Here is a 45,302-nt window from a genome sequence, read left to right as displayed (position 1 = left end):
GGCAACGGTTCTGATGGCAATCGAGTTAAGGGCGATAGCAGTTCGCAAGATGGCAAAGGCTCTCAAGAGGGCAATCGAGTTAAAGGTGATAGCAGTTCACAAGGTGGTAACGTAAAAGATAATGCGACAAAACAAGGTGATAAGTTACCTACTACTGCAGCGCATTATCCTGCATCTATTTTAATGGGACTTTCAACATTCCTAATTGGTATGTTATTGTTTATTCGCCGTAAAAATGCAAAATAAAGACCAACATCCTTCCATCTAAAAAATACATGAAACCAATATAAAACTAAAAAGGACTTTGGATTGCAGTTTATTATGCAACCCAAAGTCCTTTTGGCATCTATCAGAAAGAGTATTAATATGCTTTTCCCCAATAGACCATGTGCTTTGCTTCTTTACTACAGCAAATACATTCGTCAGCTAAATGTTCTTGTTCAAAAGGCATACAGCGTGAAGATACTCCAACTTCTTCTTTTAGTTTCTCTTCACAAGCTAGTTCTCCACACCACATCGCCTTAATAAACCCCTGCTTTTCATCAGCTGCTTTTTTCATCTCTTCGAAATTCGTCACACTATACGTATTCTCATCGCGAAATACTTTTGCTTTATTAAATAAAGAATGATGAATTTCCTCAAGTAATGATGGAATACGTTCTTCTAATTGATCCATTGCTATAAACTCTTTTTCTTTCGTATCTCGCCTTACAAGTACAACTTGATTCTTTTCAATGTCCTTTGGACCAACTTCTAATCTAATTGGAACACCCTTCATTTCATACTCATTAAATTTCCAGCCAGGTGTTTTATTACTAGCATCTATTTTTACTCGCGCAACCTTTTGAATACGCCCTTGTAACTCTATTGCTTTTTCTAAAACTCCTTCTTTATGCTGAGCAATAGGTACGATAACAACTTGTAATGGTGCGACTTTTGGCGGCATTACAAGTCCGTTATTATCGCTATGAACCATAATAAGTCCACCTATCATTCTTGTCGATACACCCCAAGATGTTTGATGTACGTATTGCCATTTACCATTACGATCTAAAAACTTAATATCAAATGCTTCTGAGAAGTTCGTTCCAAAGTTATGAGATGTTCCTGTTTGAAGTGCTTTTCCATCATGCATTAAACTTTCAATCGTATAAGTTGCCTTCGCTCCTGCAAACTTTTCTTTTTCTGTTTTTTGCCCTTTAATAACCGGAATCGCTAAATACTCTTCACAAAAGGCAGCATATAAATTTAAAATATTTAATGTTTCAATTTGAGATTCTTCTGCCGTTTCATGAATCGTATGACCTTCTTGCCATAAAAATTCAGTTGTACGAAGGAATGGTCTCGTCGTCTTCTCCCAACGAACTACTGAACACCACTGGTTATATAACTTTGGTAAATCATTATATGATTGAACAATTTTTGAAAAATGCTCACAAAATAAAGTTTCAGATGTAGGGCGTATACAAAGTCTTTCCGCCAATTTCTCATCCCCGCCATGAGTAACCCATGCTACTTCAGGAGCAAATCCTTCAACATGATCTTTCTCTTTTTGTAATAAACTCTCTGGAATAAACATTGGCATGTACACATTTTCATGACCAGATTCTTTTAATTTTTCATCCATCACTTTCTGCATATTTTCCCATAATGCATAACCGTATGGACGTAAAATCATACAACCTTTCACACTTGAATAATCAACAAGCTCCGCTTTTTTTACAATATCGGTATACCACTGAGCAAAGTCTTCTTCCATCTTCGTAATGGCTTGTACTTGTTCTTTTACCATAGTCATTCTTCCTCCTTTAGAAAATAGAAAAAGCCCGCGTCCCCAAATAGGGACCGAGCTTTGTCGGCGTTACCACCCTGATTCATACACAAAAAAATTGAGTATGCTCTCTTTTTGATAACGGGAATTTCCCGCTGCATATGCAGAACTCAAAGGTAGGTTCCATATCGTCTTTTAAGAATCTTCCAGCCAAAAGGATTCTCTCTCTGCAAAAAGGTAAGACATGTACTATTCCTTTTTCATCGTTATAACGAAATAAATTTGTTGAATATCATAATATAAATTCCACTCCAAAACAAGAGTGAATTTTCTTTTTTTTATACATTCTTTTCAATTCTTACTGTTTTATACATAACTTTTCCGAACTATTTTTACAAGTTGATGAGCAACCATACCAATAAGTGTACCAATTAAAACGAAGAAACAAATAAATCCATATCCCATTCCTTCCCATCCACCAATAGCAATCATTGTTACAGGAAAGAAAGCTAAACAAAGAAGTACTAAACTAAGTGCAAATATAATATCAAACTGTTTGTTTGGAAAACGTTTCTTTAGTAAATATGACATAAAAAATACAAGGAGAATCGTGACTCCACCAATGATGTAAAAGATACCAAATCCATCTAACCAATCCACAGTATTCCCTCCTTCCATTCATTCCCTTATACTTATTATATGTTTAATTTTTCTGAAAATAAACAATAGAATTTTATTCAAAAATATATTTTTATTACCAGGTATTAATAGTAATATATAAGAATAGGTTTTATATAATCAGGAGGGAAACTTTATGGATAAAGCATTAACAAATCACGTCATTATTTTATCTTTCGACTGCTTATCAGCTTTAGATTTTCCTATATTACAAAAACTACCTAATTTCCAAACTTTAATAAAAAAGGGCGCGATTGCGAAAAAAGTGGAGCCAATTTATCCTTCTGTAACATATCCAAGCCACTCAACAATCGTAACCGGTAATTATCCTAATAAGCATGGCGTTGTCAGCAATACATTACTTCAACCAGGACGTGAGTCACCAGATTGGCATTGGTATCGAAAGTCCATTAAAGGAACAACTTTATATGATGAAGCACGCAAAGCAAATTTAACGACAGCAGCCCTTCTATGGCCTGTTACTGGAAGAGCAAATATCGATTACAATTTACCAGAAATTTTTCCAAATAGACCGTGGCAAAATCAAATTTTAGTTTCATTATTTAGCGGTAGCCCGCTATATCAATTAGATTTAAATCGTCGTTTCGGCCATATACGAAATGGATTATCACAGCCTGAACTTGATGATTTCGTCCTTGCTTCTGCCGTACATACAATCCATACGAAAAAGCCTAATGTTATGTTTGTACATTTTACTGATTTAGACACTCAAAGACATTACCATGGCTTCGAGTCCGAGGAAACAGTAGCTGCAATCCATAGACACGACGAACGCCTTGGAAAAATTATTCATGCATTAAAAGAAAGCGGGATATACGAAGAGAGTACAATTATTGCACTTGGCGATCATAGCGCTTTAAGTGAAAACAAAGCAATCCAACTAAATGTCCTATTCCGTCAAAAAGGACTTATATCCGTAAACAAAAGTGGAAAGTTACTAGATTGGAAAGCTTATTGCCAAAGCTGTGATGGATCTGCCTACGTACATGTAAGAGATAAAAATGATACTGAAACGATTAAAGAGATTCAACTTCTTCTTGAAGGGCTTCTTCAGGATAAACAAAATGGAATTGAATTTATTCTGCACGATGAAGATGCAAAAGAACGTGGTGCTGATGGTAATTGCTTATTTATGCTAGAAGCCATGGAAGGTTATTACTTCATTGAAAGTTATACAGGTGATTTCATAAAAGAAATTACTAAAAAAGATGTTACTTCTAGTAAGAAATATACATTTGGAACACACGGATATTCCCCAACAAAACCTAACTATGAAACAATTTTTATGGCTGCTGGGAAAGGCATTCAAAGTGGCGTTACAATCCCGTATATGAGACTGATTGATGAAGGTCCCACTATCGCTAGGTTACTCGGTTTGCACTTAGGTGAAACAGACGGAGCAATTGTAGAGGATTTACTTCAATTGTAAAGAACTGTGTATATATGTAAAAGTTATGTAAAAATCATCACTGTTTCTCTTTTTACAATTTTTATTTTTGTACACTGTTAGTAGAACAAATTTAAGGGGGAACATTATATGAAAAAAATGTCCAGACAAGAAAAAAGCTGGATATTATATGATTGGGCAAACTCGGTATATTCGCTCGTCATTACAACTGCACTATTTCCAATTTACTTTAAAGCAGCTGCAAAAGAAGCTGGATTATCTGGTGCAACTTCAACAGCCTATTGGGGATATGCAAACTCGTTCGCTACACTTTTAATTTCTATACTCGCTCCTATTCTCGGCACAGTTGCTGATTATAAAGGATTTAAAAAACGATTTTTCACATTCTTCTTTGGGCTTGGTATTATATTTACAAGTATGCTAGCAGTTGTTCCAACATCCCAGTGGTACTTATTACTAGGATGCTATATGCTCTCATTAGTCGGCTTTGCTGGAGCAAATATTTTTTATGATGCATTTTTAATAGATGTTACATCTAAAGATAGAATGGACCGAATTTCTACAAGAGGCTTTGCATTGGGTTATATTGGGAGCACAATTCCTTTTATCGGTTGTATTGCTCTTATTATTCTTGCTCAAAAAGGAACTATCCCCTTATCAGTCGGCATTGCTAGTCAAATTTCTTTCGCAATAACAGCTCTTTGGTGGGGGTTATTTACAATTCCAATGCTAAAAAACGTAGAGCAAACACATTATATTGAACGTCATCCAAGACCAATTGCAATGAGCTTCAAGCGTCTTGCTGATACTTTTAAAAATATTAAAGAATATAAAACTGTATTTATGTTCCTAATAGCTTACTTTTTCTACATTGACGGGGTAGATACAATTATCACTATGTCTACTGCTTACGGAACAGATCTCGGTATTAGTGCAACTAATCTATTAATCATCTTATTTGTAACACAAATTGTCGCTTGTCCCTTCGCTTTATTATATGGAAAACTATCGGAAACATTTACCGGTAAAAAAATGCTATATGTCGGTATTATTATTTATATCATTATCTGCACATATGCTTATTTCTTAAAAACGACACTAGATTTCTGGATTTTAGCAATGCTGGTTGCTACTTCTCAGGGCGGGATTCAAGCACTTAGCCGTTCTTATTTCGCAAAACTAGTGCCGAAAGAATCTGCAAATGAATTCTTCGGATTTTATAATATCTTTGGTAAATTCGCGGCAATTATGGGTCCAGTATTAGTAGGTGTCACAACACAATTAACAGGAAAAACGAACGCTGGTGTCCTTAGTATTATCGTCCTATTTATTATCGGTGGATTCTTATTAACTAGAGTACCTGAAAATGATACGTCCGTTACACCACCTAATCCGAAAACTAAAACAATATAAGAAAAAGATCCTCTTCAAACGCGAAGAGGATCTTTCCCTTTATTTTTAACGATAACGTTGTACAATTAAAGACTCTACAGCTTGTACAAAAATAGTTTATCGACAGTTGTTCCTAATACTTCTGCTAACCGGAATGCTAGCGCTAAGCTTGGATCATACTTATTATTCTCAATTGCATTTATCGTCTGTCTTGATACGTTACACTTATCAGCTAATGCACCTTGTGAAATATTATTTTCAGTGCGTAATTCATAGATTTGATTTTTCACACCGTTTCTCCTAACCTGTAAAATTATTTTTACAACATCAGTATATAGTTGGTACATTTCATTGTCAAAAGATTTCCATAGAAAAAGGAAGCAAACATGCTCCCTCACGATACTTATTTCGAAATTAAAGAATTGTTTAACTCCTTTTGATTTGCGTCTTCTTCTTTATTTATAATATTTCCACTTATCTTCATGCGTAAAACTGGCACAATCGCTAATAAAATAAATGACATCGCTATACAAAATACAATAACTAGTGAAGTCATTTCCTTCAATCCCCCAGCTAGTGAAGTTCCAATTAGCATTGCACCCATAAACAGTGGTAAAATTGTCCCATTTACCCTTCCAATCATATTTTCTGGTACAAGTTGAATCATAAGCGTACCGACAACGATATTGATACAGGCTAAACAAATACCTGTTCCAAATCGCATCAAACTAGTAACCCAAAATGATGTAGACAACCCTTCGACTAAAAATGAGATTGCTAATATACTCATACCAAATACAAACATCTTTTTCGGATTTACTTTTGAAGCGAAAACTGCAGCAACAATACCACCGATTAGCATACCTATTCCATCCGCTGCTGCTAAATATTGAACAGCTTCTTTTTCCATGCCTAAACGTTCGATTACAAGGAATACTTCTAATGGGTTCGTTAATCCGACTGCTAAACCAATAATAGTAAAAGTAATTGTAATCATACGTAAATTTCGCGTGTGAAGAACGTATTTCCATCCTTCTTTTATATCATTTTTTAATGAACCTCTCACTGCTTGCTCTTGTTCAACCCATTTTGGTAAAAACGAAAGGACAATAGCCGATAACAAAAATAAAATGATCAAGCTATATAGTGACGTAAATAAACCAAGTTGTGTATACACAATTGACCCTACAACTGGTCCGAAAATCATAAATAACGACTGTAACGTTTGGTTAAATGCAATAGCACTCGCTACCTGTTCTTCTTTTACATAACGCTTAAATATACGTGAAGATGAAGGTTGAGAAAACTGACCTACAATTGCGGAAACGAGTGTTGCGAAAAATATAGCCTGCCAATAATCAAGCTTTAACAATAAAACAATTCCTATAATAGATAGTACGCTTAATACATCTCCAGCAACCATCGTTCTCTTCGGATTCCAGCGATCTGCTAACGCACCACCGATGAATGAAAAAATAAAAATTGGTGCATATTCCATAACCGACAATAAAGAAACTGAAACCGGATCATTATTCGTTCGCTCCATAATAAAATACAAAAGAGCCATATTTCTGATCCAAATTGCAAATTGTTGTAAAATATCAGATGCCATAACGAGCATAAATGCTCGGTTTTTAAATAGAGCCTTCATCCTCATTCCCCCTTTTATAAACCGACCGTTCAGTCTAATTTTTTTGTGAGAAAAGCCGCTGACTTATTATTCAGCTGCCATCCCTTTTAACAATACATCTATTGCCTTTTTATAAATTCGTTTTAGCTCTTGGTAATCTAACTCATAGTAAAGTACTCCAAGCCCTGATAATAACCCATTCACAATATACATGAGATCGCGAGTATTATCTTCACGGAACTCTCCAGACTTTATGCCTGTTTCAATTAATTTCTCAAAAATCATATACGATTCTCTAGTTAGAGCTAACATTTCATCTAAAATCTCTTTACTTACAACTTGGCTCATAGAAAATTCTTCTATTGCACTAGAAATAGGTTGCTGTATATCCTCTACATAATATTCTGCGAGACCATATAATTTCTCAATATTAGTAACATACAACTTCTCTTTTTCATTCCATTTCTCAAGCCAATCATACGTATGCTGTTTCACTACAAATAAAAATAATTCTTCTTTACTTTTAAAGTGATAATAAATACTTCCTTTACTTCGCCCTGTAACTTCACAAATATCTTCCATAGATGTAGCTGCATAACCTTTTTGTGAAAACAGACTTTCTGCTTTATATGCAATTTCTTTCTTTATCTCTTCTGCACTTCTTCTCATATTCACACCTCACTAAACCGACCGTTCAGTCTAATAATAACAAATGAAAAACCTCTATCGCAAGAGGCTATATCCCTTATTTAAGAAAATGTATTTTCAAACCAAACTCAACTGAAATGTATTGCTCCAAATTCAAGCCCGGTTTTAACAAGAAATACACCTCCAACAACTAATATGAATAATGCCACTTTCCCTTTGTTTTTTACTTTCGATTCCCTTCCCCTCATTACGTTTATAAAATTTAAACAAACGTTTGTTTAACTGTTTTTAAGCACATGTAAGCCAACTAATCAAACGTTTGTTTAACAAGAAATACGCCCATATAAGGCGTATTCTCATCAATCTCCGCCACCACCGCAGCTACCTCCACTATCTCCGCCAAAAGATCCTCCGCAATCATGCGAGCCACCATCATGTGAACTATCACTATCAGATCCAGCAAAGGAAAATAATGGTGATGAGCTGTTAGACGTACTATGTGTATTACTCTTTTTAGTAAGATTTACTCTTCGTTTATTTGATCTAACTGATGCTGCAATCATCCAAATTAAAACACAAAATAGTAATGCCGCTATAACAAACCCCATATAAAAACCTCCCTTATTTTTCCAACAATTGAAGTACTCTCTCAATATTTTCAAGTGAAATAAAGCGCGATTCACGAAGAATTTCTTTCCCATTATAAAATAATAAAACTGTCGGCCCTGTAAGTACTGAATACCGCCCTGCAATCTCTTGCATGTCTTGTAGTAATATCTCTACTTTCTCTACGTGATCATAATTCTCTAATACGTAATTTACTTTCCTTAACATGACATCACAAACACCACAATTTTCCGTTTTAATAAACAGGAGTACTAATTGTTGTTCTTCAATATATGTCGCTAATTCTTCTATCGTTTCAAATTTACTCATCTTATCCCTCTTCACGTAATTTACGAAATGCTGAACTATCTTTAACCTTTCTCTTTTCCATTACCTGCTGAAAGCGCAGCGTTTTTACCGTTAACTCTTCTTGTAATTTTTTCTCTCTGCCTCATCATAACAGCAAGCGATTAAATCCTCTATTTTCAATATATCTTTTTGTATTTCCATTTCTAGTGGCATCCTTCCTGCATTTTTCAAGATTTTATAACTCATTCTTAATTCTGGAGGTACCATTGAAAAATCTTCTAATTGTAGTGGTTTTTCTTTTCCCGGAATACTATCAAGATCACCATTCCGTATTGCTTGACGAATTTTTTCCTCAGCAATGTTCAAAAACACATCCACACCATCCACTACTTTACATATTTTTACTATTATTTTACATGAAATTTCATCATCCTGCTACGTCATTCAAGATTGACTTCATACAATTTTTCCAAGTTTCACTTTATTTAAACGATAATCGAACACAAATTTTGCACGTTAAAATTTGTAGTAAAACAAATAATCATTATGAAATTACTAATGCATAAAAAAACGGCGATATCCCTTCTCCTAAATCGATGACGAAGGCACAAAAACCCCCGCCACACTTTTAATTTTGCGAAAAATCGGAAATGGATATTATAATAACCTATTATAATTATATTAAGTTTCCAATATGGAGTTTATGTGAAGTTCATCTGAATTTTACATGAATTCCCTTTAAGTTCTATTGTCTTCCCATACTAATCACATTATCCTTTACATATAGGAATCATTTCCATTCTATTTCAAACTATCTATATATATAAAAAAAGATAGTAGCCTATTAGGGAAATGCATCTAGTATTATTATAAATATAACCAAAGAAAAAGCATTAGCTCATAAGAGCTAATGCCTTTTCTTGATTCATGCTGTTAAACGTTCCATTCTTCGATATTCCATATTTTCGTTATCCATGCTTCATAGAAAGATGGCTCATGTGAAACAATTAAAACCGTACCTTTATATTGTTTTAACGATTCCTGTAAAGCCGTCTTAGTCTCTGTATCCAAATGGTTAGTTGGTTCATCTAAAATTAAAACATTGCTTTTAGTTACGATAAGTTCGCATAATCGTACTTTTGTTTGTTCTCCTCCACTTAATAACTGAATAGGTTTTAATACATGTTCTTCTTTCAATCCGCACTTTGCTAATACTTGTCGGATTTCTTTTCTTGTCATGTCTGGTCTTCCTGCCCATACTCTCTCTAGTGCAGTTATTTCTGAGGAAAATTCCTCTTGTGCAAAATAAGCGGGTTTTACTCTTTCCCCAACAGAAACTGAACCGCTTAACGGTTTTATTTGTCCTAGTAATGTTTTTAACATTGTTGTTTTTCCAATCCCATTATGACCAATAATTGCAATCTTTTCCCCTTTTTTCACTTGAAAATCCAATTCTGGAAATAACGGTTCACCATAACCAATTTTTAGTTTCTCTACCTGTAATATACGACTCACTGGCTCAGTATAAACATTAAAATCAAAACGAGCACGAGATACATCGTTAACCTTTTCAACCTTTTGCATTTTCTCTAATACTTTTTCACGACTTTTCGCTTGTTTCGCTTTACGAATTTTATTTTTTTGAATAAAACTCTCTAAATGTGCAATTTCCTTTTGCTGTTTCGTATATGCTGCTTGTAATTGTTTCTTTTGCAGTTCATAATTACGCAGAAAACTCTTATAATCACCTACATAGCGATTAATTGCACGCTCCTCTAGATGATAAATAACATTCGTAATATTGTTCAAAAATATTTCATCATGCGAAATGATAATATAAGCTTTTTCATACATTCGTAAATATGATTGCAACCATTCTATATGTGCCGTATCTAAATAGTTAGTTGGCTCATCTAATAATAAAACATCCGCTTTTTCTAAAAGGAGTTTCCCAAGTAACAACTTTGTCCGCTGACCACCACTTAACTTTGAAACATCCTTTTCCAATCCTATTTCAAACAAGCCTAAGCCGGTTGCTACTTCCTCAATTTTTGTATGAATTTGATAAAAATTAGAATTCTCCAATATAGTTTGTAACTCTCCATACCTTACTAACAATTTTCCTACTTCTCCTGCTCCAGCCATCTCTTCTGTAAGTTTTAACATGTCACGTTCCAACTCATACAGGTTAGAAAACGCACTTTGCAAGTATTCTTCAATTGTTATGCCTTCTTGTAAATCTATATGCTGTTGTAAAAAGCCAATCTTCACATGTGGAAACCATTCAATGTTTCCATCATCATGTATAAGTTCTCCTGTTAATAAGCGTAATAATGTGGATTTTCCAATTCCATTTTTCCCTACTAGCCCAACATGTTCGCCCTTTAATAATCGAAAGCACGCATTATATAAAATGGTTTTCTCACCATATGAATGACTTACATTTTCTACTGTTAATATACTCATTTTTTTCTCTCCTTTTCTTATGATCCATAAGCTAAATAGAGAGAACAACAGTATAAAGCCTTATTTAGTTATACATATAAAAATGGGTAAGGTGAATACACCTTACCCATTACATATTATCGTAAGAAAGGATTAAGGTTCTTTACCTGCTGTCTTCAATTTAGCTTAATCTTTAAAAATGGGCAGACTTCTCCCGTATCAAGCTAAAACCATTTGAAGAACAGTTGATAAAGTCATTTTATCCTTTCACTCCTTTAACATTTGTTATATTAAGAGTATAAACCACTCTGTTATATTCTATTCTCTACTTTTTCTTTTGTTCCTTCTTCCAATTTATCTGATTGTTAATGAATCCACTATTTCCCCTATAGATTTCATCTTTTTCCTCCTATATAAAAAAGCCTCTTAACAGCAATTATACCAAAAACTGTTAAAAGACTTTTTCTATTTTTTCATATAAGGAGCTAATACTCTTAAAATTTCTTCCTTATCCTTCTTTAACTCAAGAGATGTTAACATATCCATCGTTCGCGGCCTAAGTAATTTCACTTGTACCTCTCCAACAATCGCTGCCGGTCTTTGAGATAAAATAAATACGCGATCAGAAAGCAAAATTGCTTCATCTAAGTCATGTGTAACCATAACAATTGTCTGCTTTTCTTGATGCCAAGAATTTAAAAGCCAACTATGTACTTCCATTTTTGTAAATGCATCTAATTTTCCAAAAGGCTCATCAAGCAGCATAATTGGCTTTTCACATAAATATGTGCGAAGGAAACTAATTCTTTGACGCATTCCACCTGATAACTCATCTGGATAATGGTCTGCATATTCATCTAGCTCAAACTGTTTTAATGCTTCCATTCCTTCTGTCAGCCTTTGTTTTTTAGGCTTTCCTTCGATTTCCAATGGAAGAACTATATTTTGCAAAGCCGATCGCCACGGTAGTAATAAATCTTGTTGCGGCATATAACTAACAACATCTTGTTTTTTTACATACTCCGCGTTATAAAACACTTCTCCGCTCGTTGGCTCTTCAACACTCGCAATCATATTTAACAATGTACTTTTTCCACAACCACTCGGACCTACAAAAGAGACAAACTCTCCCTCTTGTATGGAAGCACTAATATTTGCTAATACATTCTTTCCATCGAAAGCTTTTACAATATCTTTTATTTGTAATCCACTCATTTTTCACTTGGAAGGAATTCATTTGTAAAGGCATCTTTTACATCAATTTTCTTTTTGATAACTTTGTTGTCATATAAGAAATTCATGTAATTTGTCCAAATCTCTTCCTTCTGTACTCCCCACGCTTTTGCATCATCTTGATACTTTGTACTTAACCACTTTTGGCTTTCTTGTACTAATTCTTTATTCACATCTGGAACAGCTTTAATTAAAATATCCGCCGCTTCTTTCGGTTCTTTAATTGCAAAATCATAGCCTTCTGTCGTTGCAGTCATGAACTTTTTCACAAAATCTTTATCTTGCTTCGTATGTTTTTCACTTGTAATAATAACAGGACTATAGAAATCGAGCGCTGGATCTAAGTCTTTCACCATAATTGTATTTAACTCTTTTCCTTGACGCTTCGCTTCAATTCCATCCCATCCGTAATAAATCCATTCAAAGTCTGCATCGCGGCCAATTGATTTGAAGAAGTCTGTTTGTCCAAGAATAATTTTTTCGACTTTATTAAAATCAGCTTGATGTTTATCCATAATTGTCTTTAACGTCGCCTCTTCCGCTGGTCCTCCCCAGCCGCCGTAACGTTTACCTTCAAATTCTTTTGGTGACGTCATATTATCCTTTTTAAGTGATGCAAAAGCTGAAGTATTATGCTGGATAATCGCTCCTACAGATACAACAGGAATACCTTCAACACGAGCTAACGTTACATTTTCTTGTGCACTTATTGCAAAATCAGCTTTTCCTGAAGCTATCATTTGTTCCGCTGTAACATTATCACCTGGTTGAATAATTTCTACATCTAATCCTTGTTTTTTATAATAATCTTTCGTCTTCGCTACGTATAAACCAGTATGGTTTGTATTCGGGAACCAATCTAAAACGACTTTCACTTTCTTTTCTTTGCTTGTATTCTCTTCTTTCTTCGCCGTATTACATCCGGCAACACCAACTGCTAGTAATGCAGCTAACATAATTTTTAAACCTTTTTTCATTTTCTGCCGCCCTTTCTGTATATCCATGGTGCTGTTATTCTTGCCATAAATTCAACAATAAAGTACAAGAATAATGTCACCATGACGATAATCGCTGCAACACCAAATACTCGAGCTGTTAAAAAGGATTTTGTCGCTCTTGTGAGCATAACTCCTAATCCTTCACTCGCACCAAGCCATTCCCCAATAATTGCTCCCATCACACTATATGTAACAGCAATTTTTAAACCTGAGAAAAAGTACGGGAGCACTGCTGGAAATTTTACTTTCTGATAAATTTGCCACTTTGTCGCCTTCATCGTTTGTAACAACTTCAGCATATTTTTATCTACCGTTTGGAAACCTTCTAAAATGCTAAGCGCAATTGGGAAGAAACAAACAAGAATAACAACCATTACTTTTGGCAACATTCCGTATCCAAACCAAATAATAAATAATGGTGCGAGCACAACGATTGGAATTGTTTGCGAAATAACGAGCAACGGATTCATTAAAATCCGAAATAAAGGGATGACATCCATAATGATAGCAATACTCGTCCCAAGTAAAATTGCAAAAAACAACCCAATTATTACTTCCTGTAACGTTTGCACTGTATTCGGTAATAGTAAATCCTTCATTCCAATTAACTCTTGCACAATTGCAGACGGCTTCGGTAAAATCCACGGCTCAATTTTAAATAATGAAACAGATCCTTCCCATATAGCAATGAGAAGGATAAGCCAAATTGTTGTGATTATTTTAGATCGCTTCTGGTTTTGCATATTCATCACGGTACTTCCAAACTTTTTCGTCAATCGTTACGCCCGTACTTGGACGATAGTGAATTTTAATAGAAGTGATCACTTCTTCTGCTCCAGCATCGACGCAAGCTTGTTGCGCGCGTTTAATGACGTCAAGAAGTACATCTAATTCTCCTTCCAACGTTGTTTCCATTGCCCCTACTTCATAACGAACTCCCGACTGTTGTACAACTTCAATTGCTTTATCAACAACGGAATACACATCTTTGTTCTTCGCTTGTGGTACTACTGAAAATGAAATTGTAACTTGTTGTGACATAATAAAATCCCCCTTACAAAATATGGTTTCAAAAAAAGAAAAGGCTTTCCTACCATGTAGGAAAGCCTTGTATACAAGTTATTCTATAATAACTTATGCTACATCACTTTAAAGTAACTCCCTACGCTGGCATTATCCAGATCAGGTTGAGGGTCGATGTATACTTACATCCTCTCAGCCAATTGGCTCCCCGGTTCTTAATTCGTTTTCATTGTAGCATGATTTATTTTATTGAACAAACAAAAGCGTACATATCATTTCATTATTTTTGGAAAATATCTAACTTCTTCTGTCTCTACTTTTATTTCTCCCTCAATTCGAGCTAATCCGTATATCGTTCTCTCATTAAAAGAATCTTGAATTGTTAAATCTGGAAAATCTTCTTTTAATAATGCTAAAGCTCTCAATACTTTTAATGAATGTACACCAATCTTTGAGATTCCTAATACATCAATCCAAGCTTTTGCTATTCTTTCTTCAACTTCATTAGACGGTGTATATTATGTTATTAACTTTTAAATTCTCCTATTAACTCTTGTAACTCCTGTGAAAGCCAACTTAAAGAAGTAGCTAATTCTGCTATATCTTGCACAGACATTTCTTGCTCCTTCATACTCTCTTCAACGTTACTACTACTGTTTGCATATGTATTTGCAATATGAGATAGCTCATTTACAACTTGTACAATATTTTGGCTATTTTGCAGAATATCACTTGAATTGCTAGAAACGGCTCTAACTTGATTTGTAACAGATTGTGCTGATTTTGAAATTTTCTCGAAGAATGAACCGCTACTTTGAACAAGTGTAATTCCAGACTCTACCTCTTTTGAACCTTTCTGCATTGAAACTACAGCATCTTCTGCTTCAGCCTGTGTTTCCCCTATTAATTTAGCTATATCTTTTGCTGATGCTTCTGTTTGTTCTGCTAATTTACGCACTTCATCAGCAACAACGGCAAACCCTCTTCCAGCTGCCCCAGCACGTGAAGCTTCAATGGAAGCATTTAAAGCTAATAAATTCGTTTGATTTGAAATACCTGTAATTACAGTTACAATATCACTTATTTGTTTTGATCTTGTTTCCAACGAATAAATGATAGAAGATAAATCTTGTACTGCTTTTTGAATTGAACTCATTTGATTAATAATTTGTTCAATAACTCCATTACCCTCAACCGAATGTTGCTCCATACCTTCTGAAGTAGTGGCAACTTGTTTGGCAGCCCCTGTTATTTCTTCCATCTTATGTTCCATTTCATGTACAATCCATAAACATTGTTGTACAGAAGTTTCTTGCGACTGAGCACTAGCTCTTAATCCTACAATAGAACCCGCAATCTCTTGAACTGCCATACTATTCTCCTCTGTACTTGCTGACAATTCTTGCGAAGATGAAGAAACCTGTTCTGCCGTCTGCTTCACTTTATCTATAATTCCTTTAAACTTCTCAATTGTATTATTAAAATACGAATTAATAATACCGATATCATCTTGTCTTTCCACTAATTCAATACTTAAATCTCCTTCACCCACTTTACGTAATCCTTCACGTAAATCTTGTAATGGAGCAAGTGAATTACGTACAATCAAGAATTGAATAAAAGTCGCAATTAAAACTGAAATACAAATAAACATTAAACCTTGCATAATAAATTTCTTCTTTGTACTAGGAACAATAGACGCATCTAAATCAGCTGCAACAATTGCAACAATATTTTCTTCTCCATCTGTAATTGGCTCTAATATTGTTACCCATGATCCCAGTTCATCTTCATATATTTCCGTCATTTGTGCTTTTTTCGTGGCCATTACTTTATCGTACGCCTTCATCCAACGAACTGGTTGTTCATAATAGTCTCCTGGTTTTACTTGAACAGCATTCGCTAATTCAGTAGCCAAACCAACTACTTGAAGCTCACCTTTTGCATTTGTTTTTGCTCCAACAACATACGTTTGTCCAACACTTTTCAATTCTTTTGTAACTTCATCTAACTGCTCTGTTAATTTAGCTCTTTTTTCTTTTTGTGCCGTCGGGTTTTTCGCGACATCTCTTACTACTTCTGCCTCTAATTTATGTAATACCGTATCTCCCGTTTCAATAGACTGTCTTTCAAATATAGACATCATACTATTTTGAAACATATTAAAACTTAACGCCCCCATACTACCAACAAGCGTTAAAATAACGAGTACAGTTAACAATACATTCTTTTGAAGAAACGATAGCTTATGCCAATATTTTTTCATTCACATTACCTTCCTTAATTCAGTTAATACAAAATAATAATTTCAAAACACATCCTTTAATTGATAATCATTCTCAAATATAAACCCAAAAAAAGACCAATGAAAAAGCATTGGTCAAAACCAACCCTATCCGTCCGGTAACTGGCTAGCATAGTCGTTTGACCTTAGCCCCTGTAGTTTTGCGTCCTCATGTTTCCATCAGTTTGCCTTTCTCGCTGAACGAGTTGAACGATATGGGAGTTCTATGAGAATTTAAATATTCTCTTTCAAAGAGTACAACATAAAAATTAAAATGTCCACTTATTTAGAGATCTAAATATGAAGTTTTAATGTATTGCTTTTTCGAAATAATTTAACAAAATACGTGAATGTTACATTTCTTGTGTTATATAATAAAAAACGTATATAACACAAGGATTATTCCAGGTATTTATTTAATTTTCATTCAAATTAAACTATTTGGATATATCTTAACTTACGAATTTCGGAGGTAGTTTATCATGTTTTGGCTACAATTTCTTACGTTACTACTCTGTATTTTTATTGGTGCCCGCCTAGGCGGAGTTGGTCTAGGAGTAATGGGTGGCGTTGGTATGGCAATACTTGTTTTCGTCTTCCACTTACAACCTACAGCTCCTCCTATTGATGTCATGCTTATGATTTTAGCAGTAATTACAGCCGCCGGTGCTTTGCAGGCTGCTGGAGGAATGGATTATCTCGTCCACCTTGCTGAGAAAGCATTACGAAAAAATCCAAAGCGCATTACATTTTTTGCTCCTATTGTTACTTATTTATTCACGCTATGCGCAGGAACTGGTCATGTCGCTTATTCTGTACTTCCCGTTATCGCCGAAGTATCTCGTGAATCAGGAATTAGACCTGAACGACCAATGTCAATTGCCGTTATCGCTTCCCAGCAGGCAATTACAGCTAGTCCAATATCGGCTGCAACAGTTGCACTTTTAGCAATGTTAGCCGACTATAAAATCACCTTGTTAGATATTTTAAAAGTCAGTATCCCTTCTACTTTCATCGCTTGTATGGTAGCTGCATTCGTTGCTAGTAAAATGGGAAAAGAATTAAATGAAGACCCTGAATACTTGAAGCGATTAAAAGAGGGAATGATTCCTAAACTTGAAGAGAAAAAAAAATTTGTAGGTTCAAAAGGCGCGAAATTATCAGTTATTCTTTTCCTAGTCGCAACTTTCCTTGTTGTACTTCTCGGTTCATTTGAAACACTTCGTCCAGGATGGATGGTTGATGGGAAATTAGTTCGTCTGTCAATGCCAAACACAATTGAAATGGTCATGTTAACCATTGCTGCTCTTATTATTATTTTCTGTAAACCAAATGTGGAAAGCATTGTAACTGGTAACGTCTTTAAAGCAGGCGCAACAGCAGTTGTTGCTATTTTCGGTATCGCTTGGATGGGAGATACTTTCTTCAACGGAAACTTAAATATAATTCAAGGATCAATTCAACACTTAGTGACAAGTGCACCATGGCTATTTGCTATTGCACTATTCATTCTATCTATTTTACTGTATAGCCAAGCAGCAACAGTTCGTGCTTTAGTGCCACTTGGACTATCACTTGGTATTCCGCCGGCATTACTTATTGCAATGTTCCCTGCAGTAAATGGATACTTCTTCATTCCAAACTATGGAACAATCGTTGCTGCCATTAACTTTGACCGTACTGGTACAACAGGCATCGGTAAATATGTATTAAATCATAGCTTTATGATTCCGGGCCTAATTGCAACATTCACTTCTATCGGAATTGGAATGCTCTTAATTTCAATTATGTTTTAAATTAAAGCACAAACCTACAATTCTAAAGGGTTTGTGCTTTTTTAATCAAACGTTTGTTTAAATAAAGTGAAGCTTTAATCAGTGGGGATTTTGTTCATCCCTCACTGATTATTAGCCCTCACCAATCGGACCTTTACGGGCAGCAGGGCTCCCACAAATAGCAGGATAAACGAAACAACCCATTTTGCGACTCTACAAACTCTTATTTACTTCCTCAGCTAATTTCTTCGTACTTTCATACGCAGATTCTGCTAAGCTAATCGCTGAAATAACTGAAACACCATCCGCACCCGCTTCTATAACAGAAGCAGTATTTTCAATTGTAATCCCACCAATCCCAACGATCGGTATTGTAATCTCTTGTTCCCTAAAATACTTTAGACCTTTCGTTCCTTGAACCGCTTTCGTATCTTTTTTCGTACTCGTCGGGAAAATTGGACCAACTCCTAAATAATCGGCTCCATTTTCAATCGCCCAGCGTGCTTCTTCAATTGTATGTGTAGATACTCCAATAATTTTATCTCCCATTTTTTTACGAACAGATGTAATTCCTTCATCATCTTGTCCAACATGCACGCCATCTGCATCTAACTCGAGGGCTAGTTCCACATCATCATTTACGATGAATGGTACACCGTACTCCTTGCAAAGCGCTTGTAGTTCCTTCGCAAAATCAATAAGTTTCTCTCCCGCTAAAGCCCCTTCTCCCTTTTCACGAAATTGAAAAATTGTTATCCCACCTTCTAGTGCATTTCTCAATACTTGTAGTGGCTCCTTCGTACAATTGTTACTTCCCATAATAAAATATACTCGTAATAACCTAGACATTTCATCCATTGTAATACGCGACATCTAGTTCCCCTCCTTACTGGATAACCTCAATCTTTCCATACTTCTCAATATCATCTGAAGTTGTATTCGCTAACTGATTTAAAAACTCAATTTGAAAACTTCCTGGTCCATTCTCTACTGTTTTCGAAGCCGCTATTTCTGCTGCTACCCCATAGAATATTAATGCGGCTACTGCTGCCTTTACATAATCCTTTTCTACCGCTACAAATGCTCCTATTACAGAAGTTAGTAAACAACCTGTTCCAGTAACTTTCGTTAAAATAGGATGGCCATTTCGAATAAGAATAGTTCGCTCTCCATCTGTAACAACATCTTCTTCTCCAGTAATCACCGAAACTGTATTTAATTCATCCGCTGCCTGTTTTGCAATATTTACAACATTACCATTTCCAGTACCAGCGTCTACACCTTTAATTTCCCATTTCTCATTAATAACATTAGCAATTTCAGCTGCATTTCCACGAATTATCGTTAAATCGATTTCAGCTGGAATATATCTCGCAACTTCTGTTCGATAAGAAGTTGCTCCTGCCCCAACTGGATCAAACAATACTGGTACATCATTCGTATTTGCTGATTTACCAGCAAGTAACATCGCTTCTACCTCTTCAGGACGAAGTGTACCCATATTTAATACAAGGGCTCCTGCAATGCTAGCCATTTCTGCTACTTCTTCTTTTGCATACGCCATTACAGGCGATGCCCCTAATGCTAACAAACCGTTTGCTGTAAAATTCGTTACAACAACATTTGTAATATTATGAACGAGCGGATTAGACTCTCTTACCAAATCCACTACTTTACTAATTTCTTTCATATTCATCCTTTTCATCTCCTAACTATAGTGATGGGAGATACACAAAAAGGCACTTTGCGCGTACGCAAAGTGCCTGAACATGTGCTTTTACACTCTCCCTACGCTGGCATTATCCAACAGGTTCAAATGGTCAATGACGGACTATTAGTCATACTCTCAGTTTGCATCCACAAACCCCCATGTGCTTCTTATTCACTTACTTCAGAGTCTACTCTTATTCTAGTAAAATAACAAGCTCTTTACCTTTCCATATGCAAAATATCATTCAGACTAACATCTTTTACACCAATGAAAATAGACGCAACTGATAAAACAATAAGCGCAATAAATGAGGCCACTGAAAAACTTACGTTTTTCAGTGGCCTCCTATAAGGTAGGGGGCTCCTTTACATTCCCTCTTGAAAACTGTGGTATATTAGACGATATATAGTTAATAAAGGAGTTCGATTAAATGGCAAAAAGTATTGTAATTGCTGAAAAACCTTCTGTTGCACGTGATATCGCGCGTGTACTGAAATGTGATAAAAAAGGAAACGGCTATCTTGAAGGTAGTAAATATATTGTAACTTGGGCTTTAGGTCATCTCGTTACATTAGCTGATCCAGAAAGCTATGATGTGAAATATAAAAATTGGAATTTAGAAGATTTACCGATGCTACCGGAGCGTTTGAAATTAACAGTTATTAAACAAACAGGGAAACAGTTTAACGCTGTGAAAAGTCAGCTTATTAGAAAAGATGTAAATGAAATCATTATAGCTACTGACGCCGGTCGTGAGGGAGAGTTGGTCGCACGCTGGATTATCGATAAAGTTAAAATGCAGAAACCGATTAAACGTCTATGGATTTCATCTGTTACCGATAAAGCAATTAAAGATGGCTTCGCAAATTTAAAACCAGGAAAAGCATATGAAAATCTATATGCTTCGGCTGTCGCACGTTCAGAGGCTGACTGGTATATCGGGCTTAATGCGACTCGAGCATTAACTACTCGCTTTAATGCCCAACTAAATTGTGGTCGTGTTCAAACACCTACTGTAGCCATGATTGCAAGCCGTGAAGATGAAATCAAACATTTCAAAGCTCAAACTTACTATGGTATCGAAGCTCAAACAGCTGAGAGATTAAAGCTAACTTGGCAAGATACAAAAGGAAATAGCCGTAGCTTTAATAAAGAAAAAACTGATGCAATCGTGAACAAAATTAGTAAGCAAAACGCTACTGTTGTAGACATTGATAAAAAACAAAAGAAATCGTTCGCTCCTGGTCTTTACGATTTAACTGAGCTACAACGTGATGCGAATAAAATATTTGGTTACTCTGCGAAAGAAACATTAAACATTATGCAAAAATTATATGAACAGCATAAAGTTTTAACGTACCCTCGTACAGATTCACGCTATATTTCATCTGATATTGTCGGAACACTTCCAGAGCGTCTGAAGGCTTGTGGAGTTGGAGAATACCGTCCTTTAGCACATAAAGTATTGCAGAAACCTGTAAAATCTAATAAATCATTTGTTGATGATAGTAAAGTAAGTGATCATCACGCAATTATTCCAACAGAGAGCTATGTAAACTTCTCAGCTTTCACAGATAAAGAGCGTAAAATTTATGACTTAGTTGTAAAACGTTTCTTAGCTGTTTTATTCCCGGTCTTTGAATATGAACAACTAACATTGCGCACGAAAATTGGTGACGAAACGTTCATCGCACGAGGAAAAACGATTTTACATGCTGGTTGGAAAGAGGTTTATGAAAATCGATTTGAAGATGATGATGCAATCGATGATGTAAAAGAACAAATCTTACCTCGCATCGAAAAAGGCGACACATTAAACGTAAAACTAATTGTCCAAACATCAGGTCAAACGAAAGCACCTGCACGTTTTAATGAAGCAACATTACTTTCAGCGATGGAAAACCCAACAAAATACATGGATACGCAAAACAAACAACTTGCGGATACATTAAAATCAACTGGTGGATTAGGTACTGTAGCTACACGTGCTGATATTATCGACAAGTTATTCAATTCGTTCTTACTTGAAAAACGTGGTAAAGATATTCATATTACTTCAAAAGGCCGTCAGTTACTTGATTTAGTGCCAGAAGAACTGAAATCTCCTACACTAACTGGTGAATGGGAGCAAAAGTTAGAAGCTATCGCTAAAGGAAAGTTAAAGAAAGAAGTATTCATTTCAGAAATGAAGAACTATACGAAGGAAATTGTTACTGAAATTAAATCAAGCGATAAAAAATATAAGCACGACAACATTTCAACGAAGTCTTGTCCAGACTGTGGTAAACCAATGTTAGAAGTAAACGGTAAAAAAGGTAAAATGCTTGTATGCCAAGACCGCGAATGTGGTCACCGTAAAAATGTATCCCGCACTACAAACGCACGCTGTCCTCAGTGTAAAAAGAAACTAGAACTTCGTGGTGAAGGAGCGGGCCAAATTTTCGCATGTAAATGTGGCTATCGTGAGAAACTTTCTACCTTCCAAGAAAGACGTAAAAAAGAATCCGGCAGCAAAGCTGATAAACGTGACGTCCAAAAATATATGAAACAACAGAACAAAGAAGAAGAACCATTAAACAATCCATTCGCAGAAGCATTAAAGAAATTAAAATTTGATTAAACAAAAAGGTTCCTACCACTATCGGTAGGAACCTTTTATTTTTAATGAATAATTTTACTTCCTTTTGCGTTCTCAACAAACTTTTCACTTGATTTGTTAATTGGTTTTTTCAGTAATAATGCAGCCACAACCATGATTACTACGAAAGCACTTAACACAAGCAAATCTCTAGTTACTATATCCCAAAGCATTCCACCTACTGTTTCACGAATTGCACTAATAGCATATGTGAACGGTAAGAACGGATACAGTGCTTGGAAGAAAGGTGGTGTCATTTGAATTGGGAACGTACCACCCGATCCTGCTACTTGTAGTACAAGTAAAATAATCGCCATCGATTTCCCAACGTTTCCGAAAATAGAAACGAGTGAGTACACGATACAAACAAATACTCCCCCAATAAATAAACTAAATAACACAAACCAAAACTTATCGACTACGTACGTACCGAGTAAGAATATATCCCCCATCGATACGATAAACGCTTGTGAAAGACCTATCGTTAAGAATGTTAATAAACGTCCGAAGTATATTTCATGGCTCTTATAATTCGCGCCTTCTTCGTGTACTTCCACTGTTAACAATGAAACCATTAATAATGCGCCTACCCATAATGCAAGCACTGTATAGAATGGTGACATTGCTGAACCGTAGTTCGGCATCGCAAATAATTTATTCTCTTTTAAATTTACTGGATTCGCAAAGTAATCACTTTGCTTTTCAACATCGTTTTTCAATAAACGAATGATGTCTTTTATATCCTCTTCTGATTCAAAATCACGAATTTTATCTGCTAATTCTTTAATCTTTTTCTCAGTAGCTGGCATTTCAGCTTTAATATCTGCAATTTTCTTTTGACCATCTACTAAGCCTTTTGATGAGTCTTCAAGTAATTTTTTCACATCTGGAAGCTTCTTATCTGCCTCGCCTAAAATTTGAGATGTATTTTTAGACATCTCTTTTGTACGAGCAATTGCTGCGTTAAAGTTTGGAACAATTTCTGAATCGTAATTAGCTAAGATGTCACCTATTTGTCCTGAAACACTTTTAGATACTTGATTAATACTTTCAATAACATCTGCTGCTGGTTTTTGACCTTTATTAATAGCGTCAATTCCTTTATCAGTTAAATCCATTCCTTTTTGCAAACCATCTTTTGCCTTATTTAACTTAGCAATTGTGCCATTAAGATTTTTACCACTATTCACATCGGCCAAAATTTTATTTGTACTTTCCATAACCGGAATCATATCATTAACTAAATTCCATCCTGCTTGGAACTGTCCATTTAAATCATTTAAGGCTACTTTTGTGGAATCTAATCCATTAACGCCTTTGTTACTTAAGTCTGCTGTTGCTTTTTCAAGATTAGTTTTTAGTTTTGCATAATCCGTTACAGCCTGATCATAGTTCTCTCTACCATTGTTTAATATCTCATTAGCTTTGTTTATATCTTGATTTAAATTGCCTCTTAGCTGCTGAGCATCTCCTTGTACATTTTCAGCCTTATTTTTCAATTGTTCAGCTGTGCTTACTGCTTTTTCAAAGTCAGCTACAAATGTTGCATTATAGTCTTTTTCAGCTTGATTTACTAAATTATTTACTGCATCTAATTTTTGATTTACAGCATCTCGTACATCTTGTTTAACTTCTTGACCAGAACTAATTAAATCCCCTACATGCTTAACTCTATTGTTAGCATCCACCATAGAATTTTTAAGCACTTTTAGACTTTCCGCTCTGTTTCCAAAGAACTGCTTACCAAAGTCCGTTGAAGCTGATTCTTTAAAAGTTGTAAAGAAATCAATTAAATATGAAACACTATCAATACGGTCTTGGAGAAGTTTTGAAGCATCCTGAACATTTTTCTGAGCTACAGTTGGGTCCACACCCTTATTTTGAAGCCCATCCATAACACTTTTCACATATGCCGTTCCAACACGAGTAGAATTGAAAACATTGTTTACAGTTTGATCAATATTTGTAGCAATATTTTTATATCCCTCACCATTCACTTGCGGTAACTCTGGAAGCGTTGGTATTTGTGGAATAGTTATATTAGGTAACTCTGGTAATTTAGCTGGATCTGGAAGTGTCAGATTAAAATCAAATGCCGGATTTTTTAAGTAATCCGTAATTGCCGCCGCACCATCTAAACCTTTTTGCATTACAATTAAATTATTCTTAATAGTTTCTGGAGCACGTTTCAATGTTTCATCATTTCTCGCAAAGAATTTATCTAAATTCCCTAACGCTTCTTGCCCATCATTAATAACACTTTCTACAACTGGCAACTCTTTCTGTGCTACTTTCACAACATCTTCTGCTCGAGTCGCATCATCTAATGCCTTATCCACAAGTGTATTCATTTCTGGGAACTGCGCTTCTAACTTAAATACAAGATCCTTGACCTTCTCAATACTTGGTAAGTTAGTTTCTAAATCGATTCCAAGGTCATTAAAGATTTTAAAAATCTCACCGTTTGCTGTTTTAACAAAGTTTTTACTAACCTCTTCTGTAAGACCCGATGCACCTTTAGCTGTAATCTTCGGTGCAATGGCATTCACCTTTTCATTTACATAGTAATCAATTTCCGGCTTCTGTGGATTTTCATTCAAGACTGTTGCAATCTTTTCAGAAAAATCTTTTGGAATAGTAATACTTGCGGAATAATCTCCACGCTCTACTCCATAAATTGCTTGCTTTTCATCAACAAACTTCCACCCGAAATTTTTGTCCTTCTTAAGTGAATCTACAATTTCTTTCCCGATGTTAATATCTTTCCCTCTTAAATTTGATCCAACATCTTGGTTAGAAACTGCAATCTGGATTCCTTTCGTATTTCCGTAAGGATCCCAAGAAGCTTTGATGTTAAACCATGCATATAACGATGGTAAAATCATTAACCCTAAAACAATAACAATTGCAGCCCAATGTTTGGCTACATTCCGTAAATCTGTCTTATAAATACGCCAAATCTGTTTCATATAAGCAATCACCTAATTATATATTTTTCTTTCTTTAGAAAATGATACATACATTTTGCAATTATATCACTTTCTACATCGTGGATTAAACGAAAACATACTATTTTTCCCATTAAATATTTCACTTACTTCATTATATAACGAAGTAAAAAAAGTATGCATACAAAATGACCAAATTAGTTTTACATTCAATAATAACAAATATATAGGAAATGTCATAAAAAATACAAGTATTTTCTCTTGGGAATACTTGTATTTATCAAAAAACCCTCCCAGCTTTTCATTATCTGTGAGGGTTTCTTCTATTATATATCTAATTGTACTTCTACACCGAAATGATCAGAAATTACATTTCGATTTGTTCCATTAAAAATGACTTTTGAAGAATTAACTGTTTTACTTTGATTGCTTAATATTAGGTCGATTCGTAAGTTTTGTTTATTTTCATCCCAACCAGCAATCTCTCCTTGGACAGTTGTTCCTTCATCCTTCTCTATCGCTAGTTCATATGTGTCATATAAACCTTTTTGCATCGTATACTCATAACCCTCTCCTTCCAAACGAGCATTGTTATTAAAATCACCCATTAAGAAGGAAAGTTCATTGCTATTTACACGCTCCATTAAACGATCAACTTGGTCTTTGAATGATTCTTCTTCATCATTCCACCAACCGAGATGGCAAGAATAAAACGTTATATTCTTATCATTATAAGCAATTGTTGCACTTACAATTTTGCGTGTTTTCCAATACGTTGTATCCTTATTTTCTGAGACAAAGAACGTATCTTCCTTTACAATGTTGTGCTTTGTTATAATTGCTAATCCTTCTTCGTACACATCATATCCAATATGAGAGAAATCCCAAATAATATTGTATTCTTTTACATTTAATGCTCTTAACTCTTCTAGCAGTAAAAGTCCAAAATTATCTTTTTTCTTGTTACCGCATACATTTTCAGCTTGTATAGACTGACTTACTTCTTGCAATGCGATCACATCATAATCTTCTTCTTGAATTGCTTTAGCAAGATACTTTATTTTTTCAATTTGATTCTCTTCTTGCCAAGAGTGACAATTTAAAGTTAGCAATTTCATATTATTACGCACCTAACATATCTTGAATGTCTGACTTTAATACGTCAGCTTTCGGGCCATATACGGCTTGTACACCTTTATCTTTAACAATAAGTCCTAAAGCACCATTTTGCTTCCATTTTGCTTCTGGTGCAACAACATCTAAATCTTTTACTGTTACACGTAAACGTGTCATACAAGCATCTACGTCAGCAATATTATCTTTTCCGCCCAATAAATCAATAACTTTTGTTGCTAATGAACCGTCTTGTACATTTCCTGTTCCTTCTGATGACTCATCTTCATTATCAATATAGTTACCTGCACGCCCTGGTGTTGGTAAATTGAATTTTTTAATTAAGAAATTGAATAACGTAAAGTTAAGACCGAAGAATACTAATGAAACAATGACAAAGTTAATTAGGTCTCTTGTTAATCCTGCATTGACCATCATTGGTGTACGTGTAATTAACTCAATAAATCCAAATGCATGAACACGTAAATCAATTAAATCTGCTAATGCGAATGCAAGTCCTGTTGTAATTGCATACACAACATATAATACTGGTGCAATAAACATGAACATGAATTCAATTGGTTCTGTTACACCTGTTAAGAATACTGCTAATGCAGCTGATAAGAACATTGGTTTATATTTTGCACGTTTTTCTTTATCAACATTACGGAACATCGCAAATGCAATCCCCATTAACGCTGCTGTTGAGCCGATAACTTGTCCAGCTTTGAAACGAGCTGGTACAACGTTATTTAATAAGTCGTTATATGCTTTCGTATCTCCATTTGCTAATAAGTTATTTAAATCTGTAATCCATGCAAGCCATAATGGATCTTGTCCTGCTACAATTTGTCCAACTTTTGAACCAGTTAACATCGTATATGTTCCGCCTAGCTCTGTGTAGTTCATCGGAATCGTTAACATATGATGTAATCCAAACGGTAATAATAAACGTTCTAACGTTCCGTATACAAACGGTGCAACAACTGGTGCACTGTCTTTAGATGCTGCAATCCAGCGACCAAATTCATTTAATCCACTTTGGATAAATGGCCATACAAGTGATAATACAATCGCAGTGACTGTAGACCATACAATTACAACGAATGGTACGAATCGTTTTCCATTAAAGAATGCTAGTGCCTGTGGCAGTTTATTATAATTGTAGTATTTGTTATATAAAGTAGCTCCTAAGAAACCTGTGATAATCCCTACGAACACTCCCATGTTTAATGCTGGTGCACCAAGTACAGAAGTGAAATAATCTTTTACAAGTAAATCACCTGCTAATGATGAAGAAACTGTCGCTTTTGAATCCGCTAACATTTGAGCGTTTACGCCAAAGATAGCTCCTGTAATTCTGTTTGTTAAGACGAATGCTAATAGTGCTGCAAATGCACCACCTGCGCGATCCTTCGCCCAAGATCCCCCAATTGCTACTGCGAATAAAATGTGTAGATTTGTAATAATTGCCCAACCGATGTCTTCCATTACTCGAGCAATTGTATGAACTGCGTTAATATCCCCAGCAGACATCCCAATTAACTTACCGATCGAAATCATTAAGCCCGCTGCTGGCATTACAGCTACAACAACTAATAATGCCTTCCCGAACTTTTGCCAAAAATCAAAAGACGTAATTTTCATCTGTTCTTCCTCCCCTTTATTTATAACAACATAATGATTTAAATTATAATTTCTGTTTCTCTTATGAAAACGATTCCTTATGTTACTTTTTTCTCTTTACGCAACCGTTTTCATAAATCTATTTTAATAAAAGCGTTTTCACATTGCAATAGAAATTTATTTTTTTTCATAAAAAAAGATGCTCAAGGAGCATCCTTTTTCATTATAAAATGCGATAAACCCTTGTTTCATAAGGTTTTAACGTGATTGTAGTTATTTGTTCATGTTCCGCAACTTCATAGTTATTTAAAAGCAAACGTTTGCGTTCTAATGCGAATAAACTCTCATTATACACAGCTTCCTCTTTTGAGATATTACTAATTACAATGACTTTTTCATCCTGTAACGTACGTGTATACGCATAAATTTGTGGATCATCTTCTAAAAGTAAATCGTACGTACCGTAGTTCAACACATCGTGCTCTTTTTTCAAGGCAATCATTTTCTTATAGAAATTGAAAATAGACTTTTCTTCATTTTTTTGCTTTTCAACATTAATTTCTTTGTAATTTGGATTCATGCCAAACCAAGGTGTACTTGTTGTGAAACCAGCATTCATCTCATCGTTCCACTGCATAGGTGTACGTGAATTATCGCGGCAAGAAGCCCATATAATTTCCATCATATCTTGATGTGATACGCCCTCTGCAATTTTCTCGCGATATAAATTTTTAATTGCTACATCATCGTAATCTTCAATATTTGGTAACTGAACATTTGTCATACCAATTTCTTGTCCTTGATAAATAAATGGTGTACCATGCATAAAGAAATACATCGCTCCTAAAGCTGTTGCACTTTCACGCCAATATTGTTTATCATCTCCCCACGTTGAAACGATACGTGGTTTATCGTGATTCTCAATGTATAAAGCATTCCATCCTTTATTTTCTAATCCTTTTTGCCATTTCGTTAATACCTTTTTCAACCCTACAACATCAAGATCTTTCTTCTTTTCTGCATCCCATAAGCTTAAATGCTCGAACTGGAATACCATATTGAATTTACCTTGCTCTTCTCCAACCCAAAGCTCAGCATCTTCAATTTTAACGCCATTAGCTTCACCAACAGTCATAATATCGTACTTAGAAAATGTATTTTCTTTTAACTCTTCTAATAAAGGTTGAATACCATCCACATTCATATGTTTATCAAAAGATGGCACATATTTTAATTCTTTTGGATTTGGCATATCCTTGAGGCCATCTTCTTTCTTAATATGACTGATCGCATCCACACGGAAACCATCAATTCCTTTATCAAGCCACCAATTAACCGTATCGTATAACACTTCGCGAACTTCTTTATTCTCCCAGTTTAAATCTGGTTGTTTACGTGAGAATAAATGTAAATAATATTGTCCTGTTACTTCATCGTATTCCCATGCCGAACCATTAAAAATACTTTCCCAGTTGTTTGGTTCCGCACCATCTTTACCATCATGCCAAATATACCAATCACGCTTCGGATTGTCTTTAGATGAACGCGATTCAATAAACCATGGATGTTCATCACTCGTATGATTAATAACTAAATCAATAATAAGCTTCATATCACGCTTATGAACTTCATCTAGTAAAGCATCAAAATCTGCCATTGTACCAAATTCATCCATAATGTCTTGATAATCACTAATATCATAGCCATTATCATCATTAGGTGACTTATACATTGGACAAATCCAAATTACATCTATACCTAAATCTTTTAAATAATCCAGTTTTGCAATAATACCTTGTAAATCTCCAATACCATCACCATTTGAATCCATAAAGCTACGTGGATAAATTTGATAAGCAACTGCTTCTTTCCACCATGTTTTCTTCATAATAACTCTCTCCTTTTGCATCTCTATTTTTTATGCAAACGTTTTCGTAACACTATCATAACAAAATATGGAGAGTTTGCAACTGTTTTCATTGAACTCCATGTAGATTCCTTATTCTTATGCTTTATTTATTTCTCGCAAAGGTAAAATGAAACTTTAATCAGTGGGGGTGTCCATTCCCCACTGATAATTAGCCCTTACCAATCGGGCTTTTACGAGCAGCCCTATCTTCTTGCTTCAGCCGGATTGTCTTACTGCTTGGCAAATAACGGGATAAATCTAATCCTTCTCCTCTTCTCGTCCATGCGTGTTAAATATACTCTTCATATACTAATACAAGCTCATATTATTTCAGAAAGGAGATATAAATTGAAACAAACAAAATTAACTGGTCGTATCGTCGTTCCTTCAGATCCTGAATATGACGTAGCTCGAATAAACTTAAATTTAAGTATTCCAAAACTCCCTTGCATTATTGTTTTTTGTCAAAATAAAAATGATGTGTGTAACGCCTTAAAGTGGGCACGTGAGCATCATGTACCATTTCGCTTAAGAAGCGGACGGCATAGCTATGAAAATTTCTCTCTTTTAAATCGAGGACTTATTATTGATGTGAGTGAAATGAAGCAAATTACGGTTAATACAGGGAAATTAACAGCAACAATTGAAGCGGGTGCAAATCTTGGCACTGTTTATAAAGAACTTTGGAAATACGGTGTTACAATACCAGCTGGCACAAGTGCAAGTGTTGGTATCGTTGGATTAACACTTGGCGGTGGCATCGGTATGCTTTCACGCTTATTTGGACTAACATGTGATCAATTATTAGAAGTCGAAATGGTACAAGCGTGCGGAAAATTTGGTGCAAAACTCATTCGTGTAAATGAACAAGAAAACCCTAACCTTTTTTGGGCATGCCGCGGCGGTGGGGGTGGGAATTTCGGGATTGTTACTTCCTTAACTTTTCGAGTCCATCCTATAAAAAACGTCTCAATTTTCTCGCTTACATGGGAATGGGAAGACTTTATTGCTGCATTTCAAGCTTGGCAAAACTGGGCACCTTATATAGATGAACGTCTCACCTCATCAATTGAATTATTCTCCAAACAACGAAATAAAATCGAGGTGAAAGGTGAATTTGTTGGCTCTCCCTCTGAACTCTATCCTCTATTATTTCCTCTTCTTGAAACTGGTAACCCCTCTCTCTTTATAGATGAAGTTCCTTATATAAAGGCTGTTCAATTCTTTAATAGTGGTAATATCCCTGAAAAATTTAAGCGCTCTGGTTCCTATGTATATAAAACGATTCCCCCTAAAGGCATTCAAATCATGCAACATTTTCTTTCGCATGCACCAAATAAAGATGCGAGTATTTGGCACCAATCACTCGTAGGTGCTGTAGAAAACATTTCCCCTAATGAAACAGCTTATTTCCACCGCAAGGCAATTATTGCTCAAGAATATATTACTTCTTGGAAATGCAACGATGAAGAAAACCGAAATATACGCTGGGTTAAAGATTTACGGGAAAGCTTAGATCCTTACACACTAGGAGACTATGTCAATTGGCCCGATATCGACATAAAAAATTGGCAAACTAGTTATTATGGCTCTAATTTTCAAAGGTTGCGTAAAGTGAAGACAGCATATGACCCTTGTAATGTTTTTCGTTTTCAACAAAGCATTCCTCCTTTCCATACGTAAAAAGGAAGAACAGAATTCTGTTCTTCCTTTTTACATTGAAAATCGTTCAATCGTTTGTTTCAAATCAGCTGCTTGCTTCTCTAAATCCTTTAATAATCGATCGATTATCACCATGTTTTTAGATTGTTGTCTCGTTACACGTGTCACTTCTTGTGAACCAGCTGACGTTTCCTCAGCAATTGCTGCTACAGCCTTTGTTTGTGCTCCTGTTTGATGAATGTGACTCACTTGTTCATTCATATAACTACTAATTTGCTTGGTTGCATCGGCTACTTCCATAATACTTGATGACATTTCTTTTAAAATTAATTCTGTAGCTTCCCCGCGTTTCGCCTCTTCTTTAGCTTTTTTCACTTGCTCGGTCATTTTCATCGCGACTTGTTGCACTTCATCTTGCATATTCCGTAATAACTGCGATATGTTTCTTGCAGAATGATCACTTTCATCAGCAAGTTTACGTACTTCTTCTGCTACAACCGCAAAGCCTCTTCCATGTTCTCCTGCACGAGCTGCCTCAATAGAGGCGTTGAGTGCTAATAAATTGGTTTGGCTAGCAATCTCACTCACAACAGAAACAATATGTTCAACTTGTTTCATTCGTTCTTCTAACTGCTGTACATTTCGCATCGAATCTTCATTTTCTTTCGCCAATGTTTGAATACCTTGAATTAAAGAATTAAAGACACGTGTACTTTGTCCTAAAGCTTGAACCATTTCTGAAGACAAGTCATCAGACTGTTTCGCCTTTTCTTCTACTTCACTTGCAATAGAAGTTGTTGTATCAACAGTAGAAACAATCGCCTGAATCGATGCTGCTGATTGCTCCGCGCCGAAAGAAATCTCTGCAAGGGTCTCAGATACACCTTGTGCTTGCTTCGTCGCTTCCCCTGTTTGTTTTCTAATTTGCTGAACTTGATTATTTGTATACGAAAATGTAGTATCAATATTTTTTACCATGCCCCTTAAGTTCCCTAGCATCATATTAAATGCAACACTTAAAGATTTAATCTCATCATCTACTTTTGGCAACGGGACATCTTCACGAATATCACCATCAGCCGCTTTCCTTGCAGCTTCCTCCAACTTTCGAAGTGGTTTAATTAAAAATATTGCTGCTCCATACGCTAAAATTCCAGACCATACTACACCTAATAACATAACGATAATATTATAAACAGTTCGACTTACATAAATTTGAAAATAATCATATATAACGTAAATAAAAAATAAGCTTGTTGAATATGTAATGAAAGCTAAAACTGTAGTGAATAGCATAAGTTGTGTACGTAAGCCAAAGGAAAATGTTTTCCTTTCTTTTTCCATCTCTTCTTCCCCCTTTTTATAAGCAATATATGTACTGCCTATATATTATTATCCATATTTTCGTTATAGAAAGATATAGGGATTTTTAAAATCATTATTCCCTTGAATATCAAATCCCCCGAAAAAAATAAAGGATTCTGACAATTTATGACTAATAACAGAAATACGGGGCAACATTTGTAAATATATTTTTGACTGGGGGTTTTGTATGATTCAAGTTCGAAATCTAGTAAAATCATTCGGATCACTTGATGTTTTAAAAGGAATTGATTTAGAAGTAAAAGAAAAAGAAGTTGTTGTTTTAATCGGTGCCAGTGGTTCCGGCAAAAGTACATTACTTCGCTGTCTTAACTTTTTAGAAATGTACGATGAAGGTGAAATTCACTTACAAGGTGAGCGAATTGATCCAAAGCATTCAAATTTAAACAAAGTCCGTGAAAATGTCGGTATGGTTTTTCAGCACTTTAACCTCTTTCCTCATATGACCTCACTAGAAAACATCATAGAAGCACCTATTCACGTAAAAAAATTGGAGACAGCAAATGCAAAGGAGATTGGAAATCAACTCCTACAAAAAGTCGGCCTACAAGATAAAGCAGATGTAACTCCCCACCTTCTTTCCGGTGGTCAAAAACAACGAATTGCGATTGCACGAGCTCTTGCCATGAATCCTAAAATTATGCTATTTGATGAACCTACCTCAGCTTTAGACCCTGAACTTGTTGGAGAAGTGTTGCAAGTTATGAAAGAACTTGCTGAAGAAGGAATGACAATGGTTATTGTTACTCATGAAATGAATTTCGCAAGAGATGTAGCTGACCGCGTTATCTTTATGGATGACGGGAAAATTGTAGAGGATGCTTCGCCAGCGCAATTTTTTTCCGCTCCATCGCATGAACGGGCAAAGCAATTTTTACGCAACGTTTTATAATGTAACTTCTGTTTCAAACATAAAGAAATTCATTCATACGGGACACAACTAATTGTCCAAATAAAATATCTCCATAGCATATTGAAAACAATCCGTATGATCAATATATAGGAGGGGTTTTATGAAAAGAAAACTATTAACCATTGTTGCGAGTATTACATTATGTACATCCTTCATACTAGGAGCCTGTAGTAAGGAAAGCTCTACTACTTCATCTAATGGTAAAAATGAATTTCGTTATGCGATGAGTGGTTTATACAAACCTTTTAACTATAAAGAAAATGACGGGAAACTTGTCGGTTTTGATGTAGAAATAGGTGAAGCTCTCGGGAAAAAGATGGGAATGAAACCCGTTCCTGTTACAAATCCTTGGGAAACATTGATTCAAGGTCTACAATCAAAAAAATATGATGTGATATTAGGAAGTATGGCTATTACAGAAGAGCGATTAAAAGCCGTGAATTTCTCAAATCCATATTATCGCTCTGGTGCACAAATTTTTGTAGCTAAAAAGAATACATCTATCTCTTCTCCAGAGGACTTGAAAGGTAAAAAAATAGGTGTTGTAAAAGCAAGTACTTTCAAAACCCTTGTTGCAAAACATACAGATCAAATTACAGAATATGATAGTGATATTACTGCACTTATGGACTTAGAACCAGGACGTGTAGACGCAGTTATTACTGATCAAATGGTTGGTCTTCGTATGATTAAAGAAGGTAAATCAAATATAAAAGAAGCTGGAAAACCGTTAAACCTTGATGAAATGGGAATTGCTATTCATAAAGACAATAAAGACATGGTCGAAAAGGTAAATAAAGCGCTAGATGAAATCATTAAAGACGGCACGTATGAAAAGATTAGTAAGAAATGGTTTGGGCGTAATATTCTTGGAGACGAGGCAAAAATAAAGTAAGTTGGCTATTCAAAGATTTCATAAATCATGCCCCACTTTTTATGTGGGGCATTTCATTCCCTACTAAAATCCATACGATATGAGGTGACACATATGTTTGAAATTTTTATCTCTACCTATCCCACACTCTTAAAGGCTACTATTGTCACATTACAATTAACATTAACATCCCTATTACTCGGTTCACTAATTGGATTACTAGTCGCTTTCTTTCGAATCTCTAACAATAAGGTTTTAAATAGTATTGCTCATGTATACATCGCCATTATTCGTGGTACACCTTTAATTGTTCAAATTGCCATTCTCTATTTTGGGATTACATCCGTTGTTGTTTTTACCCCTTTTTGGGCAGGAGCAATTGCTTTAGCAATTCATAACGGTGCATATATTACTGAAATTTTCCGCGGATCAATTCAATCCGTTGACCGGGGACAATTAGAAGCTGCTCGCTCTTTAGGTATGCCTTACCCTTTAGCGATGCGCCGGATTATATTACCACAAGCATTTCGTCTGTCTCTTCCTCCTCTAGGGAATCAGTTTATCATAGGATTAAAAGATTCTTCACTCGTTGCTTATGTAGGATTGTCCGAATTATGGGGATCCGGTTTATCAATTGCCGCAGGTAACTTCCAACAATTAGATACATACATAATCGTTGGTCTATACTATCTCGCACTAGTTCTTCTATTTACTTATTTTGTTAGTCTTCTAGAAAAACGACTACAACGGAAAGAAAATAACTCTGTCCACGTCAAGACAAAGAACAAGAAAGAAGTTTCTTTATAACAAAAAGCAAGCTCTAAGAGAGCTTGCTTTTTCATCGTAAAATATATCTATTATTGATTTGCTTTTTTTATAGTCTCTTTTTCCTCTATATGTTCCTCACGATATGAAATATTATGAGGATCCAATCCATTTCCTAAAGAACCATAGAAATGCTCCCTATGCGGATCAACTAATTCACTTCCGTGATAATACACACGTGGTGTATTCCAAAGTGCTGCCAATGCTTTTGTCATCGGCATTTCGTGATAGCGTTCCGGCCACATTTCTTTAATTTTATCTTTTACTAATGGATAGTATTTAGAACTCATAGCAGGAAACAGATGATGTTCTGTATGGTATGAGAAATTGAAATGTAAAACGTCTACCCAGCGCGGCACTGTTACTGATAAACAGTTTGCTAACGGATCATTTACTGGAACAATTGGATTTAAGCGGTGATTTGTTGCGATATACGCCATTACAATAAAGTTAGCAATTAACAACGGAATCACGTATGCAAAGAACCACTTTGCAGGTCCCATAATAAACAATAAACTAATCCAAACTGTCCAGGGCAAAAGAAGTTGTAGCCATACAGATTTTTGATTGGATGACTTAAATTCTTTTATAAAATGAAAGAACATTCGAGTCGAATGTAACGTAAATTGAATTGTTAGTGACAGAAAACTAAAGAATGAACGTACATGAAGAGGCATGCGATATACCCAACTCAAAAACTTACTCTTTTTCAGTTTCTCAAATGTCGGCCATGCATCTGGATCATTCTCTTCATGCTGTGTATGAACATGATGCGTTGCATTATGCCACTTTCTCCAAAGTTTTGGACCAGTTGATAATGGCATAAATGCTATCGCACCTAAAAAATCACGAAGCCATGCCTTCCTTACAACTGTTCCGTGTAAAATTTCATGTCCTAAAAATCCAAGTGAAGCAAAACATAATCCAAGAACAATTGCAATTCCTAGATTTACCCACACATTCAATTCAAATACACCGATCGTTATTAAACCAGCCAATGCCACAAGTAAATAAGCCAGTCCACCAAATAAACGAGTAGGAACTGGTTTAAATGCTTTTTTCGGCAAATGTGGTGATACACGCGCTGCATACCACCCAAACGTATGAAGCTCCTTCATCCTTTTGCCCCTTTCTTATGCCGCGCCCTGCGCAACTTGCATATATTGATTCTTGCTTCCAGATTGATTTTACTAGGTGCTCCAAAAAGCATTTATCATAAGGAAAATATACTCACTCTATCGTCACTTATTTTTCCGCTTTTATTATCAATGAAAAACATTTCTCTTTTTACTCTCTATCAACCTTTCCACATGATGAATCATAACAATAGAATTTCTATATTGTCAACAACTTTTATGACCTAGTAATAAAAGTTGGTTATATTTTTATAATTATACTTTATTTCACTAAAGAAAAAGCATAGATTTCATAAGGCTTTATCCGCTATATACACACATACACTTAAACAACACAGACTCTATCTTATTCAAGAACTCTCTATGTAATCAACAAATGTAATCATTTGAATTTAGCTTTATATAAATCCTACTTCTTCATACTGCCCCTAATAAATAATTATATTAAAATAATTTTATCTTTCATTTAATAAAATAGAACGCTACGAAAACAACATACATGAATTCCATATAATATGGAAATATTAAAAGGAAAATTGTTCTAATTTAGGAGGTTTCCAAAATGACAGATGACACATTTCCACAGTTACCATCATCCTATTGGATTGAATCTACTCAATTGCCTACTTTTCCTCATTTATCCGAAAATATTAAGACAGAAGTTGCCGTTATCGGTGCTGGTATTACAGGCATTACCACCGCCTATTTACTCGCTAAAGAAGGAATGAAAGTCGTTTTAATTGATTCTGGTTCTGTTTTAAATGGAACAACTGGGCATACAACCGCAAAAGTAACAGCTCAACATGATCTTATTTATGATGAATTAATAAACAATTTTGGTGTCGAAAAAGCCAGGCTTTACTACGAATCAAATAGCAAAGCTCTACAATTCATAAGTGATACTGTGCAAACATATAAAATCGACTGTAATTTCACAAATGAAGATTCGTATTTATATACAACTACCAATAGTGGCCTGCGAAATTTAACGAAAGAATATGAAGCCTATCAAAAATTAAATATACCTTGTGACTATGTTCACTCTCTGTCGATTCCTATTCCCGTACAATCTGCACTTGTGATGAAAAATCAAGCGCAATTCCATCCCCTCCTTTATTTAAAAACACTTTTAGAAAAGTTTGTGGAAATGGGCGGAATGGTTTATGAGCAAACAACAGCTATTGATGTGGAAAAAGGAGATTATCCACAAGTAATTACAAAGGGTGACCATCGCATCACTTGTAAATATATTGTCTCTTGTTCACATTTTCCTTTTTATGATGCTAATAGCTTTTTCTTTACGCGAATGTACGCAGAACGCTCCTATGCTCTCGCAATAAAAGCAAAAACGGATTACCCAGGGGGCATGTATTTAAGTATCGATGATCCAAAACGCTCCATACGTTATACGACAAGCAATGGAGAAAAGCTGATATTGATTGGCGGAGAGAGCCATAAAACAGGCCAAGGAATTAATACGATGCTTCATTACGAAGCACTCTATTCTTTTGCTGAAGCAACTTTTGGAGTAGATGAAGTTCCCTATAGATGGTCAGCACAAGATTTAATCACGCTAGATAAGCTTCCTTATATCGGACATATTAACGAAAGGAATCCAAATATATTTGTGGCAACTGGATATCGTAAATGGGGAATGACGACTGGAACTGCAGCAGCTCATTTACTGAAGGACTCCATTCTAAAAGTCCACAGTCCATATAAAGAACTGTTTGCACCATCACGCTTTCATGCAAATCCAGATATAAAAACTTTCCTCTCTCAGAACATTGATGTTGCTAAACACTTAATTGAAGGAAAAATTGAAACCGCATTACGTAAGCCAGAAGATCTTGAAGTTGGCGAAGGATCTGTTGTACATGTCAACGGTAAACGAGCAGGTGCTTATAAAGATAAAGAAGGAAAATTACATATCGTCGATACAACTTGCACACACCTCGGCTGTGAAGTTGAATGGAATAACGGTGATTGTACGTGGGATTGCCCTTGTCACGGTTCCCGTTTTTCAATTGATGGGGATGTTATGGAAGGTCCAGCAGATCAACCATTAAAACGAGTTGATAACGAATAATTACAGATTCAGCGTGAATTTTCATTTACTCCCTTTCGTAAGACTAATCGTAACTAGCGCCGTTTTCTTTACTCCTAAAACACAAAAAAGAGCACAAACTCACTTGTGCTCTTTTTCATATACTTCAAACAACATATTTCGAAATAATGTATTCAAACTCTCAATATCAATCCCTAATCTCTTTTCAATGCCTTTCACGTATTGCTGATAATAATTAATTTGTTCTTCTAAAAATTGATTTAGCACCTCGATTTTCAATCCAACGTCCAATTCAGTACCTGCTTTTTTCTTTATTAATAACTTTTCAATTTCATCTAACACGCTACGTTCTAATATTAATTCTGTAATCAATCGATCAAATTCTACAGGAGGCAAAGTCGATTTCTCCTCTAACCATTTACAAGCTAAAATAGGACGTAATACATAAAAGTACTTTTTCAACTTTACATTCTCACCTTGCAAAAATTCACGATAGTTTTTTGAAGCCATATGTAAGTAATGATATATCGTTGCTTTCGGATCAAAATCCTTTTCACTCATTTGCTGAAGCTCTTCTGGAAGGTTCGAGTTTTCCGAATAAAAAATCGGTGATCTAATCCATTCGAGTAACGCTGGATTAGATTTTGCAAATAATTGCAATGCCTTTTTAAGATCCCAGCCACTTATGTCTAAATCATCACTAATTGGATATTCGATTACATCACGCTTATCATGGATTGATAAATACCATTCTACAGGGTGTATATAAACAAACCTAACATCATAATCACTATCTTTCGATGGAAATCCCCACGCCCGGCTCCCTGATTCTACAGCGAATAAAATTTTCACATCATTCTCTTTTTCAATTCTTTCTAGTTCCAACTCAATTTTCTCTCTCATTTCATACCCTCCCCATTTTTTGATCATTTCCCTGGAAATTCGACAAATATAAGACCAATTTTACCACATACTAAAATAGCTGTCAGAAAATTCCCGACAGCCTAACAAAACACCTATTTTTTCTTTTCGATTACAGTAATTGCAATTCGTTCAATCTCTTTTTGGATTTCTTCTTTATATGCATCGACTTTTGAAAAATCCATAGCGGAAATATAAATTCGTTCTAATTTATCACGAACTGATTTTGCCTTTGCTAAGAAAGACATCGCCTCATTCATTTTTGTTTTATACTGAATTGAAACGTCGCGAATTTCCGTAGCATATTTTTCATCTGTCCCTGGTGCAACAATGAGATCATACATATCGATAATCTCATCCCCCTCACGGCTTGGGAAGTACTCATGCGGTGCTGTGCTATCAAAAATGGCAAATCCTAATTCCCTTACAATAATCATATCGAGACTATTTGGATCAAATCCACAATGATACACTTCTACTTCAAAACCTTTTTCTTCTGCTGCCTTAGCTAATTTTTTAAGCATCGTTGATTTTCCAGAACCTGGGCGACCTTTTATAAAATAGCGATGCGGAAGCCCTTCTGTCAAATTAGGAACGAAATCAACTGCTCCCTTCGGTGTAGCAGCCCCTAAGAAACGATGTTTCACAATTGATTTCTTCCCGCCTTTATCTGCAAATAATTTCTGTATAAGCTGATCTGTTAATTCGTTTGCTTTATTAAAATCAATGTTATTAATATATATTTTCTCCCACTCATCATGTATAACTAGCGCCTCTTTAAAACACCCGTAAGCTGCTTGAAAGGCTTTGCTTGCTTCTGAAACAAATCGTTCAATCTCTATTTTCTGCTTTCTTAATTTATCTGAGTCCCAAGCAACACCTAAATTTATATACTCTTCAACAACTCCAGGCATTTTCGGCTCAATAACGTGCGGTGATGTACCGTCAACAATCCCTACTTTTAATTTTGGAATAATCACACCATCAACTGATTTATTGTCAGAAGAACAATGTAAAAATTCAATATTATACCCTTTATCGACCCATTCACGCCCTATTGCCTTTATTAAAGAAGATTTTCCCGTTCCTGGGCCTCCCTTTAAAATAAACAACCTGTCTAACCCCGTCAAATTCTCTTCGTATAAGCTGTGAAATCCTCTAGCTGTATTTCCACCGGCATAATAATTCAATACATTCCCTGTCACTGCACTCACTCCTTCGCAGCATTCTACTTACATAAGCTACAATATGCGAAAATCTTTATTTGGGTGAATACCTATTTTTTTATTGCACTAAAAAAGCAAAGATCACTTTTGACCTTTGCTTTTATATTTTTTATTTAAGTTAAGAAAGAATTGTTCCACCCTTGGACGTACCCAAGCTAAATAATCTTTATCTTTCTTCTTTGTACAAGCTATCTCTTCTCCATCTACCATTCCGACAAGTTCTAGCTCTAACAGTTGCCTCGTGAATGTTAGCATATTTACTTCTTCGGCCGGATACTCTTCTTTTAATTTCTCCTCAATTTCTCCCAATGAAAAACCGTCACGCATCATTGCTAGTGCATCAATCCAAAGTGGCGGCATTTCATATGTTTCTCCTGTAATTGTATCTTTTACAATATAATTTAATCTCTCTTTTCGAAATTGAATTGTGTGTAAACATACAGTTGAATTCAATGTTAATTCCATCATACCACCCCTTTCATCATATCTGCATAGAAAAAAGGATGCGCGTGCACCCCTACTTTTCTTTGCATAACACTACCGAACCGTTACATGAGCTAAAAGCTCTATGTCGATATTTTCCTCCATTATAAACGAAGTGTTTTATAAAAAAAACCCTTCTTTAAACATTTTATAAAATGTTTATATTTACACAACAAGAACACTTTTCTGAAAAGTAATTTCGTCTAATGTACTACACTGTTGGTAAATAAATTTCCACTTTCGTTCCTACCCCCATACTACTTTGAATCACGATACTCCCTTGATGTTCTTCAATAATTTTATATGTAATCATTAATCCAAGGCCTGTACCATTCTCTTTTGTTGTATAAAAAGCTTTTCCGATCTTTTTTATTTTCTCATTTTCTATCCCAAAACCTTGATCTTCAACAGAAATACACAAGTTCTCTCCAACTTTTTCATATGCGTGAATTTGAATATCCCCACCTTCTGGCATCGATTCAATTCCATTTTTGATGATGTTTAGCAACACTTGTTTTAATTGCTTATCATCACCATTTATAACGGGTAAATTTCCATCTACTTGCAAATGAAATTTCACTTTATATTGAGTCGCATAGCTTTCCATTAACTGCACAACATATAAAAGGATTTCCCGTATATTACACCCTTCATAATTTGTTGGTTTCGGTTTTCCTAATAACATCAATTCACTAACAAACTCATTAATTCTCTCAATTTCTTGCAGCATAATCTCATAGCTCATCGTATCTTCAAGATTTCTTTCTTTTTGAATTTGTGTAAATCCTTTTAAAGCTGTTAATGGATTTCGAATTTCATGAGCGATTGTTGTAGACATAGTCCCAATAACAGCTAAATTTTCTGTCTCTTTCATATTGTTCATCATCTCAACAACTGTCCTTACATAAGATTGAAATCTCTTTAATAAAGAATGCGAAATGATGAAAAAGAATATACATAATACAAGCGGAATCACAACTTTTACATCTTGTAATATCAAAGTAAAAAATACATATTTTCCAATTACACTACAGGAAACGAAATAAAAATATTTTCTATTCACGAAAATCGGTGCAAATAAAATTAAAAATATTTCAACCATATTTCCCTGTTCAAAAACACGATCACTGTGTAAATAAATCATTAAGTTATTAATAAGATCAATAAGCATGTACCCAATTAAAAATAAATATTTTACAAAATATACATAACCTTGTTTTTGAAGATATATTGAAATAGGAAATAACAATATTACTAATATATATACACCTATTCCCATACCACCTTCTGGCCACCCTACCCTTGCTTCGTTAATATTCATAGCAGGATAAACGAAATAATAGATAGCGTCATATAAAAAGAATATAATATAGAATAATAATATAAATACTTTTAAAGCTTCTCTTTCTTCATAAATCAAGCTCTTGTATTTGTTCATATAAAAACTCCTCTTGATCAATACCAAAAAAACATTTCAACTATTATCTCTTTAAATTATAATTATGAAATTGCTTTCAGGGCAACATGTAACCTTCTAATACTAAAAGGAAGGAGATACAGCTCCTTCCTTTTCAATCACAATTTATATCCATCTTACCCTATCATTTAGCAATCCATCTGTAAAATTATTATGTCCTACTACAAAATCCTTCATATATAAATTTAAATATTCCCCATACTTACTGTCAGTATTTAATAATAATTCTTCTACATAATAAGCACCTTGTCCAAAAGTATCAAACAGTAAACTACATAAGCCAGCATAAATTCCACACCCTACTTGAAAGTACGTCGCATTTGTTTTATATTTTTGAAAAACTTGGCTACTATTCATTACATTATACATGTATGTCTCGTTATGTTCATAAACGAGTAACACACCGACTAAATCTTCTCCTATAATATCATCTTCTGCTGGATTAAAGACTTTACGATTCCAATCCCATAAATCTTCCACTTTATCTAAGTTCTGTCTAATTAAGTTTGTTGTATACTCATTGATCCGATAAAGAAAACCCACTTCCATATTAAAAGATTTCCCCAAAATTAAAACTTCTTCATGCGGCATTAAGCAACCATAAAATTCTTTTTCACCTAACTTGACTTTATACTCTGAAGCATATACATCCTCATAAAAATAAAGTGGACGATGATGACTCATATACATAGGATAACTCCATATCGCTTCATCAAGAAAACGTTCTACTGCCCATGATGCATAAAGTGTATGAGGTTTTATTAGCCCTTTATCACCCAAAAATGAATTATCATGTTCTACAATATAGCATGCTCGCGGTTTTTCATTTGGACGTTCTTTCATAAGTTCAACAACCATCCATTGAACAACACCCGGATTCATACCTGAGCCTATAATCGCTCTTGTATTTGTAAATGTTTCTTTCTCCTTCTCAAACCTCGTATACCTTTCCGTAAGCTGAAAACCAAGTAAACTATCGTCTTGATCTACCGCCTCATTTTCCAAAGCCGAATTAATATAACAAATGCCAAGGTCATTACAACAACTCAGTACCCTAATCGTATCTGCACCTGAAACATCAATAACAACCTTCGTTCTTTTTTCTTTTAAATGTTGTTTAAATTTGACTACATCTTGAAGATTTATTTCATATAAAAAAAATTGCTCTTTCAGATTTGGAAACAACTCATCATAATAACTTTTATCTTTTTGTTTTATATCCACCAAATGGAAGTTCACATTCTTTATAACTTCATAAATTGGATCTTTTTCATTTACTACCGCTTGATTCAAAATTGCTAACACTGCTTTTGCTGCTCCACCAGCACTGCCAAGTAATGTAATCGAAAACGCATTTGGAAACTGCTCCACAAACAAAACCCCTTTAATAGATTAGTTGAGCAGTACTTCCTCAAAAAATGAATTGAATACAATAAAAGATAGCTCGTACAGATTTTCTATAATTTCGTACAAGATTACCTCTTCATAAGTAAAAAATAGTAACATACTTATATATTCAATTCGCTTTCCCCCTCATACCCAAATAGCGGTAAACAAATAGGCTCGACCTTTTCTTCCGCATATATAAAAGAAAAAGCCAGCCCTTTAAACTAGCCTACGGACAATGGACAGATTTCACATGTTGAATATTCACGTACATTTTTGCGTCACGTGCTTTTAATATTTCAATATGTCCTTCATCAATTTTCGCCATTTTTCCAATTTTATTAGATTCCTCACCTAAATCAAACACCATAATTCTCCCAGCCATTTTAATAAGCTGTTCTTCAAACGTTCTAGCTAAAGTAATATTTAATGGATTTACGGGGAGTTCATTTTTATTGAGGGAATAAGGTACTTGGTTCTCTTTATAAGGAATTAACCATTTCAAATGCTTTAAAGATATATATACCGTTCTATAAACTGGGCTATAAAAAACAATATAATCGTTCATTACACTTGTAACATAACCGTGTATTGGAGCATTTCCTGCCACATAAATTTCTGTAAAAATCCCTTTAGATGTACTTAATACTTTTCTCAAAGAAATTGAAGGTGATTCCCTCTTAATTACAGAATCCACATCTGGTTTTAATATTTCTTCATCATACTCTCTTAAAAATCTATAATATTGAATATGATATAAAGATATATATACATAGTCTTGT

The 45,302-nt window shown here is 35.0% G+C and carries 37 protein-coding genes, 4 pseudogenes, 3 riboswitches and 1 other annotated feature; of the genes and pseudogenes, 10 read left to right on the top strand and 31 right to left on the bottom strand.

The genetic code is table 11. From position 1 onward, the window contains the following. On the top strand, positions 1–246 hold a 246-nt coding region (locus V7038_RS08990), incomplete at its 5' end, for an LPXTG cell wall anchor domain-containing protein (protein WP_335469881.1). 115 nt (positions 247–361) lie between these two features. On the opposite strand, the gene proS is transcribed toward V7038_RS08990, so the two are convergent. Together proS and V7038_RS08980 are read right to left on the bottom strand one after the other, a co-directional pair. Continuing rightward, on the bottom strand, positions 362–1,792 hold the full coding sequence (gene proS, locus V7038_RS08985) for a proline--tRNA ligase (protein WP_002113688.1): 1,431 nt from the start codon (positions 1,790–1,792) through the stop codon (positions 362–364). A 45-nt stretch (positions 1,793–1,837) separates the two neighbouring features. After that, positions 1,838–2,044 (bottom strand) — a binding site (T-box leader). A 93-nt stretch (positions 2,045–2,137) separates the two neighbouring features. Further along, complete coding sequence (locus V7038_RS08980) at positions 2,138–2,431, bottom strand: YesK-like family protein (protein ID WP_070127866.1); 294 nt, start codon at positions 2,429–2,431, stop codon at positions 2,138–2,140. A 154-nt stretch (positions 2,432–2,585) separates the two neighbouring features. On the opposite strand from V7038_RS08980, the gene V7038_RS08975 reads away from it, so the two are divergent. Continuing rightward, on the top strand, positions 2,586–3,899 hold the full coding sequence (locus V7038_RS08975; RefSeq protein WP_002113684.1) for an ectonucleotide pyrophosphatase/phosphodiesterase: 1,314 nt from the start codon (positions 2,586–2,588) through the stop codon (positions 3,897–3,899). Between the two features lie 108 nt (positions 3,900–4,007). Continuing rightward, positions 4,008–5,291, top strand: coding sequence for an MFS transporter (locus tag V7038_RS08970; RefSeq protein ID WP_335469878.1), 1,284 nt, complete (start codon positions 4,008–4,010; stop codon positions 5,289–5,291). A 74-nt stretch (positions 5,292–5,365) separates the two neighbouring features. Here the strand turns inward: V7038_RS08970 and V7038_RS08965 are convergent, their stop codons facing one another. From V7038_RS08965 to V7038_RS08900, 14 genes and pseudogenes are all read right to left on the bottom strand, one after another. Beyond that, on the bottom strand, positions 5,366–5,617 hold the full coding sequence (locus V7038_RS08965) for a helix-turn-helix transcriptional regulator (RefSeq protein ID WP_078173516.1): 252 nt from the start codon (positions 5,615–5,617) through the stop codon (positions 5,366–5,368). A gap of 56 nt (positions 5,618–5,673) precedes the next feature. Further along, on the bottom strand, positions 5,674–6,921 hold the full coding sequence (locus tag V7038_RS08960) for an MFS transporter (protein WP_335469875.1): 1,248 nt from the start codon (positions 6,919–6,921) through the stop codon (positions 5,674–5,676). Positions 6,922–6,987: 66 nt separating this feature from the next. After that, the gene (locus V7038_RS08955) at positions 6,988–7,569 is read right to left on the bottom strand and encodes a TetR/AcrR family transcriptional regulator (protein WP_002113677.1); all 582 of its coding nucleotides are present in this window, start codon (positions 7,567–7,569) and stop codon (positions 6,988–6,990) included. A gap of 107 nt (positions 7,570–7,676) precedes the next feature. Then, positions 7,677–7,796 carry a hypothetical protein gene (locus tag V7038_RS08950; protein WP_033714286.1) on the bottom strand — a complete coding sequence of 40 codons (120 nt, stop codon included), beginning with the start codon at positions 7,794–7,796 and terminating at the stop codon, positions 7,677–7,679. A 111-nt stretch (positions 7,797–7,907) separates the two neighbouring features. After that, positions 7,908–8,156: a hypothetical protein gene (locus V7038_RS08945; protein ID WP_335469871.1), complete on the bottom strand. Its 249-nt coding sequence runs from the start codon at positions 8,154–8,156 to the stop codon at positions 7,908–7,910. A 13-nt stretch (positions 8,157–8,169) separates the two neighbouring features. Then, complete coding sequence (locus tag V7038_RS08940) at positions 8,170–8,484, bottom strand: thioredoxin family protein (RefSeq protein ID WP_002113668.1); 315 nt, start codon at positions 8,482–8,484, stop codon at positions 8,170–8,172. A gap of 1 nt (position 8,485) precedes the next feature. After that, positions 8,486–8,841, bottom strand: a pseudogene (locus tag V7038_RS08935) (DnaJ family domain-containing protein). A 555-nt stretch (positions 8,842–9,396) separates the two neighbouring features. After that, positions 9,397–10,929, bottom strand: a complete 1,533-nt coding sequence (locus V7038_RS08930) for an ABC-F family ATP-binding cassette domain-containing protein (RefSeq protein WP_002113661.1) — start codon at positions 10,927–10,929, stop codon at positions 9,397–9,399. Positions 10,930–11,373: 444 nt separating this feature from the next. Continuing rightward, on the bottom strand, positions 11,374–12,123 hold the full coding sequence (locus V7038_RS08925) for an ABC transporter ATP-binding protein (RefSeq protein ID WP_070138687.1): 750 nt from the start codon (positions 12,121–12,123) through the stop codon (positions 11,374–11,376). Continuing rightward, on the bottom strand, positions 12,120–13,118 hold the full coding sequence (locus V7038_RS08920) for an ABC transporter substrate-binding protein (RefSeq protein WP_002113655.1): 999 nt from the start codon (positions 13,116–13,118) through the stop codon (positions 12,120–12,122). Before V7038_RS08920 ends, V7038_RS08925 begins: the two co-directional genes overlap by 4 nt. After that, a complete protein-coding gene (locus V7038_RS08915; RefSeq protein ID WP_002113653.1) occupies positions 13,115–13,888 on the bottom strand; it encodes an ABC transporter permease in 774 nt (257 codons plus the stop codon). The genes V7038_RS08920 and V7038_RS08915 overlap by 4 nt, the downstream gene beginning before the upstream one ends. Continuing rightward, positions 13,860–14,180, bottom strand: coding sequence for an MTH1187 family thiamine-binding protein (locus tag V7038_RS08910; RefSeq protein ID WP_000082898.1), 321 nt, complete (start codon positions 14,178–14,180; stop codon positions 13,860–13,862). The genes V7038_RS08915 and V7038_RS08910 overlap by 29 nt, the downstream gene beginning before the upstream one ends. 101 nt (positions 14,181–14,281) lie before the next feature. Beyond that, positions 14,282–14,383, bottom strand: a riboswitch (TPP riboswitch). Positions 14,384–14,461: 78 nt separating this feature from the next. Beyond that, positions 14,462–14,674: pseudogene (locus tag V7038_RS08905) on the bottom strand (hypothetical protein); the annotation flags it as partial. A 14-nt stretch (positions 14,675–14,688) separates the two neighbouring features. Continuing rightward, positions 14,689–16,428 carry a methyl-accepting chemotaxis protein gene (locus V7038_RS08900; RefSeq protein ID WP_016103430.1) on the bottom strand — a complete coding sequence of 580 codons (1,740 nt, stop codon included), beginning with the start codon at positions 16,426–16,428 and terminating at the stop codon, positions 14,689–14,691. Positions 16,429–16,561: 133 nt separating this feature from the next. Then, positions 16,562–16,646, bottom strand: a riboswitch (cyclic di-GMP riboswitch). Positions 16,647–16,928: 282 nt separating this feature from the next. Between V7038_RS08900 and V7038_RS08895 the strand changes: the two genes are divergently transcribed. Next, positions 16,929–18,242, top strand: coding sequence for an anaerobic C4-dicarboxylate transporter family protein (locus tag V7038_RS08895; RefSeq protein ID WP_070138686.1), 1,314 nt, complete (start codon positions 16,929–16,931; stop codon positions 18,240–18,242). 192 nt (positions 18,243–18,434) lie between these two features. Here V7038_RS08895 and thiE read toward each other — a convergent pair whose 3' ends face one another. Beyond that, positions 18,435–19,094 (bottom strand): thiamine phosphate synthase, encoded by a 660-nt coding sequence (gene thiE / locus V7038_RS08890; RefSeq protein WP_070138685.1) that lies wholly within the window; start codon positions 19,092–19,094, stop codon positions 18,435–18,437. Positions 19,095–19,107: 13 nt separating this feature from the next. Next, the gene (thiM, locus tag V7038_RS08885; protein WP_070138684.1) at positions 19,108–19,917 is read right to left on the bottom strand and encodes a hydroxyethylthiazole kinase; all 810 of its coding nucleotides are present in this window, start codon (positions 19,915–19,917) and stop codon (positions 19,108–19,110) included. Between the two features lie 72 nt (positions 19,918–19,989). After that, a riboswitch (TPP riboswitch) is annotated at positions 19,990–20,102 on the bottom strand. A gap of 260 nt (positions 20,103–20,362) precedes the next feature. Here thiM and topB point away from each other — a divergent pair. After that, positions 20,363–22,552, top strand: coding sequence for a DNA topoisomerase III (gene topB / locus V7038_RS08880; protein ID WP_070138683.1), 2,190 nt, complete (start codon positions 20,363–20,365; stop codon positions 22,550–22,552). A gap of 41 nt (positions 22,553–22,593) precedes the next feature. Here the strand turns inward: topB and V7038_RS08875 are convergent, their stop codons facing one another. The 4 genes from V7038_RS08875 to V7038_RS08860 all read right to left on the bottom strand — a co-directional run bounded on the left by V7038_RS08875 (position 22,594) and on the right by V7038_RS08860 (position 30,145). Continuing rightward, positions 22,594–25,539 (bottom strand): YhgE/Pip domain-containing protein, encoded by a 2,946-nt coding sequence (locus V7038_RS08875; protein WP_070138682.1) that lies wholly within the window; start codon positions 25,537–25,539, stop codon positions 22,594–22,596. A gap of 305 nt (positions 25,540–25,844) precedes the next feature. Continuing rightward, positions 25,845–26,636 (bottom strand): endonuclease/exonuclease/phosphatase family protein, encoded by a 792-nt coding sequence (locus V7038_RS08870; RefSeq protein WP_002113634.1) that lies wholly within the window; start codon positions 26,634–26,636, stop codon positions 25,845–25,847. A gap of 4 nt (positions 26,637–26,640) precedes the next feature. Beyond that, positions 26,641–28,278 (bottom strand): PTS transporter subunit IIBC, encoded by a 1,638-nt coding sequence (locus V7038_RS08865; RefSeq protein ID WP_002113631.1) that lies wholly within the window; start codon positions 28,276–28,278, stop codon positions 26,641–26,643. Between the two features lie 202 nt (positions 28,279–28,480). After that, positions 28,481–30,145, bottom strand: coding sequence for a glycoside hydrolase family 13 protein (locus V7038_RS08860; RefSeq protein WP_002151609.1), 1,665 nt, complete (start codon positions 30,143–30,145; stop codon positions 28,481–28,483). 369 nt (positions 30,146–30,514) lie between these two features. Here V7038_RS08860 and V7038_RS08855 point away from each other — a divergent pair, with 369 nt between their 5' ends. Continuing rightward, entirely contained in the window at positions 30,515–31,849 is a 1,335-nt protein-coding gene (locus V7038_RS08855) for an FAD-dependent oxidoreductase (RefSeq protein WP_070146161.1), read from the top strand. A gap of 30 nt (positions 31,850–31,879) precedes the next feature. On the opposite strand, the pseudogene V7038_RS29505 reads toward V7038_RS08855, so the two are convergent. Both V7038_RS29505 and V7038_RS29500 read right to left on the bottom strand, forming a co-directional pair. Next, positions 31,880–32,461 (bottom strand): annotated as a pseudogene (locus V7038_RS29505) (methyl-accepting chemotaxis protein); the annotation flags it as partial. A gap of 360 nt (positions 32,462–32,821) precedes the next feature. After that, a pseudogene (locus V7038_RS29500) lies at positions 32,822–33,007 on the bottom strand (HAMP domain-containing protein); the annotation flags it as partial. 373 nt (positions 33,008–33,380) lie between these two features. On the opposite strand from V7038_RS29500, the gene V7038_RS08845 reads away from it, so the two are divergent. The 3 genes from V7038_RS08845 to V7038_RS08835 all read left to right on the top strand — a co-directional run bounded on the left by V7038_RS08845 (position 33,381) and on the right by V7038_RS08835 (position 35,805). Then, the gene (locus V7038_RS08845; protein ID WP_002113623.1) at positions 33,381–34,103 is read left to right on the top strand and encodes an amino acid ABC transporter ATP-binding protein; all 723 of its coding nucleotides are present in this window, start codon (positions 33,381–33,383) and stop codon (positions 34,101–34,103) included. 121 nt (positions 34,104–34,224) lie between these two features. Further along, complete coding sequence (locus tag V7038_RS08840; RefSeq protein WP_070169812.1) at positions 34,225–35,019, top strand: ABC transporter substrate-binding protein; 795 nt, start codon at positions 34,225–34,227, stop codon at positions 35,017–35,019. A gap of 93 nt (positions 35,020–35,112) precedes the next feature. After that, complete coding sequence (locus V7038_RS08835) at positions 35,113–35,805, top strand: amino acid ABC transporter permease (RefSeq protein WP_070169811.1); 693 nt, start codon at positions 35,113–35,115, stop codon at positions 35,803–35,805. A gap of 50 nt (positions 35,806–35,855) precedes the next feature. Here the strand turns inward: V7038_RS08835 and V7038_RS08830 are convergent, their stop codons facing one another. Next, entirely contained in the window at positions 35,856–36,941 is a 1,086-nt protein-coding gene (locus V7038_RS08830; RefSeq protein WP_070169810.1) for a fatty acid desaturase family protein, read from the bottom strand. A gap of 580 nt (positions 36,942–37,521) precedes the next feature. Between V7038_RS08830 and V7038_RS08825 the strand changes: the two genes are divergently transcribed. Then, positions 37,522–39,048 carry an FAD-dependent oxidoreductase gene (locus V7038_RS08825; protein ID WP_070127864.1) on the top strand — a complete coding sequence of 509 codons (1,527 nt, stop codon included), beginning with the start codon at positions 37,522–37,524 and terminating at the stop codon, positions 39,046–39,048. A 99-nt stretch (positions 39,049–39,147) separates the two neighbouring features. Here the strand turns inward: V7038_RS08825 and V7038_RS08820 are convergent, their stop codons facing one another. From V7038_RS08820 to V7038_RS08795, 6 genes are all read right to left on the bottom strand, one after another. Further along, positions 39,148–39,930 carry a nucleotidyltransferase domain-containing protein gene (locus tag V7038_RS08820; protein WP_002113614.1) on the bottom strand — a complete coding sequence of 261 codons (783 nt, stop codon included), beginning with the start codon at positions 39,928–39,930 and terminating at the stop codon, positions 39,148–39,150. A gap of 113 nt (positions 39,931–40,043) precedes the next feature. Next, positions 40,044–41,153 carry a PRK06851 family protein gene (locus tag V7038_RS08815; protein ID WP_002113611.1) on the bottom strand — a complete coding sequence of 370 codons (1,110 nt, stop codon included), beginning with the start codon at positions 41,151–41,153 and terminating at the stop codon, positions 40,044–40,046. Between the two features lie 102 nt (positions 41,154–41,255). After that, a complete protein-coding gene (locus tag V7038_RS08810; protein ID WP_033714284.1) occupies positions 41,256–41,639 on the bottom strand; it encodes a hypothetical protein in 384 nt (127 codons plus the stop codon). 229 nt (positions 41,640–41,868) lie between these two features. Beyond that, positions 41,869–43,095: an ATP-binding protein gene (locus V7038_RS08805; RefSeq protein ID WP_002113608.1), complete on the bottom strand. Its 1,227-nt coding sequence runs from the start codon at positions 43,093–43,095 to the stop codon at positions 41,869–41,871. Between the two features lie 144 nt (positions 43,096–43,239). Next, positions 43,240–44,505: a hypothetical protein gene (locus V7038_RS08800; RefSeq protein ID WP_002113606.1), complete on the bottom strand. Its 1,266-nt coding sequence runs from the start codon at positions 44,503–44,505 to the stop codon at positions 43,240–43,242. 244 nt (positions 44,506–44,749) lie between these two features. Continuing rightward, a partial coding sequence (locus V7038_RS08795; protein ID WP_335469859.1) for a DUF2642 domain-containing protein occupies positions 44,750–45,302 on the bottom strand: 553 nt, incomplete at its 5' end.

It is taken from the genome of Bacillus sp. JJ783, from assembly GCF_036963225.1.
In the GTDB taxonomy this organism is placed as follows: Bacteria; Bacillota; Bacilli; order Bacillales; family Bacillaceae_G; genus Bacillus_A; species Bacillus_A cereus_U.
The sequence above is the reverse complement of the archived record's forward strand: the minus strand, read 5'-3'. Positions and strand labels throughout refer to the sequence as shown.

Coding starts and splice junctions, on each gene's coding strand:
- topB (WP_070138683.1), top strand. CDS start 20,363: ATGGCAAAAAGTATTGTAATTGCTGAAAAACCTTCTGTTGCACGTGAT.
- V7038_RS08925 (WP_070138687.1), bottom strand. CDS start 12,123: ATGAGTGGATTACAAATAAAAGATATTGTAAAAGCTTTCGATGGAAAG.
- V7038_RS08875 (WP_070138682.1), bottom strand. CDS start 25,539: ATGAAACAGATTTGGCGTATTTATAAGACAGATTTACGGAATGTAGCC.
- V7038_RS08930 (WP_002113661.1), bottom strand. CDS start 10,929: ATGAGTATATTAACAGTAGAAAATGTAAGTCATTCATATGGTGAGAAA.
- thiE (WP_070138685.1), bottom strand. CDS start 19,094: ATGTCGCGTATTACAATGGATGAAATGTCTAGGTTATTACGAGTATAT.
- V7038_RS08830 (WP_070169810.1), bottom strand. CDS start 36,941: ATGAAGGAGCTTCATACGTTTGGGTGGTATGCAGCGCGTGTATCACCA.
- V7038_RS08910 (WP_000082898.1), bottom strand. CDS start 14,180: ATGTCACAACAAGTTACAATTTCATTTTCAGTAGTACCACAAGCGAAG.
- V7038_RS08805 (WP_002113608.1), bottom strand. CDS start 43,095: ATGAACAAATACAAGAGCTTGATTTATGAAGAAAGAGAAGCTTTAAAA.
- V7038_RS08955 (WP_002113677.1), bottom strand. CDS start 7,569: ATGAGAAGAAGTGCAGAAGAGATAAAGAAAGAAATTGCATATAAAGCA.
- V7038_RS08870 (WP_002113634.1), bottom strand. CDS start 26,636: ATGAAATTGCTAACTTTAAATTGTCACTCTTGGCAAGAAGAGAATCAA.
- V7038_RS08960 (WP_335469875.1), bottom strand. CDS start 6,921: ATGAAGGCTCTATTTAAAAACCGAGCATTTATGCTCGTTATGGCATCT.
- V7038_RS08920 (WP_002113655.1), bottom strand. CDS start 13,118: ATGAAAAAAGGTTTAAAAATTATGTTAGCTGCATTACTAGCAGTTGGT.
- V7038_RS08840 (WP_070169812.1), top strand. CDS start 34,225: ATGAAAAGAAAACTATTAACCATTGTTGCGAGTATTACATTATGTACA.
- V7038_RS08975 (WP_002113684.1), top strand. CDS start 2,586: ATGGATAAAGCATTAACAAATCACGTCATTATTTTATCTTTCGACTGC.
- V7038_RS08900 (WP_016103430.1), bottom strand. CDS start 16,428: ATGAAAAAATATTGGCATAAGCTATCGTTTCTTCAAAAGAATGTATTG.
- V7038_RS08915 (WP_002113653.1), bottom strand. CDS start 13,888: ATGAATATGCAAAACCAGAAGCGATCTAAAATAATCACAACAATTTGG.
- V7038_RS08810 (WP_033714284.1), bottom strand. CDS start 41,639: ATGGAATTAACATTGAATTCAACTGTATGTTTACACACAATTCAATTT.
- thiM (WP_070138684.1), bottom strand. CDS start 19,917: ATGAATATGAAAGAAATTAGTAAAGTAGTGGATTTGGTAAGAGAGTCT.
- V7038_RS08835 (WP_070169811.1), top strand. CDS start 35,113: ATGTTTGAAATTTTTATCTCTACCTATCCCACACTCTTAAAGGCTACT.
- V7038_RS08940 (WP_002113668.1), bottom strand. CDS start 8,484: ATGAGTAAATTTGAAACGATAGAAGAATTAGCGACATATATTGAAGAA.
- proS (WP_002113688.1), bottom strand. CDS start 1,792: ATGGTAAAAGAACAAGTACAAGCCATTACGAAGATGGAAGAAGACTTT.
- V7038_RS08895 (WP_070138686.1), top strand. CDS start 16,929: ATGTTTTGGCTACAATTTCTTACGTTACTACTCTGTATTTTTATTGGT.
- V7038_RS08965 (WP_078173516.1), bottom strand. CDS start 5,617: ATGTACCAACTATATACTGATGTTGTAAAAATAATTTTACAGGTTAGG.
- V7038_RS08820 (WP_002113614.1), bottom strand. CDS start 39,930: ATGAGAGAGAAAATTGAGTTGGAACTAGAAAGAATTGAAAAAGAGAAT.
- V7038_RS08950 (WP_033714286.1), bottom strand. CDS start 7,796: ATGAGGGGAAGGGAATCGAAAGTAAAAAACAAAGGGAAAGTGGCATTA.
- V7038_RS08945 (WP_335469871.1), bottom strand. CDS start 8,156: ATGGGGTTTGTTATAGCGGCATTACTATTTTGTGTTTTAATTTGGATG.
- V7038_RS08845 (WP_002113623.1), top strand. CDS start 33,381: ATGATTCAAGTTCGAAATCTAGTAAAATCATTCGGATCACTTGATGTT.
- V7038_RS08825 (WP_070127864.1), top strand. CDS start 37,522: ATGACAGATGACACATTTCCACAGTTACCATCATCCTATTGGATTGAA.
- V7038_RS08865 (WP_002113631.1), bottom strand. CDS start 28,278: ATGAAAATTACGTCTTTTGATTTTTGGCAAAAGTTCGGGAAGGCATTA.
- V7038_RS08970 (WP_335469878.1), top strand. CDS start 4,008: ATGAAAAAAATGTCCAGACAAGAAAAAAGCTGGATATTATATGATTGG.
- V7038_RS08860 (WP_002151609.1), bottom strand. CDS start 30,145: ATGAAGAAAACATGGTGGAAAGAAGCAGTTGCTTATCAAATTTATCCA.